Raw genomic sequence first — 54,098 nt, 5'->3', positions numbered from 1 at the left:
TGCGGGAATAGCTCAGTTGGTAGAGCACGACCTTGCCAAGGTCGGGGTCGCGAGTTCGAGTCTCGTTTCCCGCTCCAAAATTTGAAAGTACTTGTTAAGTACAGACCACCAATCGCAGGATTTCGAATTGCGACATGGCGGCAACTGAATGAGTCCTCAGGAGCTTACTGAAGTAAGTGACTCAGGCGAGTGAAGGCAGCCGACGCAGTAGCGGTTCGAAAAACGAAGATTATGCGGGAATAGCTCAGTTGGTAGAGCACGACCTTGCCAAGGTCGGGGTCGCGAGTTCGAGTCTCGTTTCCCGCTCCAATTCTTATCTACAGTAAAACTATCCACAACGAATATCGCGTTGGGGCACGTTTTGTTCCGCTTTCGTCAGATCCTTGTAAACAGACTTATCCACAGAGCGGCCCATTACTCCTGGAATGCAAAAAATTATACCTGACGCGTAGAATTTCTATAATTTACTGAAAAATATAGAAAAAATAAGATTTCAAAACGTTGGCATTATTGACTGTTCCTTTTTTCCCTCTTGAATCGCAATGTGTTTTTATTTTTATACACAGCCTGTGAATAATTCAGGCATCGCGCACCAGCCCTTTTTCAATCACCCTGACCAGACGCTGTTTTTTCGGTAGCTGCACTTCAACGATGCAGGCGTTCCGCTTTTCAATTTGTTGCGCAATCGCCCATTCGATATGCTCATCAAGAAGTGGATGCTCACCCTTGCGACTTTCCAGCGCCGTAATGATGGCATTACTCCACGGCGCATTCCCCAGCGCGACGGCAACATTGCGCAGCCAGCGTAAATGACCAATGCGCCGAATCGCAGAACCTTCAGTGACTTTCAGAAACTGCGCTTCGCTCCAGCTAAACAACTCAAGCAAATCTGGGTTATGCAGCGCCTTGCGTGGGCTAAAATCTGCTTCGTCGGTCAACTGAGAGTAACGGTTCCACGGACAGATAAGCTGGCAGTCATCGCAGCCGTAAATACGGTTGCCTATCAGGGGGCGAAATGCTTCCGGAATAGCGCCTTCCAGCTCAATGGTGAGATAAGAAATACAGCGCCGCGCGTCCACCGTATACGGTTCGACAATCGCCCCTGTCGGGCAAATGGTCATACAGGCGACGCATTTGCCGCAACCTTCCTCGACCGGCTGGTCGACCGGCAGCGGTAAATCAATCAGCAATTCCCCCAGGAAAAAGAATGAGCCGGCCTCCCGATTAAGGATAAGTGAGTGCTTACCCGTCCAGCCAAGTCCGGCTTTTTCCGCTAATGGGCGTTCAAGAATAGGCGCAGAGTCGACAAACGGTCTAAAATTCAGCGAACCGCAGTACTGCTGGATCTGCTCGCCCAGTTTTTTAAGGCGGCTGCGTAATAGCTTGTGATAATCACGCCCCAGCGCATATCGGCTAACGTAGCCCAGCGTGGGATTCTTCAACGTACTGGCAAACGCGGCGTTGGCGGGCAGATAGTTCATGCGCACGCTGATGACACGTAGCGTACCGGGTAAGAGTTCATGAGGCCGGGCGCGCATCATACCGTGGCGCGCCATCCATGCCATCTCGCCGTGGTATTGTTTGTCCAGCCACGCCTGCAGCGCAGGTTCGGATGCGCGCAGATCGGTATCAGTAATACCGACCTGCTGAAAGCCCAGCTCCAGCCCCCACTGCTTAATATTTTGCGCTAACTGATTGAGATCGAGGGGCTTTGACATGATGGACCATAACATGAAGAAAAACCCTGTAAGTATACCACACTCCATTTGGCCCGCCGATGACATCAAACGGCTGGAACGCGATGCGGCGGATGCCTTCGGACTTACACTCTATGAATTGATGCTGCGCGCTGGCGACGCGGCATTTCGGGTAGCCCGTAACAGCTACCCTAACGCCCGACACTGGCTGGTGTTGTGTGGTCATGGCAACAACGGCGGCGATGGTTACGTCGTGGCGCGACTAGCGCAAGCGGCGGGCATTAGCGTAACGTTGCTGGCGCAGGAAAGCGATAAACCGTTGCCTGAAGAAGCGGCGCAGGCGCGCGATGCCTGGCTGAATGCTGGCGGCATTATCCATGCTGCCGATATTATCTGGCCGGAAGCGACGGATCTGATTATCGACGCGCTGCTTGGCACCGGTATAGCCCAGGCGCCGCGCGACCCGGTAGCCGGTCTGATTGAACAGGCGAACGCCCATCCTGCGCCGGTTGTCGCCGTTGATATCCCGTCAGGCCTGCTGGCGCAAACGGGCGCCACGCCTGGCGCGGTGGTAAGCGCCGCGCATACGGTCACGTTTATCGCCCTGAAACCAGGCCTGCTGACCGGCAAAGCGCGTGACGTTATCGGCATATTGCATTATGACGCGTTGGGACTGGAAGGCTGGCTGGCGAGCCAGGCGCCGCCGCTCCGGCGTTTTGACGCGACGCAGTTGGGGCAATGGCTAACGCCGCGTCGACCGACCTCGCATAAGGGCGATCATGGTCGTCTGGCGATTATCGGCGGCGACCAGGGAACTGCGGGCGCGATTCGGATGGCTGGCGAGGCGGCGCTGCGTACGGGGGCTGGGTTGGTCAGAGTACTGACCCGCGGTGAAAACATCGCGCCGTTGCTGACGGCCCGCCCGGAACTGATGGTACATGAACTCACGCCTCAGTCGCTGGAAGAGAACCTGACCTGGGCTGACGTTGTAGTGATCGGCCCGGGGCTTGGGCAGCAGGAATGGGGCAAAAAAGCCTTACAGAAAGTAGAAAACGTCCGTAAACCTATGCTGTGGGATGCGGATGCGTTGAACCTACTGGCAATCAATCCTGATAAACGTCACAATCGCGTGATTACGCCGCATCCGGGAGAGGCGGCCCGCCTGTTAGGATGTTCTGTGGCAGAAATTGAAAGTGATCGCTTACTTTCAGCGCAGCGTCTGGTAAAACGGTACGGAGGCGTGGTCGTGTTAAAAGGCGCAGGAACGATTATCGCCGCTGAACACCACCCTCTGGCTATCATTGACGCTGGTAATGCGGGGATGGCGAGCGGCGGGATGGGCGATGTCCTGTCCGGCATCATCGGCGCATTGCTCGGACAGAAGTTTACCCCGTATGATGCGGCATGTGTGGGATGTGTGGCTCACGGCGCGGCGGCGGACTTACTGGCAGCGCGTTATGGCGCTCGCGGCATGTTGGCGACCGATCTTTTTACTACGCTGCGGCGTATTGTTAACCCTGATGTGATTGACGTAAACCATGATGAATCGAGTAATTCCGCTACCTGACGAACAGGCGACGCTAGAGCTGGGTCAACGGGTAGCCAACGCCTGCGATGGCGCGACCGTTATTTATCTGTATGGCGATTTAGGTGCCGGTAAAACGACGTTTAGCCGGGGATTTTTACAGGCGTTAGGCCATAACGGTAATGTAAAAAGCCCCACCTATACGCTGGTAGAGCCTTATGCGCTTGATAACATGATGGTATATCACTTCGACTTGTACCGTCTTGCGGACCCGGAGGAGCTGGAGTTTATGGGCATTCGCGATTATTTCGCCAACGACGCCATTTGTCTGGTGGAGTGGCCGCAACAAGGTAAAGGCGTTCTCCCCGACCCGGACGTCGAAATCCATATTGATTACCAGGCGCAGGGGCGTGAGGCTCGCGTAAGCGCGGTATCCTCATCGGGTCATTCGTTACTGGCGCGTTTAGCCGATTAGCTATATAAGGTGGCGGGATGATTTATCGCATCAAAAATGCCGTAATAGCAGCCTTAATCCTGCTGTGCGCGCAGGCGGGCGCCGCCAGTCTCTCTGATATTCAGGTGTCCAACGGCGAGCAGCAGGCGCGCATTACGCTGAGTTTTATCGGCGAGCCGGAATATGCTTACTCACAGGACGGTAAACGTACCGTGGCGCTGGATATCAGGCAGACCGGCGTGATTCAGGGGCTGCCGCTTCAGTTTAGCGGTAACAATCTGGTAAAAACGATCCGTGCCGGAACGCCGAAAGATGCGCAATCTTTACGGTTGCTTGTCGATCTGACGGAAAATGGTAAAACCGAGGCGGTGAAGCGGCAAAACGGCGGCAACTATACGGTCATTTTCACCATTAATGCCGATGTTCCGCCGCCACCACCACCGCCTGTCGTCGCGAAACGGGTTGAAAGCGCGCCCCGTCCGACGGAGCCGGCCCGTAATCCGTTTAAATCTTCTGATGATCGCCTGACCGGCGTAACCAGCAGCAATACCGTTACGCGGCCTGCGGCGCGCGCGTCGGCAGGCGCTGGCGATAAAGTGGTGATTGCTATTGATGCCGGACATGGAGGCCAGGACCCCGGCGCAATAGGCCCGGGCGGTACGCGCGAGAAAAATGTCACCATCGCCATCGCGCGTAAGTTACGCACATTGCTGAATAACGATCCGATGTTTAAAGGCGTGCTGACGCGTGACGGCGACTATTTTATTTCGGTGATGGGGCGGTCTGACGTGGCGCGTAAGCAAAACGCCAACTTCCTTGTCTCTATTCATGCGGATGCCGCGCCAAATCGCGACGCCACCGGCGCCTCCGTCTGGGTATTGTCCAATCGTCGCGCGAACAGCGAAATGGCAAACTGGCTTGAGCAGCATGAGAAGCAATCCGAACTGTTAGGCGGCGCTGGCGATGTGCTGGCGAACAGTCAGTCAGACCCTTACCTGAGCCAGGCGGTACTGGATTTGCAATTCGGTCATTCGCAGCGGGTAGGGTATGATGTGGCGACGAACGTACTAAGCCAACTCGACGGCGTGGGGTCGCTGCATAAACGTCGCCCGGAACACGCGAGCCTGGGCGTGTTGCGTTCGCCGGATATCCCGTCCATTTTGGTGGAGACGGGCTTTATCAGTAATCACGGCGAAGAGCGATTGTTGGCGAGCGACCGCTATCAGCAGCAGATTGCTGACGCTATATATCGGGGGTTGCGTAAGTACTTTGCAGCGCATCCGATTCAGTCTGCGCCGCAGGGCGGCCCAGGCCAGACGGCCAGTACCAACCAGCCTGGCGCCATAACCGCCGCGAATTAAGGAGATTTCATGCCGATTCAGGTTCTGCCGCCGCAGCTTGCGAACCAAATCGCCGCTGGCGAAGTGGTGGAACGCCCTGCGTCGGTTGTTAAAGAGCTGGTAGAGAATAGTCTGGATGCAGGCGCCACCCGCGTTGATATCGACATCGAGCGTGGCGGCGCGAAGCTTATTCGTATTCGCGACAATGGCTGCGGCATTAAAAAAGAGGAACTGGCGCTGGCGCTGGCCCGTCATGCCACCAGTAAGATCGCCTCGCTTGACGATCTGGAAGCGATTATCAGTCTGGGATTTCGCGGCGAAGCGCTGGCGAGTATCAGTTCGGTCTCGCGTTTGACGCTAACGTCGCGTACGGCGGAGCAGGCGGAAGCCTGGCAGGCGTATGCGGAAGGGCGTGACATGGACGTGACGGTAAAACCCGCCGCGCACCCGGTCGGCACCACCCTGGAAGTTCTGGATCTCTTTTATAATACGCCCGCCCGGCGCAAATTCATGCGTACTGAAAAAACGGAATTTAATCACATCGATGAAATCATCCGTCGTATTGCATTGGCCCGCTTTGACGTCACGCTTAACCTGTCGCACAACGGCAAATTGGTACGGCAGTATCGCGCTGTCGCAAAGGACGGGCAAAAAGAGCGTCGGTTAGGCGCCATCTGCGGGACGCCGTTTCTCGAACAGGCACTGGCGATCGAGTGGCAGCATGGCGATCTGACCCTGCGCGGCTGGGTCGCCGATCCGAATCACACCACCACGGCGTTAACGGAGATCCAGTACTGTTATGTGAATGGCCGCATGATGCGCGACCGCTTGATCAACCATGCCATTCGCCAGGCCTGTGAAGATAAACTGGGCGCGGACCAACAGCCTGCGTTTGTGTTGTATCTGGAGATTGACCCGCATCAGGTGGATGTCAATGTTCATCCCGCCAAGCACGAAGTGCGTTTTCATCAATCCCGGCTGGTGCACGACTTCATCTATCAAGGGGTGCTGAGCGTTCTGCAACAGCAGACGGAAACGACGCTGCCGCTGGAGGAGATTGCGCCAGCGCCGCGGCATGTCCCGGAAAACCGTATCGCCGCCGGGCGCAACCATTTTGCTGTACCCGCCGAGCCAACTGCGGCGCGCGAGCCCGCGATACCGCGTTATTCCGGCGGCGCATCGGGCGGTAACGGCGGGCGTCAGACCGCTGGTGGTTGGCCGCACGCGCAGCCAGGTTATCAGAAGCAGCAGGGCGAGGTTTATCGCGCGCTTTTACAGACGCCGGCGACGAGCCCCGCGCCGGAGCCGGTTGCGCCTGCGCTTGATGGACATAGCCAGAGTTTCGGTCGCGTACTGACAATAGTCGGCGGTGACTGCGCGTTGCTGGAACACGCGGGGACTATCCAGCTCTTGTCGCTGCCGGTTGCGGAGCGTTGGCTGCGTCAGGCGCAGCTTACACCGGGTCAAAGTCCGGTTTGCGCGCAGCCGTTGCTGATTCCGCTGCGTTTAAAAGTGAGCGCCGATGAAAAAGCCGCGCTGCAACAAGCCCAATCTTTGTTGGGAGAATTGGGTATTGAATTTCAGTCAGATGCGCAGCATGTGACCATTCGGGCGGTGCCTTTACCCTTACGACAACAAAATTTACAAATCTTGATTCCTGAACTGATAGGCTACCTGGCGCAACAGACCACATTTGCAACGGTCAATATTGCACAATGGATAGCGCGTAATGTGCAGAGCGAACATCCGCAGTGGTCGATGGCGCAGGCCATATCGCTGCTGGCGGATGTTGAGCGGCTATGTCCGCAGCTGGTAAAAGCGCCGCCGGGTGGCCTGTTACAACCTGTTGATTTACATTCGGCGATGAACGCCCTGAAGCATGAATGATGTAAGCAAGGCGAGCCTGCCTAAGGCGATATTTTTGATGGGGCCGACGGCCTCCGGCAAAACGGCGCTGGCGATAGAACTGCGTAAAGTTTTGCCAGTAGAGTTGATAAGCGTTGATTCCGCCCTCATTTATCGGGGAATGGATATTGGCACGGCTAAGCCGAATGCCGATGAGCTGAAAGCGGCGCCGCATCGACTGCTGGATATACGCGACCCGTCGCAGGCGTATTCGGCGGCGGATTTTCGCCGCGACGCGTTAGCGCAAATGTCGGAGATCACCGCTGCGGGGCGTATCCCGCTGTTAGTGGGCGGCACCATGCTGTATTTTAAGGCATTGCTGGAAGGGTTATCGCCGCTGCCTTCAGCAGATCCGGAAGTCAGATCCCGGATAGAGCAGCAAGCAGCGGAGCTTGGATGGGAGGCGTTGCATCAGCAACTTCAGGAGATAGATCCGGTTGCCGCCGCGCGAATTCATCCAAATGATCCGCAAAGACTTTCCCGGGCACTGGAAGTTTTTTTCATTTCGGGTAAAACTTTAACGGAGCTAACGCAAACGTCAGGAGACGCGCTACCGTACCAGGTGCATCAGTTCGCTATCGCCCCGGCGAGCCGTGAACTGCTCCATCAGCGCATTGAACTGCGTTTTCATCAGATGTTGGCTTCAGGTTTTGAAGCAGAAGTCCGGGCGCTTTTTGCCCGAGGAGATTTGCATACGGACTTGCCTTCCATCCGTTGTGTGGGATACCGCCAGATGTGGTCATACATTGAGGGCGAAATCTCATATGATGAAATGGTTTATAGAGGTGTTTGCGCCACGAGACAGTTGGCGAAGCGCCAGATGACCTGGTTGCGCGGTTGGGAAGGGGTGCGCTGGCTTGACAGTGAGAATCCCGATCGGACGCGAAAAGAAGTATTACAGGTTGTTGGTGCTATCGCAGACTGAATGTGTACAATTGAGACGTATCGTGCGCAATTTTTCAGAATCGAAAGGTTCAAAGTACAAATAAGCATATAAGGAAAAGAGAATGGCTAAGGGGCAATCTTTACAAGATCCGTTCCTGAACGCATTGCGTCGGGAACGTGTTCCAGTTTCTATTTATTTGGTGAATGGTATTAAGCTGCAAGGTCAAATCGAGTCCTTTGATCAGTTCGTGATCCTGTTGAAGAACACGGTCAGCCAGATGGTTTATAAGCACGCGATTTCTACTGTTGTCCCGTCTCGCCCGGTTTCCCATCACAGCAACAATGCCGGTGGCGGCGCCAGCAATAACTACCATCACGGTAGCAACGCGCAGGGTTCTACTGCGCAACAGGACAGCGAAGAGACTGAATAAGTTTACGCGCTGTTTATCCATGTCGGGGGCGTCGGATAATCGCCCCCGCTGGTTATTAAGAGGGTTTACGCTTGTTTGACCGTTATGATGCCGGTGAGCAGGCGGTACTGGTACACATCTATTTTTCGCAAGACAAAGATATGGAAGACCTCCAGGAGTTTGAATCTCTGGTCTCTTCCGCCGGTGTCGAAGCAATGCAGGTGATTACCGGTAGCCGTAAAGCACCGCACCCGAAGTACTTTGTAGGTGAAGGTAAGGCAGTTGAAATTGCGGAAGCCGTGAAAGCGACTGGCGCAGCGGTCGTATTGTTTGATCATGCATTGAGTCCAGCCCAGGAGCGAAACCTGGAGCGTTTGTGCGAGTGCCGGGTTATCGATCGCACCGGTCTTATCTTAGATATTTTTGCCCAACGTGCGCGTACCCATGAAGGTAAGTTGCAGGTTGAGCTGGCGCAGCTACGCCATCTGGCTACGCGTCTGGTGCGTGGCTGGACCCACCTTGAACGTCAGAAAGGCGGGATTGGTTTGCGCGGTCCGGGTGAAACCCAGCTCGAAACCGACCGTCGTTTACTGCGTAATCGCATTGTGCAGATTCAGTCGCGCCTGGAGAAAGTTGAGAAGCAACGTGAGCAGGGGCGGCAGTCGCGCATCAAGGCCGACGTTCCGACGGTATCGCTGGTGGGCTATACCAACGCCGGAAAATCCACCCTTTTTAATCAGATCACTGAAGCGCGGGTCTATGCGGCAGATCAGCTATTTGCGACGCTGGACCCCACGTTACGTCGTATTGATGTCGCGGATGTCGGTGAAACCGTTCTGGCGGATACGGTAGGCTTTATCCGCCATTTACCGCACGATCTGGTGGCTGCCTTTAAAGCTACCCTGCAGGAGACGCGTCAGGCGACGCTGCTGCTGCATGTGGTCGATGCGGCGGATGTTCGTGTGCAGGAAAACATCGAGGCGGTAAACACCGTTCTTGAAGAGATTGACGCTCACGAAATACCCACCTTAATGGTGATGAACAAAATCGATATGCTGGACGACTTTGAACCGCGTATCGACAGAGATGAAGAGAATAAACCCATCCGCGTTTGGCTTTCAGCGCAAAGCGGCGTGGGAATACGACAGCTTTTTCAGGCTTTGACGGAGCGTCTTTCCGGCGAGGTGGCGCAGCATACGCTGCGTTTGCCGCCGCAGGAAGGGCGTCTGAGAAGCCGGTTTTATCAGCTTCAGGCAATAGAAAAAGAGTGGATGGAGGAAGACGGTAGCGTCAGTCTGCAGGTACGAATGCCGATTGTCGACTGGCGTCGCCTCTGTAAACAAGAACCGGCGTTGATCGAATACGTGATCTAGACGCGAAGTCATTCAGGTCGTATTGAAGCGGTAGCTGAGAGAATTTCAGGAGCTCACAACGAAGTGACCTGGGGTAAAAAAGCCGCCACTCAAGGCGTAGCCTGAAAGATGATGTCTGTAACGGCGGTTCGTCTGAAGCATGGAGTAATTTCGCCTTATCCTCTGAGGTCGAAAGACAACGGGGATCACCGCATAACAAATATGGAGCACAAAAATGGCGTGGAATCAGCCCGGTAATAACGGACAGGACCGCGACCCGTGGGGAAGCAGCAAACCTGGCAGCAACTCTGGGGGAAATGGAAACAAAGGTGGCCGCGATCAGGGACCTCCCGATCTGGATGATATCTTCCGTAAGCTGAGTAAAAAACTCGGTGGTTTTGGGGGCGGTAAAGGCACCGGTTCCGGCGGCGGTAGCTCATCGCAAGGCCCGCGTCCGCAACTGGGAGGCCGTATTGTCGCCATCGCCGCGGCGGCAGTCGTCATTATCTGGGCGGCCAGCGGTTTTTATACCATTAAAGAAGCCGAGCGCGGCGTTGTGACGCGTTTTGGTAAATTCAGCCATCTGGTAGAGCCAGGTCTGAACTGGAAGCCGACATTTATTGACGACGTCACGCCGGTGAACGTCGAAGCGGTGCGCGAACTGGCGGCGTCAGGCGTGATGCTGACGTCTGATGAAAACGTCGTGCGCGTTGAAATGAACGTGCAATACCGCGTCACCGATCCGCAGAAATATCTGTTTAGCGTGACCAGCCCGGACGATAGCCTGCGTCAGGCCACCGACAGCGCGCTGCGTGGCGTCATTGGTAAATACACGATGGATCGCATCCTGACCGAAGGTCGTACCGTTATTCGTAGCGATACCCAACGCGAGCTGGAAGAGACTATCAAACCGTACAACATGGGGATTACCCTGCTGGACGTGAACTTCCAGGCTGCGCGCCCGCCGGAAGAGGTGAAAGCCGCCTTTGACGACGCGATTGCCGCACGTGAAAACGAGCAGCAGTACATTCGTGAAGCGGAAGCGTATACCAACGAAGTTCAGCCGCGCGCCAACGGTCAGGCACAGCGTATTCTGGAAGAGGCACGCGCCTATAAAACCCAGACTATCCTGGAAGCGCAGGGTGAAGTCGCCCGGTTTGCGAAGATTTTGCCGGAATATAAAGCCGCGCCGCAGATTACGCGCGAGCGTCTGTATATTGAAACGATGGAAAAAGTGCTGAGCCATACCCGTAAAGTACTGGTTAACGACAAGAGCGGTAATTTAATGGTGCTGCCGTTAGATCAGATGCTGAAAGGCGGGAATGCGCCGGCGGCAAAGAGCGACAATAGCGCCAGCAACCTGCTGCGCCTGCCGCCGTCCACAAAGTCTAACGCCAGCGGAGCAAGCAACACGTCGTCCTCAAATCAGGGCGATATTATGGACCAACGCCGCGCGAATGCGCAGCGTAACGACTACCAGCGTCAGGGGGAATAACGATGCGTAAGTCAGTTATTGCGATTATCATCATCGTGCTGGTAGTGCTCTACATGTCCGTCTTTGTGGTCAAAGAGGGCGAGCGCGGCATTACGCTGCGTTTTGGTAAAGTTCTGCGTGACGATGAGAACAAACCGCTGGTTTACGCGCCGGGTCTGCACTTTAAGATCCCGTTTATTGAATCAGTGAAAATGCTTGATGCGCGTATCCAGACGATGGATAACCAGGCCGATCGCTTTGTGACTAAAGAGAAGAAAGACCTGATTGTCGACTCCTACATCAAATGGCGTATCAGCGACTTTAGCCGTTACTATCTGGCGACCGGCGGCGGCGATATTTCGCAAGCCGAAGTGCTGTTAAAACGTAAATTCTCGGACCGTTTGCGTTCTGAGATTGGTCGCCTGGACGTAAAAGACATCGTGACCGATTCTCGTGGTCGTCTGACTCTGGAAGTGCGCGACGCGCTGAACTCCGGTTCAGCCGGTACCGATGATGAAGTGGCGACCCCGGCGGCGGATGACGCGATTGCCGAAGCGGCGGAACGCGTCACGGCGGAAACCAAAGGTAAAGTACCGGTCATCAACCCGAACAGTATGGCGGCGTTGGGTATCGAAGTGGTCGATGTGCGTATTAAGCAGATCAACCTGCCGACCGAGGTTTCTGAGGCGATTTACAACCGTATGCGCGCCGAGCGTGAAGCGGTCGCGCGTCGTCATCGCTCACAAGGTCAGGAAGAAGCGGAAAAACTGCGTGCGGCTGCTGACTATGAGGTGACGAAAACTCTGGCGGAAGCCGAGCGTCAGGGGCGTATCATGCGTGGTGAAGGTGATGCTGAAGCCGCGAAGCTGTTTGCCGACGCGTTCAGTCAGGACCCTGATTTCTACGCGTTCATTCGTAGTCTGCGCGCTTACGAGAAGAGCTTCGAAGGTAATCAGGACGTGATGGTACTGAGCCCGGACAGCGATTTCTTCCGCTACATGAAGACACCGAGTTCGACGACACGCTAAAATAGCGTCAGCGGTTTTAGACCAGCAAAACCACCGCATCCAAAGGATGCCGGTGGTTTTCTTTTATAAGGGTGATAAATGAATTCAACAATCTGGTTGGCGCTTGCTCTGGTATTAGTCCTCGAAGGGCTGGGACCGATGCTGTATCCCGGCGCATGGAAAAAAATGGTTTCTGCACTGGCGCAACTGCCGGAAAATGTTTTACGACGTTTTGGCGGCGGACTTGTGGTCGCGGGAGTTGTGGTCTACTACATGTTGAGGAAAACGATTGGCTGAGCAAAAAGTGGTCGGATTTGCCGCAGATTGAGTGCAAAAAGTGCTGTATATCTGAAAAAGCGATGGTAGAATCCATTTTTAAGCAAACGGTGATTTTGAAAAATGGGTAACAACGTCGTCGTACTGGGCACCCAATGGGGTGACGAAGGTAAAGGAAAGATCGTCGATCTTCTGACTGAACGGGCTAAATATGTTGTACGCTACCAGGGCGGTCACAACGCAGGCCATACTCTCGTAATCAACGGTGAAAAAACCGTTCTCCATCTTATTCCATCAGGTATTCTTCGCGAGAATGTAACCAGCATCATCGGTAACGGTGTTGTGCTGTCTCCGAGCGCGCTGATGAAAGAGATGAAAGAACTGGAAGACCGTGGCATCCCCGTTCGTGAGCGTCTGCTGCTGTCTGAAGCCTGTCCGCTGATCCTTGATTATCACGTTGCGCTGGATAACGCGCGTGAGAAAGCGCGTGGCGCGAAAGCGATCGGCACCACCGGTCGTGGAATCGGGCCTGCTTATGAAGATAAAGTGGCACGTCGCGGTCTGCGTGTTGGTGACCTTTTCGACAAAGAAACCTTCGCTGAAAAACTGAAAGAAGTGATGGAATATCACAACTTCCAGTTGGTTAACTACTACAAAGCTGAAGCGGTTGATTACCAGAAAGTTCTGGATGATACGATGGCTGTTGCCGACATCCTGACTTCTATGGTTGTTGACGTTTCGGACCTGCTCGACCAGGCGCGTCAGCGTGGCGATTTCGTCATGTTTGAAGGTGCGCAGGGTACCCTGCTGGATATCGACCACGGTACTTATCCGTATGTAACTTCTTCTAACACCACTGCAGGTGGCGTGGCGACCGGTTCCGGCCTGGGCCCGCGTTATGTTGATTACGTTCTGGGTATCCTCAAAGCTTACTCCACTCGTGTAGGTGCAGGTCCGTTCCCGACTGAGCTGTTTGATGAAACCGGCGAGTTCCTCTGCAAGCAGGGTAACGAATACGGCGCCACTACCGGTCGTCGTCGTCGTACCGGCTGGCTGGACACCGTTGCCGTTCGTCGTGCGGTACAGCTGAACTCCCTGTCTGGCTTCTGCCTGACCAAACTGGATGTGCTGGATGGCCTGAAAGAGGTGAAACTCTGCGTGGCTTACCGTATGCCGGATGGTCGCGAAGTGACTACCACTCCGCTGGCAGCTGACGACTGGAAAGGTGTAGAGCCGATTTACGAAACCATGCCGGGCTGGTCTGAATCCACCTTCGGTGTGAAAGATCGTAGCGGTCTGCCGCAGGCGGCGCTGAACTACATCAAACGTATCGAAGAACTGACCGGCGTGCCGATTGATATTATTTCTACCGGCCCCGATCGTACTGAGACGATGATTCTGCGCGACCCGTTCGACGCGTAATTGATGGATGATGCCCGGTAACGCTACGCTTACCGGGTCTATGATGAGTACGCATTTGTTGGCCGGATAAGATGCTTTGCATCATCCTTCGGCTCAAATGCGTCATTGTTCCCCGCTTTTTTCCTTCCTGAACCGAAATAAATTAGCAGCCTGACAGGTGGCTGGTTTATCATCAATACAGATAAGTTATATCCCGTTTTCCCTTTTCCTGAGGTTGATGTGCAGTTAACGAGTTTCACCGATTACGGCTTACGTGCGCTAATCTATATGGCGTCGTTACCAGATGGACGAATGACCAGTATTTCTGAGGTGACAGAAGTCTACGGCGTGTCCCGTAATCATATGGTCAAAATTATCAATCAGCTTAGCCGTGCGGGCTTTGTCACTGCCGTTCGGGGAAAAAATGGCGGTATCCGCCTGGGTAAACCGGCTAATACTATTTGTATTGGCGATGTGGTGCGTGAGTTGGAACCCTTATCACTGGTCAACTGTAGCAGCGAATTTTGCCACATCACCCCTGCCTGTCGTCTGAAACAGGCGCTTTCTAAGGCCGTGCAAAGTTTTCTCAAGGAGCTGGATAACTACACGCTTGCCGATTTGGTTGAAGAGAATCAACCGCTTTATAAATTATTACTGGTGGAGTGAAGTAAACTTCATTAGAGATGACAATGGAGGAACCTCAATGTCACAAGATCCTTTCCAGGAACGCGAAGCAGAAAAATACGCGAACCCTATCCCGAGCCGGGAATTTATCCTCGAACATTTAACGAAACGTGAAAAACCGGCCAGTCGCGAAGAACTGGCCGTAGAACTGAATATTGAAGGCGAAGAGCAGCTTGAAGCCTTGCGTCGCCGCCTGCGCGCGATGGAGCGCGACGGACAACTGGTCTTTACCCGCCGCCAGTGCTATGCGCTGCCGGAACGCCTCGACCTGCTGAAAGGCACCGTGATCGGTCATCGTGACGGTTACGGTTTCTTACGTGTCGAAGGCCGCAAAGACGATCTGTACCTTTCCAGCGAGCAGATGAAAACCTGTATTCATGGCGATCAGGTGCTGGCGCAGCCGCTGGGCGCCGATCGCAAAGGTCGCCGCGAAGCGCGTATCGTCCGTGTACTGGTACCGAAAACCAGTCATATAGTCGGGCGTTATTTCACCGATGCGGGCGTCGGCTTTGTCGTGCCGGACGACAGCCGCCTAAGCTTCGACATTCTTATCCCGCCAGAAGACGTCATGGGCGCGCGGATGGGGTTCGTGGTCGTGGTTGAACTGACCCAACGTCCAACTCGCCGTACTAAAGCGGTAGGGAAAATCGTCGAAGTGCTGGGCGACAATATGGGCACCGGTATGGCGGTTGATATGGCGCTGCGTACCCATGAAATACCTTACATCTGGCCGCAGGCGGTAGAGCAGCAGGTCGCCGGGCTGAAAGAAGAGGTGCCGGAAGAGGCGAAAGTCGGTCGTATCGATCTGCGCGATTTGCCGCTGGTCACGATTGATGGCGAAGATGCCCGTGACTTTGACGACGCGGTTTACTGTGAGAAAAAACGCGGCGGCGGCTGGCGTTTGTGGGTCGCTATTGCTGACGTGAGCTATTATGTACGGCCGCCAACGCCGCTGGATCGCGAGGCGCGCAATCGCGGCACGTCGGTTTACTTCCCGTCACAGGTTGTCCCAATGTTGCCGGAGGTGCTCTCCAACGGCCTGTGTTCGCTAAACCCGCAGGTTGACAGGCTGTGTATGGTCTGTGAAATGACCATCTCGGCGAAAGGTCGGCTGACCGGCTACAAATTCTATGAAGCGGTGATGAGCTCCCATGCGCGTCTGACCTATACCAAAGTCTGGCATATGCTGCAGGGCGATCAGGATCTGCGTGAACAATATGCGCCGCTGGTGAAGCATATTGAAGAGCTGCACAACCTTTACAAAGTGCTGGATAAAGCGCGTGAAGAGCGCGGGGGGATCTCGTTTGAGAGCGAAGAGGCGAAGTTTATCTTTAACGCCGATCGTCGCATTGAGCGTATCGAACAGACCCAGCGTAATGACGCGCATAAGCTTATCGAAGAGTGCATGATCATGGCGAATATCTCGGCGGCGCGCTTTGTCGAAAAAGCTAAAGAGCCGGCGCTGTTCCGTATTCATGATAAGCCCACCACCGAAGCGATCACCTCATTCCGCTCCGTACTGGCGGAGCTGGGGTTGGAGCTGCCGGGCGGAAATAAACCGGAACCGCGCGATTATGCCGAACTGCTTGAATCGATTGCCGACCGGCCGGACGCCGAAATGCTGCAAACTATGCTGCTGCGTTCAATGAAGCAGGCGATTTACGATCCGGAAAACCGCGGGCACTTTGGCCTGGCGTTGCAGTCTTATGCACACTTTACCTCGCCGATTCGCCGCTATCCGGATCTTTCTTTGCACCGCGCCATTAAGTACCTGCTGGCGAAAGAGCAAGGGAATAAGGGCAACACCACAGAAACGGGCGGTTATCACTACTCGATGGAAGAGATGTTGCAGCTCGGCCAGCACTGTTCGATGGCGGAACGCCGCGCTGATGAAGCGACGCGTGATGTCTCCGACTGGCTGAAATGTGACTTTATGCTGGATCAGGTAGGCAACGTCTTTAAGGGCGTGATTGCCAGCGTCACTGGTTTCGGCTTCTTTGTCCGTCTTGATGAACTGTTTATCGATGGGCTGGTACACGTTTCCTCACTGGATAACGATTACTATCGCTTCGATCAGGTAGGGCAACGTCTGATTGGCGAGTCCGGCGGGCAGACATATCGCCTGGGCGACCGGGTCGAGGTACGCGTCGAAGCGGTAAATATGGACGAACGGAAAATTGACTTTAGCCTGATCTCCAGCGAGCGCGCACCGCGTAACGTCGGCAAAACGGCGCGTGAAAAAGCGAAAAAAGGTGAAAGTAAAAACGCCGGTAAACGTCGTCAGGTAGGTAAAAAAGTTAACTTCGAGCCTGATAGCGCCTTCCGCGGCGAGAAAAAAGCGAAGCCGAAAGCAGCGAAAAAAGACGCGAGAAAAGCAAAAAAGCCATCGGCTAAAACGCAGAAAATAGCCGCAGCGACCAAAGCGAAGCGTGCGGCGAAGAAAAAAGCGGCAGAGTGAGCAATACCCTCTTCAAACAGAAGAGAGTGAATTATCTGTAGGCCGGGCAAGCGTAGCGCCCCCGGCAAAACGTAAACAATGAGTACATTAATGAGCGAAATGATTTACGGCATCCACGCAGTGCAGGCCCTGCTGGAGCGCGCCCCTGAACGTTTTCAGGAAGTCTTTATTTTAAAAGGCCGTGAAGATAAACGTCTGTTGCCGCTGATTCACGCCCTTGAGTCCCAGGGCGTGGTTATCCAGCTGGCAAACCGCCAATATCTCGACGAGAAAAGCGACGGTGCCGTGCATCAGGGCATTATCGCTCGTGTGAAACCAGGCCGGCAGTATCAGGAAAACGATCTGCCGGATCTGATCGCATTACACGATCGCCCTTTTTTGTTGATCCTCGATGGCGTCACCGATCCGCATAATCTTGGCGCCTGTCTGCGCAGCGCCGATGCCGCAGGCGTACATGCGGTAATCGTGCCGAAAGACCGCTCCGCGCAACTTAACGCGACGGCGAAGAAAGTCGCCTGCGGCGCAGCGGAAAGCGTGCCGTTGATCCGCGTCACCAACCTGGCGCGCACGATGCGCATGTTGCAGGAAGAGAATATCTGGATTGTCGGGACGGCGGGCGAGGCTGACCATACGCTGTATCAGAGCAAAATGCTTGGCCGCATGGCGCTGGTCATGGGCGCAGAAGGTGAAGGTATGCGTCGTCTGACCCGTGAGCACTGCGATGAGCTGATCAGCATTCCTATGGCCGGTAGCGTGTCGTCGCTGAATGTCTCTGTTGCGACCGGGGTTTGTCTGTTTGAAGCCGTTCGCCAGCGCACCTGACGCTAATAGTATTTTTTAAGAAAATAACCATCCATAATCGGATGGTTTTTTTTTATCTTTGGCTGGTAATATAAAAAGCAAAACCTACCCTGTAATTTCTTTTATTTATAAAAATGAGATAGAGATAAAAATATGGCATGGACTCCACGGACGCTGGCGGATGCATTAAACAACATCGCCGAATTATATATTGATATAGAAAATAATGAATCTTCATTAATAATAAAAATGAATGATTATGGTGATTTACCACTGACGGTTTTATTTACCTCGCAACAAATAGTTATCGAGACTTATATATGTCCGGTAAATACGATTAAAGATACCGCGGAATTTAATCTTTTCTTACTGAGAAATCAGAAGGTTTTACCGCTGTCTTCGGTCGGTATTACCCAGGTAAAACAGGAGGAATATTATGTCGCTTTTGGCGCGTTGTCGTTAAATTCGTCGCTTGCCGACGTGACGCTGGAAATCACCACGCTTGTAGAAAATGCGTTGGATATCGCTGAAATAACACAAGTCTATTCACAGGAATAATACAGGCGGCTTACATGGGAATTTTAAAAAGTTTGTTCACGTTAGGTAAATCATTCGTTGCTCAGGCAGAAGAAGCCATTGATGAAGCACAGGGTGTACGTATGCTGGAGCAGCATATTCGCGACGCAAAAGCCGAGCTGGATAAAGCGGGTAAATCCAGAGTGGATTTATTGGCGCGAGTGAAGCTAAGTCATGACAAGCTGAATGATTTACGTGAGCGTAAAGCCAGCCTTGAAACGCGGGCGTTGGCGGCAATGAGTAAGAATGTCGACGCCGCTTTACTCAACGAAGTGGCGGAAGAGATAGCCCGTCTGGAAAATGCCATTCTTGCCGAAGAACAGGTGCTGACTAATCTGGAAGCCTCTCGCGATGCGGTGGAAAAGGCAGTAACGGCGACAGGCCAGCGGATTGCGCAGTTTGAGCAGCAACTTGAAGTGGTTAAGGCGACAGAAGCCATGCAGCGCGCGCAGCAGGCGGTGACGACCTCGACCGTCGGAGCCGCGTCGAATGTGTCTACGGCGGCGGAGTCGCTTAAACGTTTACAAACGCGGCAGGCTGAGCGCCAGGCCCGGCTGGATGCCGCCGCGCAGCTGGAAAAAGTCGCCGATGGACGCGACCTGGACGAAAAACTGGCGCAGGCCGGTATTGGCGCAACCAACAAAAGCTGCGCCCAGGATGTGCTGGCGCGCTTGCAGCGTCAACAAGGCGAGTAATGCTCTTTACGTGGGTGGTCAAAACCTGCCAGCGGCATTTTTCCAGACTGACCTGGCTTGTTTATCGGGCAGTATCTGCTTTGTTATCGGTAGCGCGAAAGCGCGCTACCGTGCTGAGCTTCGTCGCTTTCATACGAGACGGCACATGAATGCGCGATCTCAAATGGCATTATGCTCAACGACAATCGCATTCTGGCTGAAGAGGTCGCATGGCAAGAGATAGAGGTTCCCCTATGATGCAATTTTTTCAGCGTTTGCTCGGTAAAACAAGCGCGCCAGCGCCGATTCGCGGACCATTAGGATTACATCTTAACGCCGGTTTCACGCTGGATACGCTGGCATTCCGGCTACTGGAGTCGTCGTTGCTGGTGGAGCTACCGGGTGAAAAATACACTGTCGCGGCAGCGAGTCGCATAGATTTAGGCGGCGGTAGTCAGATTTTTCGCTACTACACCTCTGGCGATGAGTTTCTACAAATTAACACCACTGGCGGCACGGATGTTGACGACATTGATGACATCAAACTTTTTGTATATGAGGAAAGTTTCGGTATTAACGAGGAACGTCACTGGCGTTCAGCCATTGCGCCAGCGGCAATAGGGCCGATGACGCTCAACTGGCAAGAACGGCGCTGGCAGCGCTTTTTTAACCATGAAGAGCCGGGCAATATTGAACCTGTCTATATGCTGGAAAAGGTTGAAAATCAGCAGCCAGAGAAATGGGACGTTCACAATTTTACGATGGGCTTCCAGCGCCAGGTGACGGACGACGCCTGGGAGTATCTTTTATTGAACGGGGAAGAATCATTTAACGAGCGCGGTGAGCCTGAATGGGTGTTTTCACGCGCCCTCGGCGTGGATATCCCGCTCACTTCACTGACGGTTATTGGTTAAGCACATACAGGGAAATTATGCATATACTGGACGCATTACTGGCTTTCTGCGCCTATTTTTTTATTGGCGCGGCAATGGTCATTGCATTTCTTTTTATTTACTCAAAGATAACGCCGCATAATGAATGGCAGTTGATAAAAAATAACAATACTGCGGCATCGCTGGCCTTTAGCGGTACGTTGCTGGGCTATGTCATCCCCTTATCCAGCGCGGCGATAAACTCGGTCAGCATCCCGGACTATTTTGCCTGGGGCGGCATTGCGCTGGTGATTCAACTGCTGATTTATGGCTGCGTAAGGTTATACATGCCTACGCTGAGCGAAAAAATTATTCATCACAACGTGGCGGCGGGGCTATTTATGGGAACCGCAGCGCTGGCTGGCGGTATTTTTAACGCTGCCTGTATGACATGGTAACGGAAGATCATGGCAAAAAAACGAAAATCCAGAAGAACATCCGGCGTAGGCCATTCGGCAATAAGACGGATAGCCGAACCGGTTAATCCCTTTGAGCGGCAACGAAATCGCTACACGCCAAAATGCCTGACGCTGGCGATTATGGGCGGAGCGGCCTTTTTTCTCCTGAAAGGGTGCGGTGATGGCGGCAATACTGACAACGACGGCGATGGGACGTTTTACGCCACGGTGAACGACTGTATCGACGATGGCAATAGCGCCAGCGTTTGCGCTGACGGCTGGAATAACGCGAAAACAGAATTTTACGCGAATGTGCCTAAGCAATTGACGCAGGAGAGCTGTCAGTCGCAGTTTGGCGCTTGCTACTTTGATAGCATCGATCGGAGTTGGGTTCCGGTATTAAGCGGCTTTTTGCTCAGCCGCGCGATTCGCCAGAACCGTGACGAACAATACATCTATAGCAGCGGCGGTTCATCCTACGCCTCCCGTCCCGTTTGGCGCACTACGTCCGGCGACTATGCGTGGCGCAGCGGCACAGGGAAAAGCGATACCGCGACCAGCCCTGGTTATACGACACGGAAAGCGTCCACCGTCTCCCGCGGCGGCTATGGCCGTTCTTCCAGCGCCCGCGGGCACTGGGGAGGCTAACCATGCTACGACACAACGTACCGGTACGCCGGGATCTGGATAAGATCGCCTGCGATCACGGTTTTGACTTTCATGTTATCGATAACGAAATTTACTGGGATGAAAGCCGGGCCTACCGTTTTACATTACGGCAAATTGAAGAACAGATCGAAAAACCGACCGCAGAGCTTCATCAAATGTGTCTGGAGGTTGTCGAGCGGGCCGTCCGGGATGAGCAGATCATGCAGCAGTTGGCGATCCCGCCATTGTACTGGGATGTCATCGCCGAAAGTTGGCGCAGCCGCGATCCTTCGCTTTACGGGCGGATGGATTTCGTCTGGTGCGGCAAAGATCCGGTTAAATTGCTGGAATACAACGCGGATACGCCGACGTCGCTCTATGAGTCCTCCTACTTTCAATGGCTATGGCTGGAGGATGCCCGTCGTAGTGGCGCCATCCCGCGTGATGCCGATCAATACAACGCGATACAGGAGCGGCTGATCGCCCGCTTCAGCGAGCTGTACAGTCGGGAACCGCTCTACTTTTGCTGTTGTGAAGATACCGACGAAGATCGCACGACGGTGCTGTACCTTCAGGATTGCGCGCAGCAGGCGGGCCAGGAAACGCGATTTATCTATATTGAAGAACTGGGGCTTGGCGTAGGCGGCGTGCTGACCGATCTGGACGATAACGTGATTCGCCGCGCCTTTAAGCTCTACCCGCTGGAATGGATGATGCGCGACGACAACGGCCCGCTGTTGCGAAAACGGCGTGAGCAATGGATTGAGCCATTGTGGAAAAGTATTCTGAGTAACAAAGGGCTGTTGCCGTTATTGTGGCGCTTTTTCCCTGGCCATCCGAATCTTCTGCCGGCCTGGTTTGAGGGAGAAAAGTCGCTCGCAGCGCCAGGTGAAAGCAGCGTACGGAAGCCGATTTATTCACGTGAAGGCGGCAACGTCACGATTTTTGACGAGCGGCAAAATGTTATCGATCATGCCGACGGCGACTACGCTGACGAGCCGATGATTTACCAGGCGTTTCAGCCTTTGCCGCGCTTTGGCGATAGCTATACGCTGATTGGCAGTTGGATCATTGACGATGAAGCCTCCGGAATGGGGATTCGCGAGGACAATACGCTAATTACCAAAGATACTTCCCGTTTCGTCCCACATTATATTGCCGGTTAATCATACTTTTGTGATCTTGCTCCGGCGTCAATGGCGCGGTCATGACCATACTTGACTTCAGCGCCATTGAAGGAGGGAGACACCATGTCCTGGCAAACACATACCGTCTTTAATCAACCAGCTCCGCTCAATAACAGTAACTTATTCCTGTCTGATGGCGCGCTGTGTGAAGCGGTTTCCCGGGAAGGAGCGGGATGGGATAGCGATCTTCTCGCCAGCATTGGCCAACAACTGGGAACGGCGGAATCACTGGAACTGGGGCGTCTGGCGAACGCGTATCCTCCTGAGTTGCTGCGTTACGATCCCCAGGGACAGCGTCTGGATGACGTTCGCTTTCATCCCGCCTGGTACTTGTTGATGCAGGGGCTTTGCGCTAATCGGGTACATAACCTGGCCTGGGAGGACGAGGCAAGGGCGGGAAGTTTTGTCGCCCGGGCGGCGCGTTTTGTATTACATGCTCAGGTAGAAGCGGGGACACTCTGTCCTGTCACGATGACCTTTGCCGCGACGCCGTTGCTATTGCAGATGCTTCCCGCCACTTTCCATGACTGGCTGGCGCCGCTGCGCAGCGATCGTTACGATTCGCATTTGCTGCCGGGCGGGCAAAAACGGGGACTGCTTATCGGCATGGGAATGACGGAAAAGCAGGGCGGATCTGACGTACTCAGTAATACGACCCACGCGGAGCGGCTGGCGGATGATTCATATCGGCTGGTGGGACATAAATGGTTTTTCTCTGTGCCGCAAAGTGATGCGCACCTCGTGCTGGCGCAGGCAAAAGGAGGACTATCCTGTTTCTTTGTGCCGCGTTTCCTGCCAGACGGGCAACGGAACTCTGTTCGTCTTGAGCGCCTGAAAGATAAACTCGGTAATCGATCTAATGCCAGCGCCGAGGTCGAGTTTCAGGATACCGTCGGCTGGCGGCTGGGAGAAGAGGGCGAAGGGATTCGGCATATCTTAAAGATGGGCGGTATGACGCGTCTTGACTGCGCGCTCGGGAGTCATGGCTTAATGCGGCGTGCGTTTTCAGTCGCAATTTACCATGCTCATCAGCGTCAGGCTTTTGGTAAGCCGCTGATCGAACAACCGTTGATGCGACAAACCTTAAGTCGTATGGCGCTATGCCTGGAGGGGCAGACGGCGCTTTTGTTTCGGCTGGCGCGCGCCTGGGAGCAACGTCGCGAGGCGAAAGAGGCATTGTGGGCGCGATTATTCACGCCAGCGGCGAAATTCGCCATCTGTAAGCAGGGAATCCCTTTTGTGGCTGAGGCGATGGAGGTTCTCGGCGGGATGGGGTATTGCGAAGAGAGCGAACTCCCGCGCCTGTACCGTGAAATGCCGGTGAACAGTATCTGGGAAGGTTCCGGCAATATCATGTGTCTGGATGTACTGCGGGTGCTGATAAAACAACACGGCGTCTATGACGTATTGAGTGAAGCTTTTGCGGAAGTCAAAGGTCAGGATCGCCATTACGACCGCGCGGTACGTCAGCTACAGCAACGTTTACGCAAACCGGACGAAGCAATGGGCAGAGAGATTACGCAGCAGCTTTTCCTGCTGGGATGCGGAGCGGAAATGCTGCGTCATGCCTCGCCGCCGCTGGCGCAAGCGTGGTGTCAGATGATGCTGGATACACGCGGCGAAATGCCGCTGCCTGCCCAGGTGCAAAATGATTTACTGCTAAGGGCGACCGGGGGGCTGCGGTAACGTTTGGCCTGTAGTACATGCCATTCGGCGCGAGCCTCGCGGCATCAGGCATAGAGTATCGCCTGTACGCGCCAGTTATCCGACTGTTGTTCTTCATACATTTGAATAATTCTGTACCAGGACGCACCCTGTTCATCGGCTTTCAGGGCGATAATCCGCTCTACATCCTGTGGGTTTCCTGCAACATTACTGACCGAGATCAGGCCGATTTCATTCAGACCCGTTACACAGTCAGCACTGGCGAATTCGGCAGACTGTGCCGCCGTACTCACCAGTCCGGCAGAAAGCAACAGTGAGGATAAGGCAAGTTCTTGTTTCATCGTCAGCTCCTTATTACATACCCCGCATTTAACAGGACGCTCCATCACGGTAAACCTGTTTGTTTATTGTGCACAGGTAAACGCATAGGGGCGCAAAGCAATGTAAAACTGACTAAAAATCAATCTACTGTTATTGACGATACAAAATGGCTTGTGAATACCACTGGCCGGTTACAACCGTTTCATCAACCATTAAGATAACGTAATAATCGGCTTTCGCAGCGGCGGCTTTCGCTCTGATTTCATCTATTGCATCATCCGGGGAACCCCGAACCAGCGCGCTTACGGTCCCCATCCGCTGTAGTCCTTGCGTTTGATCGCGACGGATTTCCTGCGGGTGATCGGCGACAGGCGGTGCAGGTTGCGGCGTACCCTGCAGCACGCTACACGCGCTTAATAACAGTGCTGCTATCAATGAAGCAAACCGACGCATAACTCTATCTCGTTTCCTGATAATCATAGTGTAATGCCTTATTGATTTCCCTTTAGGGGGAATGTTCCCGAAGTGTTACCTGTCACGCGATTTTCGAATGAAAACGTTGTGAAAGCGTAACCCAGTTCTCAAACATTATGAATTATTGCGCTATCCATAAACTTGCGTTAAGTATTTCTCCGTGGCATACCGGATAAAAAGGAGAGAATAATGATAGCGATTGAAACACGACAATTAGCCGGAGGTGCCGTACTACATGCCTTCCCGGAAGGGAAACGCGCCGTGCCGCTTCCCTGTGTGGTGTTCTATCATGGCTTCACCTCCTCCAGCCTGGTTTATAGTTATTTTGCCGTTGCCCTGGCACAGGCAGGATTCCGGGTAGTCATGCCGGATGCGCCGGAGCATGGCGCTCGCTTCGGCGGCGACTCACAGGGACGGATATATCGATTCTGGCAGATTCTGCACCAAAACATGCAGGAATTTACGACGTTACGTGCGGCGATTCAGGCGGAAAACTGGCTACTTGACGGGCGGTTGGCGGTGGGCGGCGCATCCATGGGCGGTATGACGGCGCTGGGTATTATGACGCGTCACCGTGAGGTAAAATGCGGGGCCAGTTTAATGGGGTCGGGCTATTTTACCGGGCTCGCCCGGACGCTTTTCCCGCCGTTATCCCCGCAGAACCCGGCACAGCAGGAGGAATTCGACAATATCATCGCGCCGCTACGTGAATGGGAAGTCACACACCAGTTAGAGCGACTGGCCGACAGGCCGCTTCTGTTGTGGCATGGTCAGGAGGATGACGTGGTGCCTGCTATCGAAACCTTTCGGCTCCAGCAGGCACTCGCCGGGGCGAAGCTGGATAAGCATGTGACCTGTTTATGGGCCGCAGGCGTGCGGCATCGCATTACGCCAGAAGCGTTGTCGGCGACGGTAGCGTTTTTCCGACAGCATCTTTAAACGCGGAGTATGCTTACACCCTGGGCTTCAAGCTGTTGCAAAACCTGCGGATTGGCATTTTTGCCGGTAATCAGCATAGCGATCTGATCGGCGCGGCTGAACAGCATTCCCGCGCGCTCGCCAATTTTACTGCTATCGACCAGCGCGACCAGTTTCCCGACGACGCTGAGCATTTTTTGTTCCGCCATGGCGGTTAGCATATCGGTCTTGTACAGGCCATCCGCGGTTAAGCCCTTTCCGCTGGTAAACATCCAGTGGCCCGCATAGAGACTGTTTTCACTTCCCTGCGGGCTCAGGGTAATCGACTGGCTTTTGTTGTACTGACCCCCCATGATAATCACGCTTTCATGCTCTTGATCGATCAGATAATTCGCCAGCGGCAGATAGTTGGTAATGATCTGTACCGGCTTCCCGCACATTTCGCGCCCCAGCAGGAAAGCGGTGGAGCCGCAGTTAATCACTACGCTTTCACCCGGGTTTACCAGCTGCGACGCCGCTTTCGCGATGCGTACTTTTTCATCGTGGTTTTGCGCCTGGTGCAGATTCATCGGCGTCCAGCGGGGCCGCTGTTGGGTAATGGCCTCTGCGCCGTTGCGCACTTTTTTAAGTTTCCCGCTTTCGTCGAGCTTGTTGATGTCGCGGCGCGCTGTCGCCGGGGAGATCCCCAGACGCTCAATCACGTTTTCGACGGTAACAAAGCCCAACTGTGCCAGCATATCCAGCAGTATTTGATGTCTTTGTGCTTCAGTCATGAGCTATTCCGATACAAATTGATTTGAAAAGATGATATTTGAAATAGCCTGGAAATACTAAAGTAAATGGAAAAAATGCCGGGTAATCCCGGCATGATATCGACTCACAGGAAGGATTTGAACGGTAGATCGGGTTCAATGGTAAAGCAATCGTCAAACCCACGCGGATAGTGGTATTCGAAATTGTCTTTATCCAGCGGCCAGGTAAACTTGCCGCCAACCTGCCAGATAAACGGTTTAAAACCATACTTCAGGCGATCTTTCTTCATTTCCCATAGCACGCGGATCTCCTGCGGATCGGCCTGGAAGTTCGACCAGATATCGTGATGGAACGGGATCACCACTTTGGTATTCAGCGATTCCGCCATGCGTAAAATATCCGCGCTGGTCATTTTGTCCGTAATACCGCGCGGGTTTTCGCCATAAGAACCAAGCGCGACATCAATTTGATGTTCGTTGCCGTGTTTCGCGTAATAGTTGGAATAGTGAGAATCGCCGCTGTGATAGAGATTGCCGCCCGGCGTTTTAAACAGATAGTTAACCGCGCGTACATCCATGCCGTCCGGCAGTACGCCAGCGGCTTTCTGATCGGCGGGCAGGGTGATTAATGCGGTGCGGTCAAAGGCATCAAGCGCATGAATTTCAATATCTTTCACTTTCACGACATCGCCCGGTTTTACCACGATGCAGCGTTCTTTCGGCACGCCCCAGCCAACCCATAAATCCACGCAGGTCTGCGGGCCGATAAACGGAACATCATCGGCGCAATTCTGCATTACGGCAGCCGCGACATTGACGTCAATGTGATCGTTATGGTCGTGGGTCGCCAGTACGGCGTCAATCTGACGGATAGCGAAAGGATCGAGAACAAACGGCGTGGTGCGCAGGTTAGGCTGTAATTTTTTGACGCCAGCCATACGCTGCATCTGATGGCCGGTTTTCATCAACGGATTACCGTGGCTCTGTTTACCGGTACCGCACCAGAAATCGACGCATACGTTAGTGCCGCCTTCAGATTTTAGCCAGATACCGGTACAGCCCAGCCACCACATGGCGAACGTACCCGGCGCGACCTGCTCTTGTTCAATCTCTTCGTTCAGCCAGCTTCCCCACTCCGGAAACGTGCTCAGAATCCATGATTCACGCGTGATGCTTTGTACTTTACTCATCGCATTTACCTTCATGTTTGTTCAAAATGGTTCAAAACGTGATTTGTTTTGATTAATCCTGACACTATTTTCTCAAGAAGGCAATGGGCTATTTTTTGACTTTTTGGCAGGGGATAACGCAGTCAGGAGAAAATTTAATCTTGCCTGGCGTCATGGGGATGTGGTCATCTTTATGATTTTACTTATTTAATGAAAAAATGAGTTACCTATAAGTAAACCATGTATTAAGTGCGCTAATTATTTGCGCGCTACGTCACATTTAATCAAATTCAATCTTGTTGTGATTACTTTTGAAAATTACAGTGAAGGGACATTATCCTGAGCGCCTGTGACTCAGCAAACTCGTCTACCGGAGATCGTTATGGAGATCCTCTACAACATCTTTACCATTTTCTTTAATCAGGTAATGACCAATGCCCCGCTATTACTGGGTATTGTGACCTGCCTGGGCTATATCCTGCTGCGCAAAAGCGTCAGCGTGATCATCAAAGGGACGATCAAAACCATCATTGGCTTCATGCTGCTACAGGCCGGGTCCGGCATTCTGACCAGCACCTTTAAACCGGTGGTGGCGAAAATGTCTGAGGTCTACGGCATCAACGGCGCGATTTCCGATACCTATGCTTCGATGATGGCAACGATCGAACGGATGGGTGATGCGTATAGTTGGGTAGGCTACGCGGTGTTGCTCGCGCTGGCGCTGAATATTTGTTACGTCTTGTTGCGACGCATTACCGGTATTCGCACCATCATGTTGACCGGACACATCATGTTCCAGCAGGCGGGGCTGATTGCGGTCTCTTTCTATATCTTCGGCTATTCCATGTGGACCACCATTATCTGCACGGCGATACTGGTTTCCCTGTACTGGGGTATTACCTCCAACATGATGTACAAGCCGACTCAGGAAGTGACGGACGGCTGCGGTTTCTCTATTGGCCACCAGCAGCAATTTGCTTCCTGGATTGCCTATAAAGTCGCGCCGTTCCTGGGCAAAAAAGAGGAAAGTGTTGAAGATCTCAAACTGCCGGGCTGGCTGAACATTTTCCACGACAACATCGTCTCCACGGCGATTGTAATGACCATTTTCTTTGGTGCCATTCTGCTCTCCTTCGGTATCGATACCGTACAGGCGATGGCGGGTAAAACCCACTGGACAATCTATATCCTGCAAACCGGTTTCTCCTTTGCGGTGGCGATCTTCATCATCACCCAGGGCGTGCGTATGTTTGTGGCAGAACTCTCTGAGGCCTTTAACGGTATCTCCCAGCGTCTGATTCCGGGCGCAGTACTGGCGATTGACTGTGCGGCTATTTATAGCTTCGCGCCGAACGCGGTGGTCTGGGGCTTTATGTGGGGCACCATCGGCCAGTTGATTGCGGTTGGCATCCTGGTTGCCTGCGGCTCCTCGATCCTGATTATTCCTGGCTTTATCCCGATGTTCTTCTCTAACGCCACTATCGGCGTGTTCGCTAACCACTTCGGCGGCTGGCGTGCGGCGCTGAAGATTTGTCTGGTGATGGGCATGATCGAAATCTTTGGTTGCGTCTGGGCGGTGAAACTCACGGGGATGAGCGCCTGGATGGGTATGGCGGACTGGTCGATTCTGGCACCGCCGATGATGCAGGGCATCTTCTCCCTCGGCATCGCTTTTATGGCCGTCATCATTGTCATCGCACTGGTTTATATGATCTTCGCAGGACGCGCGCTGCGTGCTGAAGAGGATGCAGAAAAACAACTGGCAGAAGTTTCTGCTCAATAAGGAGTTTGGATTATGACCGTACGTATTCTGGCTGTATGTGGCAACGGGCAGGGCAGTTCCATGATCATGAAAATGAAAGTGGATCAGTTTTTAACCCAATCCAATATCGACCACACGGTAAACAGCTGCGCGGTAGGGGAATACAAAAGTGAGCTGAACGGCGCGGACATCATCATCGCTTCCACACACATTGCAGGCGAAATCAGCGTGACCGGCAACAAATATGTGGTTGGCGTGCGCAACATGCTGTCGCCTGCGGATTTTGGCCCGAAACTGCTGGAAGTGATCAAAGAACATTTCCCGCAAGACGTGAAGTAAGGATGCAACATGAAATTACGTGATTCACTGGCGGAGAATAATTCTATCCGCCTGCAGGCTGAAGCGAATACCTGGCAGGAAGCCGTCAAGATCGGCGTCGATTTACTGGTGGCTGCCGATGTGGTAGAGCCGCGCTATTACCAGGCCATTCTCGATGGCGTTGAGCAGTTTGGCCCCTATTTTGTGATTGCCCCAGGCCTGGCGATGCCGCATGGTCGCCCGGAAGAAGGGGTCAAGAAAACCGGTTTTTCTCTGGTGACCCTGAAAAAGCCGCTGGAGTTTAATCACGAAGATAACGACCCGGTCGATATTCTGATCACCATGGCGGCAGTAGACGCCAATACCCATCAGGAAGTGGGCATCATGCAGATCGTCAACCTGTTTGAAGATGAAGCCAATTTTGACCGTTTACGCGCCTGCCGCACCGAGCAGGAAGTCCTGGATTTAATTGACCGCACCAGTGCGGCGTCTTAAGAAGGAATTGAAAATGTCATTACCAATGTTGCAGGTCGCGCTGGACAACCAGACTATGGATAGCGCCTATGAAACCACCCGCCTGATTGCCGAAGAGGTGGATATTATTGAAGTGGGCACCATTCTGTGCGTGGGCGAAGGCGTGCGTGCCGTTCGCGACCTGAAAGCACTCTATCCGCACAAAATCGTGCTGGCGGACGCCAAAATTGCCGATGCCGGTAAAATCCTCTCCCGTATGTGTTTCGAAGCCAACGCGGACTGGGTGACCGTGATTTGCTGTGCGGATATCAACACTGCGAAAGGTGCGCTGGATGTGGCAAAAGAGTTCAACGGCGATGTGCAGATCGAGCTGACCGGTTACTGGACCTGGGAACAGGCGCAGCAGTGGCGTGATGCGGGCATTCAGCAAGTGGTTTATCACCGCAGCCGTGACGCGCAGGCCGCAGGCGTGGCGTGGGGTGAAGCGGATATTACCGCGATCAAACGGCTCTCCGATATGGGCTTTAAAGTGACTGTGACCGGCGGGCTGGCGCTGGAAGACCTGCCGCTGTTCAAAGGCATTCCGATCCATGTCTTTATCGCGGGGCGCAGCATTCGCGATGCCGAATCGCCGGTAGAAGCCGCACGGCAGTTCAAACGCTCCATTGCCCAACTGTGGGGCTAAGGAGCGGCTATGCTGTCGAAACAAATTCCGCTCGGCATCTATGAAAAAGCGCTCCCTGCCGGGGAGTGCTGGCTGGAGCGCCTGCGGCTGGCGAAAACGCTGGGTTTTGACTTCGTTGAAATGTCGGTGGACGAGACCGACGCCCGACTGGCGCGGCTCGACTGGAGTCGCGAGCAGCGCCTGGCGCTGGTGAGCGCGGTTGCTGAAACCGGCGTGCGCGTGCCGTCCATGTGTCTGAGCGCGCATCGTCGTTTTCCACTCGGTAGCGAAGATGACGCGGTACGGGCGCAGGGGCTGGAGATTATGCGTAAAGCGATTCAGTTTGCGCAGGACGTCGGGATTCGCGTCATTCAACTGGCGGGGTACGATGTTTACTATCAGCAGGCCAACGACGAAACGCGTTGCCGCTTTCGCGATGGGTTAAAAGAGAGCGTTGATATGGCCAGCCGCGCCCAGGTGACGCTGGCGATGGAAATCATGGACTACCCATTGATGAATTCCATCAGTAAAGCGCTGGGCTATGCTCACTACCTCAATAACCCGTGGTTCCAGCTCTATCCGGATATCGGCAATCTGTCTGCCTGGGATAACGACGTACAGATGGAGCTACAGGCGGGAATCGGGCATATCGTCGCGGTACACGTCAAAGATACTAAACCCGGCGTGTTCAAAAATGTGCCGTTTGGCGAAGGCGTTGTCGATTTCGAACGCTGCTTCGAAACGCTCAAACAGAGTGGCTATTGCGGGCCCTATCTGATTGAGATGTGGAGTGAAACAGCAGAGAACCCGGCGGCAGAGGTAGCGAAAGCGCGTGACTGGGTGAAAGCGCGCATGGCCAGCGCCGGTCTGGTGGAGGCAGCCTAATGCAAAATCTTAAGCAGCAGGTATTTGACGCTAACATGGATTTGCCCCGTTATGGACTGGTGACGTTTACCTGGGGCAATGTCAGCGCTATCGATCGCGAACGCGGGCTGGTGGTGATTAAGCCAAGCGGTGTCGCCTATGAAACCATGAAAGCGAGCGACATGGTTGTCGTGGATCTTGACGGTAACGTAGTGGAAGGGCAGTACCGTCCATCATCCGATACCGCCACTCATCTGGCGCTGTATCGTCGTTATCCATCTCTTGGTGGCATTGTGCATACCCACTCCACCCACGCCACGGCATGGGCGCAGGCGGGGATGGCTATTCCAGCGCTCGGTACCACGCACGCGGACTATTTCTTTGGCGATATTCCCTGTACCAGGGCGTTAAGCGAAGAAGAAGTGCAGGGCGAGTACGAGCTGAACACCGGTAAAGTGATCATCGAAACGCTGGGCGAGGTGGAACCGCTGCATACGCCAGGCATTGTCGTGTATCAACACGGGCCGTTCGCCTGGGGGAAAGATGCGCACGATGCGGTACATAACGCGGTCGTCATGGAGGAAGTGGCGCGAATGGCGTGGATTGCGCGCGGCATTAACCCGGCGCTGAATCCCATCGACGGTTATCTGATGAACAAGCACTTCATGCGTAAGCATGGTCCAAACGCCTATTACGGGCAAAAGTAAAACACGCGCTGCGGAAATTTCCTTCTTCGGGAGATAACTGGTCTAATTCCGCAGCCGTTTTTCAAAAAAAGCCCCCTGAGAAGGGGGCAAAGCAAACTTTGGCAATGTTTCGTTGGTTATACCTGGTGCTAGCGATAAATATCTGCGCTGGCGTGCATGTTGCCGTTACTTCCCGGTTCCCGCATCAGAATCACGTGGTAGTACGTTGCGCCCTGCGCATCTGTCTCTTCATTTAATGCCTGACGTGCTTCACTCTCAGTGGCGAAGTTATGATTGATATAAATCACGCCTAAGCTTTGCACATCATCCATATTTCTGGCCTGGTGATTATTTAACTCGACGGCTGCCGTTGCCGTTATGCCAGGCAAAAGCGCAGCCAGAAATAACATTATCCGGGCTCGCATAGAGTACCTCCTCAGCAGCGCGGTCTGGTTGGCGATATCCCCCTTTAGTGAATCGCTTCTGGTTTAATTTTAACCATAACCCGCCGCAGAGATGGCGACCTTTTCTGATGCTGTTGTTCAAAAAATTATCGCATTGTCGCTTTTTACCTGATTAACAACCCATTGATGTATGCCGCCATGTTTAAGAAATCCTGTGTGGCAAAAAAGTGCGCTGACCACAGTGTCAATTTCTCTGCCGCAACAGGCCGTTTATAGTGGCATGCGATATGAAGTTAATATCTCAGCAGCAAAATGTGACGGGACAGGCGTTACGTTCGGCACGATAAATAATTGTACAATCACCTTGAGTTTGCCCGCAGGCGCCAGTACTATAACGCGTCATTTTTCAGCCGACCTTTAACACGTTCCTTGCCTCCATGGGCCGCGGCTGACCCAGACAGGAGGCTGAATAATCCGTAAGGAGCAATTCGATGCGTCATTACGAAATCGTTTTTATGGTCCATCCTGACCAGAGCGAACAGGTTCCGGGCATGATCGAGCGTTACTCTGCTGCCATCACTGGCGCAGAAGGCAAGATCCACCGTCTGGAAGACTGGGGCCGCCGTCAGCTGGCTTACCCGATCAACAAACTGCACAAAGCGCACTACGTTCTGATGAACGTTGAAGCGCCGCAGGAAGTGATCGATGAGCTGGAAACTACCTTCCGCTTCAACGATGCCGTTATCCGCAGCATGGTTATGCGTACTAAGCACGCTGTTACCGAAGCTTCTCCGATGGTTAAAGCGAAAGACGAGCGCCGTGAGCGTCGCGATGATTTCGCTAACGAAACCGCAGATGATGCTGAAGCTGGGGATTCTGAAGAGTAATTTCTGATGACCAACCGTCTGGCGTTGTCCGGCACCGTGTGCAGGGCCCCCCTTCGAAAGGTCAGTCCATCAGGAATTCCGCATTGCCAGTTCGTGCTTGAGCATCGTTCTGTGCAAGAGGAAGCCGGCTTTCACCGGCAGGCGTGGTGCCAAATGCCCGTTATTGTTAGCGGACACGAAAACCAGGCCATTACTCACAGTATAACGGTCGGCAGCCGCATAACCGTTCAGGGGTTTATTTCTTGCCACAAGGCAAAGAACGGTCTGAGCAAAATGGTTCTGCATGCCGAGCAGATTGAATTGATAGATTCTGGAGACTAGCCATATGGCACGTTATTTCCGTCGTCGCAAGTTCTGCCGTTTCACCGCGGAAGGCGTTCAAGAGATCGACTATAAAGATATCGCTACGCTGAAAAACTACATCACCGAAAGCGGTAAGATTGTCCCAAGCCGTATCACCGGTACCCGTGCAAAATACCAGCGTCAGCTGGCTCGCGCTATCAAACGCGCTCGCTACCTGTCTCTGCTGCCGTACACTGATCGCCATCAGTAATCGGTCACGGTCCATTAATACGACTTTGAGAGGATAAGGTAATGCAAGTTATTCTGCTTGATAAAGTAGCAAACCTGGGTAGCCTGGGTGATCAGGTTAACGTTAAAGCGGGCTATGCTCGTAACTTCCTGGTACCACAGGGTAAAGCTGTTCCGGCTACCAAGAAAAACGTTGAATACTTCGAAGCACGTCGCGCTGAACTGGAAGCTAAACTGGCTGACGTTCTGGCTGCTGCAAATGCACGCGCAGAGAAAATCAACGCCCTGGAAACCGTTACTATCGCGTCTAAAGCAGGCGACGAAGGTAAACTGTTCGGTTCCATCGGTACTCGCGACATCGCTGACGCTGTGACTGCAGCTGGCGTTGACGTGGCTAAGAGCGAAGTTCGTCTGCCGAACGGCGTTCTGCGTACCACTGGCGAACACGAAGTGAACTTCCAGGTTCACAGCGAAGTATTCGCGAAAGTTATCATCAACGTGGTTGCTGAGTAATCAGTCATTCTCGTTTTTGCTAGCAACGAAACGTCGGCCCAGCGCCGGCGTTTTGCTTTTTTAACTCCATTTCTTTTCGACTGGCTATCTTCCCCTCTTTTCGCGATAATCAAAAATAAAACATTATTTTAATTTCTTGGTGAAAGAATGGATACCCAACGCCAGGCCTCCCCGTTTGCCCGCAAAAACGTCGTTTATGTGAGTGCCGCATTTTGTTGCCTGCTATGGGGCAGCGCTTATTCTTTCTGCGGCCACGTTGTATGGCAAACGTCTCTCGCAGACGGTCGATCCGATGGTCATGACTGGCTATCAATTGGGGATTGGCGGTCTGGTACTGGTCATTGGCGGCTACGTTTTTGGCGGTACGCTGACGATACATGGCTTCTCGTCGGTGGCGATTTTAGTCTACCTGACGCTGCTCTCGTCGGTCGCTTTTGCGCTATGGAGCATTTTACTCAAATATAATCGCGTGGGGATGATTGCGCCGTTTAACTTTCTGATCCCGGTTTTCGGCGCGGCTCTTTCGGCTATTTTTCTCGGCGAGAATATTCTGGAGTGGAAATATGCGCTGGCGCTGGTGTGTTCGGGGATCTGGTGGGTAAATCAGGTGAAGCGGTAATGCTTCACCTGAACGAATAGGGTATAGGCGGGATAAGGCGCAGCCGGCGTTACTGTGCGCGAATAAAACTGCCGTCAGGCTGACGCGTAAACAGCACCTGTTGACCGTTATCGCCATCTATCGTTAAACCTGTCACCACCCCGCTGTCATTCTGGCGAATTTTAATCATTTGACCATTTTTGAGATTACTCAGCGGATTGCCAGCGCCTTCTACCTGCGCCATTGCATAAACGTCTGTCGGGGGCAGTCCGTGGTCACGGAACAGTTGCGCCAGAGTTTTACCAGGCTCTACCCGGTACGAGCGCCACTGTTGACCGATGCCGCTATCCTGCTGGAAAGGCTGCGTTTGCGGTTGGCTTTGTTCTTCCGGCTGGCCTTCCTGGATAGGTTCCGGCGCAACGGGCGCCACCTGATCCGGATCGTTTTGCGGCGCGACCAGCTGCGCCTGAAGCTGGGCCTCCGTCGGCGGCTGTGATTGCGATTGCAGATCCAATTGCGCTTCCCGCGTGACGACAGGCGAGTCGCTGGTCTCGCTGGCGGGCAGCAGGAAACCGATCACCAGCACGATAGCGGCAATGATAATGCCACGACGATGCATAGGCGGCAGCGGTTCCATGATGCGAAAATTATCCGGCGCGTGCCAGATTTTCGCCAGGGTTGGTTTTAATTCAAAGCGCCCGGGCATGGTTTACCTCCTGCTCCGCATCTCGTTCCTTAATCATAGAGTATAGATGGCTAACGCTATGATACTGGTAGTGCTATCCGCTTTCGTGACATCAATACGGATAATCTATTGTTTCTTTTTCCCTGCGATTTGTCATCCTCCCTGAGACAAAGTTTTACCAGAAGAAGCGTGGCTGTTATGCTGCCCGCTACTTTTTTGATATCCGATGAAGGAAAAATAATGGCCATCCCGACTTTTGACACTATTGAAGCGCAAGCGAGCTACGGCATTGGTTTGCAGGTAGGGCAGCAGCTCAGCGAATCCGGTCTTGAAGGCCTGTTGCCTGAAGCGCTGGTTGCAGGCATTGCTGATGCGCTGGAAGGTAAACACCCGGCGGTTCCTGTTGATGTGGTGCATCGTGCGCTGCGTGAAATTCATGAGCGTGCGGACGCGGTGCGTCGTGAGCGTTTCAAAGCGATGGCGGCCGAAGGCGTGAAATACCTGGAAGAAAACCGCGAAAAAGACGGTGTGAACAGTACTGAATCTGGTTTACAGTTCCGCGTTCTGACGCAGGGCGAAGGCGCGATTCCGGCGCGTACCGACCGCGTACGCGTGCATTACACCGGTAAGCTTATTGATGGCACCGTATTTGACAGCTCCGTCGCGCGCGGCGAACCGGCTGAATTCCCGGTAAATGGCGTGATCGCCGGCTGGATTGAAGCGCTGACTCTGATGCCGGTAGGTTCCAAATGGGAACTGACTATCCCACAGGAGCTGGCCTATGGCGAGCGTGGGGCCGGGGCATCTATTCCGCCATTCAGCACCCTGGTGTTTGAGGTGGAACTGCTGGAAATTCTGTAAGCGCTCCGGGTTTGCCGGATGACGGCGTAAACGCCTTATCCGGCAACCCTGACTTCAGCAGATGCCAATATTTTATTTTGCAAATGGCGTCGTTACGTGTATTTTTGTGAGCTAATTCGCATTATCAAAGTGATATAACACTCATTTTAAACATAAAATTAACATTGTATTTGAATCTTAGTATTCATCCCGCCGATTCTTACCTAATATCGATGAGTCCTGATAACAGGATCGTCGTATCATAGACCAAAGGCCGTAGAGCCCTGCACAACACAGACAGGTACAGGAAGAAAAACATGGTAGATCAGGTAAAAGTCGCAGCCGACGAACAGGCTCCGGCTGAACAGTCGCTACGGCGCAATCTTACAAACCGTCATATACAGCTTATCGCTATTGGCGGCGCTATTGGTACCGGTCTGTTTATGGGATCGGGTAAAACGATCAGTCTCGCCGGACCGTCGATCATTTTTGTGTATATGATCATCGGTTTTATGCTTTTTTTCGTGATGCGCGCCATGGGGGAATTGCTGCTCTCGAATCTGGAATATAAATCGTTTAGCGATTTTGCTTCCGACCTGCTTGGCCCCTGGGCGGGATATTTCACCGGCTGGACGTACTGGTTTTGCTGGGTAGTGACCGGTATGGCTGACGTGGTGGCGATTACCGCCTACGCGCAGTTCTGGTTTCCCGGCCTTTCCGATTGGGTCGCCTCGCTGGCGGTAGTGATCCTGCTGCTAAGCCTCAACCTCGCCACCGTTAAAATGTTTGGTGAAATGGAATTTTGGTTTGCGATGGTCAAAATCGTCGCCATTGTGGCGTTGATTGTGGTCGGGCTGGTGATGATTGCGATGCACTTTAAATCGCCGACCGGCGTTGAAGCGTCTTTCGCGCATCTGTGGAATGACGGCGGCTGGTTCCCGAAAGGGATTAGCGGGTTCTTTGCCGGTTTCCAGATTGCGGTGTTCGCCTTCGTGGGGATTGAGCTGGTCGGTACTACCGCCGCAGAAACTAAAGATCCGGAAAAATCGCTGCCGCGCGCGATTAACTCAATACCGATCCGTATCATCATGTTCTACGTCTTTGCGCTGATTGTCATTATGTCGGTGACGCCGTGGAGTTCCGTGGTGCCAGATAAGAGCCCGTTCGTTGAGCTGTTTGTACTGGTGGGTCTGCCTGCCGCCGCGAGTGTGATCAACTTTGTTGTGCTGACCTCGGCGGCGTCTTCCGCCAACAGCGGCGTCTTCTCGACCAGCCGTATGCTGTTTGGCCTGGCGCAAGAAGGCGTGGCGCCAAAAGCGTTCGCTAAGCTATCGAAACGCGCGGTACCGGCGAAAGGCCTGACCTTCTCCTGTATCTGCCTGCTGGGCGGCGTGGTTATGCTGATGGTCAACCCGAGCGTGATTGGCGCATTCACCATGATCACTACGGTTTCGGCCATCCTGTTTATGTTTGTCTGGACCATCATTCTGTGTTCATACCTGGTGTACCGCAAAAAGCGTCCCCACTTGCATGAAAAATCCATCTATAAGATGCCGCTCGGTAAGCTGATGTGCTGGGTCTGTATGGCGTTCTTTGCGTTCGTGCTGGTATTACTGACGCTGGAAGACGATACGCGCCAGGCGCTGATCGTGACGCCGCTGTGGTTTATCGCGTTGGGTCTGGGCTGGCTGTTGATAGGTAAGAAACGGATGGCGGGAATGCGTTAATTGTTTTGCCCGGTGGCGCTGGCGCTTACCGGGCTTACAGCGTAGCGTTGATTTATAGGCCGGATAAGGCGCAGTTTACAGCCGCCATCCGGCAAAATGCCCGGCTGGTGATTATTCCCCGGCCAGCGCGCGTGGGAACAGCACGTTATTCTCCAGGCTGATGTGCTCCATCAGATCATCAATCATCTCATTAATGCCGTTATACATCGCTTTCCAGGTGGTGCAGGCTTCTGGCGGCGGCGTTACATTTTGGGTGACGTGTTTGATGACGTCTACCAGCTCTCCCGCCTCGTCATGCTCGCTTTCCATTACGCTTATCGGGCCCGTTGCCTGGCGACCCATACCCTGTTTGATCATGGGGAACAGGATCTGTTCTTCTTTCATCATATGGCTGGAAAGCTCTTCATGCAGCGCGGTGAGATATTTTGTCAGGCCGCGTGGGACGTTTGGCTTATCCGCGTGAACGCGTTCCACTTTGGTTGCCTGCAGGATAAGCTCCGGCAGTTGTTCGCGGTGTCGGTCATGATAGCGCACCACGATATGGTCAATAATGTCCGCCAGCGGAACGGCGCGCCAGTCTTTTTCGATGGGCTGTTCAGCCAATTGCGCCAGTTGCGCTTCAATGATGTCAATATCGACGTCGTGACGCGCGGCGGCGCGCGCCAGCGTCTGTTTTCCGCCGCAGCAGTAATCCATATCGTACTGGCGAAACAGCGCCGATGCGCGGGGAATAGAGAGCGCCAGTTCGCCTAAAGGTTGATCGCGATAAGCCATAGCCGTTACCTCATTTGCAATAATATAAGATGTATTTTAAATGCATCTTTAAGGCGGGGCTATAACTCTTTCGGGGTGCGTATAATTTAAGCGAGTATGAAATTAGCGTTCCGTGACCGGAACGACGGTCGCTTTTTCCGGTTTCGCTCTCACGGCAATGACCACGCCCGCCACCAGGAGCGCAATGCCGCTTAACGTCAGGAATGGCGGGATTTCCTGGCGCAGAATGAAGGTATAGAGCAGTCCCGCCAACGTCTCAAAAACAATCAGCGGCCCTAAAATAACGGTTGGCAATTTTTGGCTGGCGATATTCCAGCACAGCGCGCCCACCCAGGAACACAGCACCGCGATAGCGATCATCAGACCGATAAACAGCGCGGGATGCGGGCCAAAGGGCAGGGTAAACAGCGGTTTCTGGATACTCAGCCACAGACAGACCGCCGCATAGCCGATTAACGAGACTGGCAGCGTAACCAGCGCCTGCGCCGTTGCCCACATCATGGGATGTTTGTCGGGATTTTCCCGCAGCCAGCGGGCGTTGCGCAGCGCATACCATGCCCAGCACGCTACGGAAATCAGCGCCAGCACAATGCCTGAACCATAGCGCCAGCCGCTAACATCGGATAATCCCTGACTAAGTTCAGCAATATTGACGCACAGCAGGCCAAAACCGATAAGCGCCAGCGCGGGCGCTAAACGCCGCCAGGATAATCTGCCGTCTCGTTGGCTATAGAGAACGTTAGCGAAAAGCGGAATGACGACCGGCAATGTCCCGATGATCATCGTCGAAACCGGCGCGCCGGTTCGCTGAATGGCGCTGGCGAGGCAGGCGTAATAGATTACATTGCCCATCAGAGTCAGCGACAGGGCGGTGGACCAGTCTTTGCGCGTCAACTGGCGTAACCGTGTACGGCCTAACCAGGCAATTGGCAGGGCAATCAGCCCCAGCGCCAGATAGCGTCCCATTGACTGTAAGAGGGCCGGGTAATCCGGTACGATTAACGGGCCAACGAAAATCAATCCCCACATTAGCCCTGCCAGCAGGGCGTATAGCACGCCGCTAATCATCAGATTCTCCTCATAAACCGTTCCGTCATTATCAGAGAAGGTCTATGAGGATGCCACATAAATTAACTAAATTTTAACACTTACAGTACGGAGCGAAGGCTTTCTGTGAGCGTCGTCGTCGGGCGACCGATGAGTTTACGCAGCGTATGGCTGTCATCAAACAGGCCGCCTTTCGCCGCGCCAGCGTCAGAATTGGCCAACATATCCGCCAGTCCGTCAGGCAGGCCTGCGCCTTTCAGCGCGGCGGCAAAATCGACTTCGCTCAGGTTCTGGTAGACGATTTTTTTTCCGCTCTGATGAGTAAGTTCATCCGCCAACTGGCTTAATGTCCAGGCGTCATCACCCGCCAGTTCGTAGACATTCCCGGCGTGACCCTCTTCACGGATGACGCGCGCGGCGGCGGCGGCATAGTCAGCGCGCATTGCGGAGGCGATTTTCCCTTCTCCCGCTGCGCCAATAAAGACGCCATGCTTCAGCGCGGCAGGGACGCTCGCCAGGTAGTTTTCCGTATACCAGCCGTTACGTAATAGCGTGTGAGGAATACCTGACTCAGCCAGCATTTTTTCCGTTTCAATATGTTCATCGGCGAGCGCCAGCGGCGATTTATCTGCATGTAGCAGGCTGGTATAGGCGATGAATTTCACCTTCGCGGCAATGGCGGCCTGAATGACGTTGCGGTGCTGCGCGGTGCGTTGTCCCACTTCGCTGGATGAAATGAGCAGCAGTTTATCAACGCCCTGTAAGGCGGTGGTCAGCGCGGCTTCGTTAGCGTAATCCGCCTGGCGAACGGCAATCCCGCGCTGACTGAGCGGGGCGGCTTTTTTCGGGTTACGGACGATCGCGACGAGGTGGCTGGCGGGCGTCGTTTTTAGCAGGTTTTCAATAACGTGTTGGCCCAGTTGGCCTGTTGCGCCAGTGATAGCAATCATGGTGAACTCCTCAGTGTTGGTCTTGTGTTTTATTACGCTACCACCTAAACTTACTTTTAGTAAGTACGTACAAAAAGGTAAGTATCAATGCGCGCTCATACTCTTTCCCGGCAGTTGCGTGAAGGCAATCTCTTTGCTGAACAGTGCCCGTCCCGTGAGGTGTTAAAACATGTCACCAGTCGCTGGGGCGTACTGATTCTGGTCGCGTTACGCGACGGTACACACCGTTTTAGCGACCTGCGTCGCAAGATGGGAGGCGTGAGTGAAAAGATGCTGGCGCAGTCGCTACAGGCGCTTGAACAGGACGGATTTCTCAACCGGGTGTCATATCCAGTTGTTCCGCCGCATGTGGAGTACAGCCTGACGCCGCTTGGCGAGCAGGTGAGCGATAAAGTCGCCGCGCTGGCGGACTGGATAGAACTGAATTTGCCGCAGGTATTGGCGCAGCGGGACCGTTTATCAGATGGCGGCTAGCGCTTTATTCGGCCTGCCAGTCAGGCCGAATAAACGCAGCGCCATACGGGACTCACGTTACTTGCTCAAATCCACCTGATAAATGGCAAAACCAATATCATCGACGGCAACCTTCTTCATCGGATACTGTCCTTTCGCTTTAATGAAGGCAGCGGCTTTATCGCCTGGCGATGTTTCAAAGCGGATATCCAGCGCCGTATTGCTGTGGATTGGCGCCAGACGCCAGTTATTATCCGCCGCCGGATGGATTTCGCCCGCGCGTTTTGACTCTGCGCCAATCCATGCCGCCAGCACGGCGCGATTTTCATCCGGAGACGCAAAGGCGATATGGCTGTCGCCCGTGCCGGCAAACTTGCCGCCGTAAGCGCGATAGTTATTCGTGGCGACCAGGAACGTAGCGTTCGGGTCGACAGGCTTACCGTTAAAGGTCAGGTTTTTAATACGTTCCGCCTGCGGATTCACCATCTGACATTCGCCATCATAGCGGGCGGGCTGTGACACATCGATTTGATAATTCACGCCGTCAATGACATCGAAATTATAGGTGCGAAAGCCATCCCAATTGATCAACGATTGCGGTTTGTTGCTGTGAATATCAATCTGATTAAATTGTCCGGCAGAACATTCCAGCCACTCTTTTACCTCCTTGCCGCTGGCTTTCACCACCACCAGCGTATTCGGATAGAGATAAAGATCGGCGGCGTTACGGAAGGTCAACTGGCCTTTTTCCACTTCGACAAAACTGGCAGGATCGTTCTTACGCCCGCCAACTTTAAACGGCGCGGCGGCGGACAGCACCGGCAGTTTCGCCAGATCCGGATCGCCCTGAATAAAGTGTTCCACATACGCTTTTTGCGCGTTATTCACCACCTGTACGGTAGGATCGTCCTGCACCAGAGCAAGATAACTGTACATGTTATCGGCAGACTTGCCGATGGGCTTGCTGACAAACTCGCGGGTGGCATCGTGATCGGCTTTCAGAATATCGACCAGCTTACGGTCTTCCGCTGCCAGCGACTTTTTAGCGGCGGCGTCGTAAATAGGCCGCGCTTGTGCTTTCGCCTGCGTAACCTGCCATTTGCCGCTGTCGTTATTGAGCACCAGATCGACCACTCCCAGATGGTCGCCCCACATGCCAGGCATTACCGCAGGAATGCCGTTAAGCGTACCTTTGGCGATATCCGCGCCTTTGATGTCGGCAAAATCTTTACCGGGGAAGACGGCGTGGGCGTGGCCAAACATAATCGCGTCGACGCCAGGAACTTCGCTGAGGTAATAAACCGAGTTTTCCGCCATGCTGTGGTACGGATCGGCAGAAAGGCCTGAGTGAGCAATGACTACCACGATATCAGCGCCTTTCTCGCGCATTTCGGGCACATATTTCCGGGCGGTTTCCGTAATGTCATTGACGGTAACTTTGCCGCTCAGGTTCGCTTTATCCCAAATCATGATTTGCGGCGGAACAAAGCCGATATAGCCGATTTTCAGAGTTTGCGGGTTGCCGTCTTTATCAATAACGCTCGTCTCTTTAATCAGATAAGGCGTAAAGCGCGGCTTTTGGGTTTTAACGTCGATAATATTGGCGTTAACATAAGGGAATTTCGCGCCAGCCAGCGCGTTATGCAGATAGTCCAGACCATAATTAAACTCATGGTTGCCGAGGTTTCCAACCGCGTAATCCAGAGTGTTGAGCGCTTTATAGACCGGGTGAACATCACCGTCTTTGAGCCCTTTTGCCGCCATATAATCGCCCAGAGGGCTCCCCTGAATCAGGTCGCCGTTATCCACCAGCACGCTGTTTTTGACTTCATTTCGGGCGGCATGAATCAAACTTGCGGTACGTACCAATCCGAATTTTTCGGTTGCGGTATCCTTGTAATAATCGAAATCCATCATGTTGCTATGTAAATCAGTAGTTTCCATGATACGGAGATCGACGGTGGCCGCATTCACGCTGGCGGCGATCAGCGTAGCCAGAAGCGTTGCACTAAACTTAATCATCAGAGGCACCTTTTAAGAACGCAATAGAAAAGCCGGATAGTGAAAAATAGCGATGATAAACAGTGAAACCCGATATCGTTCCAACCGTCGCCAGAAGACGGCGAAACCGCCCCATCCGGCCGATTTTTTGCGAGTGTTCACAGAAGGGTGAATCATGCCATGAAAGGTATTATCAAAACCGCAGACGGTATCACAGTTGGCGGAACCCTTAACGATCGGGTATAAGTAAAACAACGAGTTAACGCCCCTGTCATAAAGAGGTGGAGAATGTTAGAACAAGTATGCCAGCTTGCACGGAACGCGGGCGATGCCATTATGCAGGTTTATGATGGAGCCAAACCGATGGAGTACGCCCGCAAGCAGGACGATTCTCCAGTCACTGCGGCGGATATCGCCGCACATACCGTGATTCTCGAAGGGTTACGCACGCTCACGCCGGATATTCCGGTGCTTTCAGAAGAAGATCCGCCCGCCTGGGAAGTGCGCCAGCACTGGCAGCGTTACTGGCTGGTCGATCCGCTCGACGGTACCAAAGAGTTCATCAAGCGCAATGGCGAATTCACGGTCAATATCGCGCTGATTGAGCAGGGCAAGCCGGTGTTGGGCGTTGTCTATGCGCCGGTGCTGAAAGTGATGTACTACGCGGCGGAAGGTAAGGCCTGGAAAGAGGAGTGCGGGGTGCGTAAGCAGATTCAGGTCCGGGATGCCCGCCCGCCGCTGGTGGTGATTAGCCGTTCGCATACGGATGATGAACTCACCGAATATCTCCAACAGCTTGGCGAACATCAGACCACCTCTATTGGTTCCTCGCTGAAATTCTGCCTTGTGGCGGAAGGCCAGGCGCAGCTTTACCCCAGATTTGGACCGACCAGCGTCTGGGACACTGCCGCAGGTCATGCCATTGCCGTTGCAGCCGGGGCGCACGTTCACGACTGGCAGGGAAAAACGCTGGACTATACCCCTCGTGAATCGTTCCTTAACCCCGGCTTCCGGGTGACTATTTACTGAGGAGCTTATGCAGCAGGTCGACCACCTGCTGTACCTCTTGCTGGGTTAACGCGCCATCTTTCACCCATTGAACCCGACCGTCTTTGTCAAGCACGATGACGGCGGACCCCTCTTCTTTTAATTGCCAGGCGTTACGCGCCACGCCATTGCTGTCGACAATAAATTGCGACCACGGGTAGAGCTTTTTATTACTTTCTATACTGCTACGCACGAACATACCGGAGCCTGGGATCGCATCATCGGTGTTCACAATTGTGGTCGTCTGGTATCTGTCATGCGGGAGCCCGGCGGATTTAATCGCTTCAATCAGCGTGGCGTTTTTTTCCTTCGCTGACGTTCGACCCGCAATGTGCAGCAGGACGCGCACTTTTCCCGCCAGCAGCGCGCTATTCCAGTTTTTATAACTAAACTCATCTTTATTCAACGTCAGTTCGCCACGATCGGCAATGCCTACCGGCGGCACCCGTTGGTTATCTTCAAGGTTATGCGCACAAGCCATTATGGGGAGTAGCAGACACGACATCGCCAGAATTTTACGTAGGGTCATGGTCATTCCTTCTTTATTTTTTTGCAGGTGATCCGACCACTTTGGGCCGATAGTTAATCATATGTGCGATTGATGCTTTTTCCCGCAAAGGGGATGCCAGTTTGCGGGCGGGCGCACACTTCCTGTGAAAAATGAAGGCATATACTGAGAAAAATGAGCTGATGTTTAGATAATTCTGAATAACTGTAATCAAAAGGTAAATATACTTATGCACACTGGAAACGACGTAGATATGGTCTATAGTCATATGGCATTAAAATTTGCGCCTTAAAACTGTTGGGCCGATTGTGGCACCGCAAGGGCGTAATACTCTGCAGGAGACAACAATGAAAATTTTCCAACGCTACAACCCGCTACAGGTGGCGAAGTACGTGAAGATCCTGTTCCGTGGACGGTTATATATCAAGGATGTTGGCGCTTTTGAGTTCGATAAGGGTAAGATTCTTATCCCAAAAGTGAGAGACAAGCAGCACTTGTCTGTGATGTCTGAAGTTAACCGTCAGGTTATGCGTCTGCAAACTGAGATGGCGTAACCAAAAGTGCTATGCAGTAGGTTAAAAAAGTAAAAAAAAACGGCTCCTGAATCAGGAGCCGTTGATGTTTCTGGCAAACGAATTTCAGGCCGCGCTGTCTTCTTTACCTTGCGCATCGGGCAGTTTCGGCGCCGGTACGTTGCTTTTATTGTCGAGACGCGTCACCAGCAACTGATCGATACGGTAGTTGTCGATATCCACCACTTCAAATTTGTAGCCGGAAAACTTCACCGAATCAGTACGTTTTGGGATCTTGCGCAGCATAAACATCATAAAGCCGCCAATGGTTTCATAGTTGCCGGATTGCGGAAACTCATCGATATCCAGCACGCGCATGACGTCGTCAATCGGCGTGCCGCCGTCAACCAGCCAGGAATTTTCATCGCGTGCCACAATTTGCTCTTCCAGTCCCTGGCCGACCAGGTCACCCATTAGCGTGGTCATCACATCGTTCAGCGTAATGATACCGACGACCAGCGCGTATTCATTCATAATGACCGCGAAATCTTCGCCCGCCGTTTTGAAACTTTCCAGCGCCTCAGAAAGGGTCAGCGTATCCGGTACAATCAAGGTATTGCGAATTTGCACGCCGCTATTCAGCGCCATACTTTGGTTCGCCAGCACGCGATTCAGCAGATCTTTGGAGTCTACATAGCCGATGATGTGGTCGATATCTTCATTACACACCAAAAATTTTGAGTGCGGATGTTCGGCGACCTTTTTCTTCAGGCTTTGTTCGTCTTCGTGCAGATCAAACCAGATGATACTTTCGCGCGACGTCATAGAAGACGGTACGGTGCGGGATTCAAGTTCAAACACATTTTCAATCAGTTCGTGCTCTTGCTTGCGCAAGACGCCCGCCAGCGCGCCGGCTTCCACCACTGCGTAAATATCATCAGAAGTAATGTCGTCTTTCCGCACCATTGGAATTTTGAACAGGCGGAAGATGTTGTTTGCCATGCCGTTAAACAGCCACACCAGCGGGCGAAAAACGAACAGGCAGAAGCGCATCGGGTTGATGATACGCAAAGCCACAGCTTCTGGCGCAATCATACCGATGCGTTTCGGGGTTAAATCCGCGAACAGGATAAACAGCCCCGTCACCAGCGAGAAAGAGAGAATAAAGCTCAGCTGCTCGGAGAGTTCTGGCGACATATAGTGCGAGAAAAGGGCGGAAAAGGCGGGCGAAAATGCCGCATCGCCGACGATACCGCCAAGAATAGCGACGGCGTTCAGGCCAATTTGCACAACGGTGAAAAACATGCCGGGATTTTCCTGCATTTTCAATACGCGTTGTGCGTTGATACTGCCTTCATCAGCTAATAACTTAAGTTTAATCTTACGTGATGCGGCAAGCGAGATCTCGGAGATGGAGAAGAACGCACTTACAGCGATCAGGCAGAATATAATGAATATACTGTTTAACATATCTTATCCGGCGAAACGCCAGATCCTCGGAAGGGAAGTTTATAAATCCGTGTGGTAACGTTTAATGAAAACCGGCTCGTAGCAGTGAGCCGATAAGTTCAGGGCTAGTATAGCGTAAGCTACTGTAAAGTCGCCAGAGGGTTCATTTTCAACTCCGACAAGTTCCCCTTACGCCAGCGCCGTCACGCGTCAGGCGGCAGGCAAACGCCGATCCCGCCAATCCCACAGTAACCGTATGTATTTTTGTGCAGATATTGTTGGTGTTCATCTTCGGCGTAGTAAAACGGCGTCGCATGGGCGATTTCCGTGGTAATGGGGCGATGGTCTCCGGCGGCGGCCATTGCCGACTGAAAGCGCTCGCGACTGGCGTGAGCGGCGGCACTCTGTTCCGGCGTTAAGGGATAAATCGCCGAACGGTATTGCGTACCGTGATCGTTACCCTGTTGCATCCCCTGCGCCGGATCGTGATTTTCCCAGAAGATCTGTAAAAGCTGCTCATAACGGATAACGGCAGGATCGTACACTATCCGTACTGCTTCGGCATGACCGGTCTGCCCGGAGCAGACTTCCCGGTAGGTTGGATTAGGCGTGTAACCGCCCGCATACCCTGCTGCGGTGCTATATACGCCGGGCAATTGCCAGAATAAACGTTCTACTCCCCAGAAACAGCCCATAGCGAAGTAGGCGATCTCCATCCCGGCAGGGACATTGGTCATAGAGTGTTCATTTACCGCATGCAGAGTGGCGATCGGCATCGGGGTGTTGCGTCCTGGTAACGCATCTGCTTGAGTAACCAGATGTTTTTTATCAAATAAACTCATGAGCTATTCTCCCGAAAGCGTTAATTGGCGTTAAGGTTGTAACGAGACGCATCTTTGCACACAATAACAACATTAATGTATCTGGATTTAACCATAAGAAATATTTGGGCAGTCGTCTGCTTTTCAATCGAAATTGTTGATTTTATGTTAATCCGCGGAGCGGTAGTGTGATTTTTTCCAGGGGTGGGAATAGGGGATATTCAGGAGAAAATGTGCCACATATCCGTCAGTTATGTTGGGTTAGTTTACTGTGCCTGAGCAGTTCTGCGGTAGCCGCAAATGTTCGTCTGAAAGTCGAAGGGCTATCCGGAGAGCTGGAAAAAAACGTTCGCGCACAGCTCTCTACGATTCAGAGCGATGAGGTGACGCCGGATCGGCGCTTTCGCGCCCGAGTTGATGATGCGATTCGCGAAGGGCTTAAAGCGTTAGGCTATTACGAACCCACTATCAATTTCGACTTGCTTCCACCGCCTGCGAAAGGACGGCAGGTATTAATCGCCAGGGTTACGCCCGGCCAGCCGGTGTTGATTGGCGGTACAGAAGTTATTTTACGCGGCGGCGCGCGTACGGACAAAGATTATCTGGCCTTACTGAAAACGCGTCCGGCAATCGGCACGGTGCTGAACCAGGGAGACTATGACAATTTTAAGAAATCGTTAACCAGCGTGTCGCTACGTAAAGGCTATTTCGACAGCGAATTCGTTAAAAGTCAGTTGGGAATTGCTCTGGGCCGTCATCAGGCGTTTTGGGATATTGATTATGATAGCGGTGAGCGCTATCGCTTCGGACCTGTCATCTTCGAAGGTTCGCAGATTCGTGATGAATATTTACAAAATCTGTTGCCGTTTAAAGAGGGCGATGAGTACGAATCGAAAGATTTGGCGGAACTAAACCGCCGACTTTCCGCTACCGGATGGTTTAATTCTGTCGTGGTGGCGCCGGAATTTGAGAAATCGCGTAAAACAAAAATTCTGCCGTTAAAAGGCGTGGTATCGCCGCGAACCGAAAACACGATTGAAACCGGGGTGGGGTACTCCACCGACGTCGGGCCGCGCGTGAAAGCGTCGTGGAAAAAACCGTGGATGAACTCCTACGGTCATAGCCTGACCACCAGCACCAGTATTTCTGCGCCGGAACAGGTGCTGGATTTTAGTTATAAAATGCCGCTGCTGAAAAACCCGCTGGAGCAATACTATCTGGTACAAGGCGGTTTTAAACGTACCGATTTGAATGATACGGAGCAGGACTCGACCACGCTTGCCGTGTCGCGTTACTGGGACCTTTCCAGCGGTTGGCAGCGGGCAATTAACCTGCGCTGGAGTTTCGACCACTTTACCCAGGGGAACGTCACCAATACCACCATGCTGTTCTACCCGGGCGTGATGATCAGCCGAACCCGCTCGCGAGGGGGGCTGATGCCAACCTGGGGCGATTCGCAGCGCTACTCGGTAGACTATTCGAATACGGCCTGGGGCTCCGACGTGGATTTCTCCGTGCTGCAGGCGCAAAACGTCTGGATTCGGACTTTGTACGATCGCCACCGTTTTGTGATGCGCGCCAATTTGGGCTGGATAGAAACCGGTGATTTCGACAAAGTTCCGCCGGATTTACGTTTCTTCGCCGGGGGCGACCGCAGTATTCGCGGCTATAAATACAAATCTATTTCGCCTAAAGATAGCGACGGCAATCTTAAAGGTGCCTCAAAACTGGCAACCGGATCGCTGGAGTACCAGTATAACGTCACCGGCAAATGGTGGGGGGCGGTGTTTGTCGATAGCGGCGAGGCGGTGAGTGATATTCGCCGTAGCGATTTCAAAACCGGGACCGGGGTCGGCGTGCGCTGGGCGTCGCCGGTTGGGCCTGTCAAACTCGATTTTGCCGTACCGGTCGGCGACAAAGACGAACACGGTTTACAGTTTTATATCGGTCTGGGGCCTGAATTATGAGTTTATGGAAGAAAATAAGCCTCGGCGTGTTGATTTTCATTATGGTGTTACTGGCGAGCGTTGCGTTTCTGGTCGGGACGACGACGGGGCTGCATCTGGTATTCAGTGCGGCGAACCGCTGGGTGCCGGGGCTGGAGATTGGGCAGGTCACCGGCGGCTGGCGTGACTTATCGTTAAAAAATATCCGCTATGAGCAGCCGGGCGTTGCGGTGAATGCGGGCGAAATTCATCTGGCCGTCGGGCTTGATTGCCTGTGGCGCAGTAGCCTGTGCGTCAATGATCTGGCGCTAAAAGACATTAATGTCGCTATCGACAGCAAAAAAATGCCGCCTTCCGAACCGGCGCAAGAAGAGGAAGAAAGCGGACCGCTGAACCTCTCCACGCCCTGGCCCATCACGCTGTCGCGCGTGGCGCTGAATAACATCAATATCAAGATTGATGACACTACCGTTTCGGTGTTGGATTTTACCTCCGGACTGGCATGGCAGGAGAAAAACCTGACCCTGAAACCGACGCGGCTTCAGGGACTGCTGATTGCGCTGCCGAAGGTCGCTGAGGTGGCGCAGGAAGAGGTGGTTGAACCCAAAATCGAGAAACCTCAACCGGATGAAAAGCCGCTTGGCGAAACGCTAAAAGATCTGTTTGCAAAACCAGTAATGCCGGAGATGACCGATGTTCACCTGCCGCTCAATCTGAATATCGAGTCGTTTCGCGGCGAGCAGCTACGCATCACCGGCGATACCGATCTGACGGTGCGCACGATGCTGCTTAAAGTCAGCAGTATCGACGGTAATATGAAGCTGGATACTCTGGATATCGACGCCAACCAGGGCACGGTGAAGGCCTCCGGTACGGCGCAGCTCGCCAATAACTGGCCGGTTGATATTACGCTCAACAGTACGCTGAATATCGATCCGCTAAAGGGTGAAAAGATAAAACTCAAGGTCGGCGGCGCGTTACGCGAACAACTGGAGGTCGGGGTGAACCTTTCCGGGCCGATGGATGTCGCGCTTCGCGCCCAGACGCGGCTGGCGGAGGCCGGTTTACCGCTCAATCTTGAGGTCGTCAGCCAACGCATTGCCTGGCCATTGACGGGTGATACCCAGTTTCAGGCTGACGATCTGAAGCTCAAACTGAGCGGTAAGATGACCGACTATACGTTGTCGATGCGAACCGCCGTGAAAGGACAAGATATTCCGCCGGCGACCATCACGCTGGATGCCAAAGGGAATGAGCGGCAGATTAATCTCGATAAACTCACCGTCGCCGCTCTGGAGGGAAAAACCGAACTGAAAGCGCTGGTGGACTGGCAGCAGGCGATTAGCTGGCGTGGCGAACTGACGCTGAATGGCATCAATACCGCTAAAGAGATCCCGGACTGGCCCGCGAAGCTTAACGGCGTCATGAAAACCAAAGGCAGCCTCTACGGCGGCACCTGGCAGATGGATGTTCCGGAGCTCAAGCTGACCGGTAATGTGAAGCAGAATAGCGTTAACGTCAACGGGACGCTAAAGGGCAACAGCTACATGCAGTGGACGATCCCGGGGCTGCACCTTGTGCTGGGCCCAAACAGCGCCGATATAAAAGGCGAGCTTGGCGTTAAGGCGCTGAATCTTGACGCCGCCATCGATGCGCCAGGGCTGGATAATGCGCTGCCAGGGCTGGGCGGCATGGCAAAAGGAATCGTTAAAGTCCGTGGTACGGTAGAAGCGCCGCAGTTGTTGGCGGATATCACCGCCCGCGGTCTGCGCTGGCAGGAGCTGTCTGTCGCCCAGGCTCGCATTGAGGGCGATATTAAATCCACCGATCAGATAGCGGGCCATCTCAACGTTCGCGTAGAGCGGATTTCGCAACCCGACGTTAACATCAATCTGGTGACGCTTGACGCCAAAGGCAGCGAGAAGCAGCATCAGCTACAGCTCCGTGTGCAGGGAGAACCGGTATCCGGTCAACTCTCCCTGACAGGCAGTTTTGATCGCGAGGCGGCGCGCTGGAAAGGGACGTTAAGCGACACCCGTTTCCAGACGCCAGTGGGGCCATGGTCGTTGACCCGCGCGATTGCGCTGGACTACCGTAATAAAGAACAGAAAATCAGTATCGGGCCGCATTGTTGGCTGAACCCGAACGCCGAGCTGTGCATCCCGCAAACCATTGATGCGGGCGCCGCAGGACGGGCGGTGGTCAATCTCAACCGCTTTGATCTGGCGATGCTGAAGCCATTTATGCCTGATACCACTCAGGCCAGCGGGATCTTTAGCGGGAAAGCGGACGTGTCGTGGGACACCACCCAGGAGGGATTGCCGCAGGGGAAGGTCACGCTTTCCGGTCGTAATGTGAAGGTCACGCAGACCGTCAATGACGCGCCGTTACCGGTCGCGTTTGAGACGCTGAACCTCAGCGCCGATCTGCACAATAATCGCGCCGAGCTGGGATGGCTGATTCGCCTGACGAACAATGGTCAATTCGATGGCCAGGTGCAGGTAACCGATCCTCAGGGGCGGCGCAATCTCGGCGGTAACGTCAACATGCGCAATGTCAATCTGGCGATGGTCAACCCTGTCTTTTCGCGCGGCGAAAAAGCGGCGGGAATGTTAAACGCCAGGCTACGTCTGGGCGGCGATGTGCAAAGCCCGCAGTTATTTGGTCAGTTGCAGCTTAGCGCGCTGGATATTGACGGTAATTTTATGCCGTTTGAGATGCAGCCGAGCCAGCTCACCATGAACTTTAGCGGTACGCGTTCGACGCTCGCCGGTATCGTGCGAACACAACAAGGGCAAATTAACCTGAACGGCAACGCCGACTGGAGTCAGATTGACAACTGGCGCGCGCGGGTGACGGCGAAAGGCAGCCGGGTGCGGATTACCGTTCCGCCGATGGTGCGCCTGGATGTCTCGCCGGATGTGGTCTTTGACGCGACGCCTTCGCTGTTCACGTTGGATGGGCGTGTGGACGTTCCGTGGGCGCGAATTGTGGTGCACGACCTGCCGGAGAGCGCGGTCGGCGTCTCCAGTGATGTGGTTATGCTCAATAATGACCTGCAACCAGAAACGCCGCAGACAGCGTCTATTCCCATCAACAGTAATCTGACGGTCCACGTCGGCAACAACGTGCGCATCGACGCCTTCGGGCTTAAAGCGCGTTTGACCGGCGATTTGAAAGTCGCGCAGGATAAGCAGGGACTGGGGCTGAATGGTCAAATCAATATTCCTGACGGCCGATTCCACGCCTACGGCCAGGACCTGCTTGTCCGTAAAGGCGAGCTGCTGTTCTCCGGCCCGCCGGATCAGCCGCTGCTCAATATCGAAGCGATCCGTAACCCTGACGCCACCGAAGACGATGTCATTGCGGGCGTGCGTGTCACAGGCACTGCTGATGAACCCAAAGCGGAAATCTTCTCCGATCCGGCGATGCCGCAGGCTGAAGCGCTTTCTTATCTGCTGCGTGGGCAGGGGTTGGACAGCAATCAGAGTGATAGCGCAGCAATGACCTCCATGCTTATTGGCCTGGGGGTTGCGCAAAGTGGTCAGGTTGTGGGTAAAATCGGAGAGACATTCGGCGTAAGTAATCTGGCGCTGGACACGCAAGGGGTGGGCGATTCGTCCCAGGTTGTGGTCAGCGGCTATGTACTGCCGGGTCTACAGGTGAAGTATGGTGTAGGGATATTTGACTCTCTGGCGACGCTCACGTTACGTTATCGCCTGATGCCTAAGCTATATCTGGAAGCAGTGTCTGGCGTAGATCAGGCACTTGATTTGCTCTATCAGTTTGAGTTTTAGCAATGCGAATATTTGTCTATGGCAGTTTACGACAGAAACAAGGCAACAGTCACTGGATGACCAATGCCCAATTGCTTGGCGATTACCGTATCGATAACTACCAGTTGTATAGTCTGGGCCACTATCCAGGCGCAGTTCCGGGAAACGGAGCGGTATACGGTGAAGTTTATCGAATTGATAACGCCACGCTGGCCGAACTTGATGCTTTGCGCACCAGGGGCGGTGAATACGCACGCCAGTTAATCCAGACGCCTTACGGCAGCGCATGGATGTATGTATATCAACGTCCTGTTGATGGGTTAACTCTGATTGAAAGCGGTGACTGGTTAGACAGAAACCAGCCCTGAACTGAACACGCCACCCTCGGGTGGCGTTGTTTTTTTACATTCTGGCTGATGGCGCTAGCGCCGGGCATGGTGAGCTCTTATTCTGCCGTAGATCAATAATGACGCGCCGC

The 54,098-nt window shown here is 53.5% G+C and carries 56 protein-coding genes, 2 tRNA genes and 2 pseudogenes (1 of these 60 cut by a window edge); 45 read left to right on the top strand and 15 right to left on the bottom strand.

Annotated elements, in window-relative coordinates; translation table 11 throughout:
• Position 1 precedes the first annotated feature (1 nt).
• A tRNA-Gly gene (locus ACLD11_RS13385) sits at positions 2 to 77 on the top strand.
• A 156-nt stretch (positions 78 to 233) separates the two neighbouring features.
• Positions 234 to 309: transfer RNA gene (locus tag ACLD11_RS13380), tRNA-Gly, on the top strand.
• Positions 310 to 578: 269 nt separating this feature from the next.
• On the opposite strand, the gene queG is transcribed toward ACLD11_RS13380, so the two are convergent.
• Positions 579 to 1,718: a tRNA epoxyqueuosine(34) reductase QueG gene (gene queG / locus ACLD11_RS13375; protein ID WP_411011521.1), complete on the bottom strand. Its 1,140-nt coding sequence runs from the start codon at positions 1,716 to 1,718 to the stop codon at positions 579 to 581.
• Between queG and nnr the strand changes: the two genes are divergently transcribed.
• The 22 genes and pseudogenes from nnr (at position 1,717) to ACLD11_RS13265 (ending at position 23,770) form a co-directional block, all read left to right on the top strand.
• A complete protein-coding gene (gene nnr, locus ACLD11_RS13370; protein WP_411014992.1) occupies positions 1,717 to 3,264 on the top strand; it encodes a bifunctional ADP-dependent NAD(P)H-hydrate dehydratase/NAD(P)H-hydrate epimerase in 1,548 nt (515 codons plus the stop codon). The two genes, queG and nnr, sit on opposite strands and share 2 nt — an antisense overlap.
• A complete protein-coding gene (gene tsaE, locus ACLD11_RS13365; RefSeq protein WP_023231648.1) occupies positions 3,236 to 3,697 on the top strand; it encodes a tRNA (adenosine(37)-N6)-threonylcarbamoyltransferase complex ATPase subunit type 1 TsaE in 462 nt (153 codons plus the stop codon). The genes nnr and tsaE overlap by 29 nt, the downstream gene beginning before the upstream one ends.
• 17 nt (positions 3,698 to 3,714) lie before the next feature.
• A complete protein-coding gene (amiB, locus tag ACLD11_RS13360; protein ID WP_000640354.1) occupies positions 3,715 to 5,037 on the top strand; it encodes an N-acetylmuramoyl-L-alanine amidase AmiB in 1,323 nt (440 codons plus the stop codon).
• Between the two features lie 9 nt (positions 5,038 to 5,046).
• Entirely contained in the window at positions 5,047 to 6,903 is a 1,857-nt protein-coding gene (gene mutL / locus ACLD11_RS13355) for a DNA mismatch repair endonuclease MutL (protein WP_411014991.1), read from the top strand.
• The gene (miaA, locus tag ACLD11_RS13350; protein ID WP_411011524.1) at positions 6,896 to 7,846 is read left to right on the top strand and encodes a tRNA (adenosine(37)-N6)-dimethylallyltransferase MiaA; all 951 of its coding nucleotides are present in this window, start codon (positions 6,896 to 6,898) and stop codon (positions 7,844 to 7,846) included. The genes mutL and miaA overlap by 8 nt, the downstream gene beginning before the upstream one ends.
• 82 nt (positions 7,847 to 7,928) lie before the next feature.
• Entirely contained in the window at positions 7,929 to 8,237 is a 309-nt protein-coding gene (gene hfq / locus ACLD11_RS13345; protein ID WP_001051875.1) for an RNA chaperone Hfq, read from the top strand.
• A gap of 71 nt (positions 8,238 to 8,308) precedes the next feature.
• A complete protein-coding gene (hflX, locus tag ACLD11_RS13340) occupies positions 8,309 to 9,589 on the top strand; it encodes a ribosome rescue GTPase HflX (protein WP_411011525.1) in 1,281 nt (426 codons plus the stop codon).
• 214 nt (positions 9,590 to 9,803) lie between these two features.
• Positions 9,804 to 11,063, top strand: a complete 1,260-nt coding sequence (gene hflK, locus ACLD11_RS13335; protein ID WP_000312505.1) for an FtsH protease activity modulator HflK — start codon at positions 9,804 to 9,806, stop codon at positions 11,061 to 11,063.
• 2 nt (positions 11,064 to 11,065) lie between these two features.
• Positions 11,066 to 12,070 carry a protease modulator HflC gene (gene hflC / locus ACLD11_RS13330; RefSeq protein ID WP_001232417.1) on the top strand — a complete coding sequence of 335 codons (1,005 nt, stop codon included), beginning with the start codon at positions 11,066 to 11,068 and terminating at the stop codon, positions 12,068 to 12,070.
• Positions 12,071 to 12,148: 78 nt separating this feature from the next.
• A complete protein-coding gene (locus tag ACLD11_RS13325) occupies positions 12,149 to 12,346 on the top strand; it encodes a DUF2065 domain-containing protein (RefSeq protein ID WP_001089290.1) in 198 nt (65 codons plus the stop codon).
• 102 nt (positions 12,347 to 12,448) lie between these two features.
• Positions 12,449 to 13,747: an adenylosuccinate synthase gene (gene purA / locus ACLD11_RS13320; protein ID WP_000527972.1), complete on the top strand. Its 1,299-nt coding sequence runs from the start codon at positions 12,449 to 12,451 to the stop codon at positions 13,745 to 13,747.
• A gap of 219 nt (positions 13,748 to 13,966) precedes the next feature.
• Positions 13,967 to 14,392 carry a nitric oxide-sensing transcriptional repressor NsrR gene (nsrR, locus tag ACLD11_RS13315; RefSeq protein WP_001177632.1) on the top strand — a complete coding sequence of 142 codons (426 nt, stop codon included), beginning with the start codon at positions 13,967 to 13,969 and terminating at the stop codon, positions 14,390 to 14,392.
• 37 nt (positions 14,393 to 14,429) lie between these two features.
• The gene (rnr, locus tag ACLD11_RS13310) at positions 14,430 to 16,868 is read left to right on the top strand and encodes a ribonuclease R (protein ID WP_411014990.1); all 2,439 of its coding nucleotides are present in this window, start codon (positions 14,430 to 14,432) and stop codon (positions 16,866 to 16,868) included.
• 90 nt (positions 16,869 to 16,958) lie between these two features.
• On the top strand, positions 16,959 to 17,690 hold the full coding sequence (gene rlmB, locus ACLD11_RS13305; RefSeq protein ID WP_411011527.1) for a 23S rRNA (guanosine(2251)-2'-O)-methyltransferase RlmB: 732 nt from the start codon (positions 16,959 to 16,961) through the stop codon (positions 17,688 to 17,690).
• Positions 17,691 to 17,822: 132 nt separating this feature from the next.
• Positions 17,823 to 18,227: a YjfI family protein gene (locus tag ACLD11_RS13300; protein ID WP_411011528.1), complete on the top strand. Its 405-nt coding sequence runs from the start codon at positions 17,823 to 17,825 to the stop codon at positions 18,225 to 18,227.
• Positions 18,228 to 18,241: 14 nt separating this feature from the next.
• Positions 18,242 to 18,940 carry a PspA/IM30 family protein gene (locus tag ACLD11_RS13295; RefSeq protein WP_023195857.1) on the top strand — a complete coding sequence of 233 codons (699 nt, stop codon included), beginning with the start codon at positions 18,242 to 18,244 and terminating at the stop codon, positions 18,938 to 18,940.
• Positions 18,940 to 19,027 (top strand): annotated as a pseudogene (locus ACLD11_RS13290) (hypothetical protein); the annotation flags it as partial. The gene ACLD11_RS13295 and the pseudogene ACLD11_RS13290, both read left to right, overlap by 1 nt.
• Positions 19,028 to 19,149: 122 nt before the next feature.
• Positions 19,150 to 19,833: a YjfK family protein gene (locus ACLD11_RS13285; RefSeq protein ID WP_411014989.1), complete on the top strand. Its 684-nt coding sequence runs from the start codon at positions 19,150 to 19,152 to the stop codon at positions 19,831 to 19,833.
• Between the two features lie 17 nt (positions 19,834 to 19,850).
• On the top strand, positions 19,851 to 20,249 hold the full coding sequence (locus tag ACLD11_RS13280) for a DUF350 domain-containing protein (protein ID WP_000547736.1): 399 nt from the start codon (positions 19,851 to 19,853) through the stop codon (positions 20,247 to 20,249).
• 9 nt (positions 20,250 to 20,258) lie between these two features.
• Positions 20,259 to 20,897, top strand: a complete 639-nt coding sequence (locus tag ACLD11_RS13275; protein ID WP_411011529.1) for a DUF1190 domain-containing protein — start codon at positions 20,259 to 20,261, stop codon at positions 20,895 to 20,897.
• A 2-nt stretch (positions 20,898 to 20,899) separates the two neighbouring features.
• Entirely contained in the window at positions 20,900 to 22,063 is a 1,164-nt protein-coding gene (locus ACLD11_RS13270) for a glutathionylspermidine synthase family protein (protein WP_000943948.1), read from the top strand.
• Between the two features lie 84 nt (positions 22,064 to 22,147).
• On the top strand, positions 22,148 to 23,770 hold the full coding sequence (locus ACLD11_RS13265; protein ID WP_411014988.1) for an isovaleryl-CoA dehydrogenase: 1,623 nt from the start codon (positions 22,148 to 22,150) through the stop codon (positions 23,768 to 23,770).
• Between the two features lie 44 nt (positions 23,771 to 23,814).
• Here ACLD11_RS13265 and yjfN read toward each other — a convergent pair whose 3' ends face one another.
• Together yjfN and bsmA are read right to left on the bottom strand one after the other, a co-directional pair.
• A complete protein-coding gene (gene yjfN / locus ACLD11_RS13260) occupies positions 23,815 to 24,090 on the bottom strand; it encodes a DUF1471 family protease activator YjfN (RefSeq protein WP_411011531.1) in 276 nt (91 codons plus the stop codon).
• Positions 24,091 to 24,220: 130 nt separating this feature from the next.
• The gene (bsmA, locus tag ACLD11_RS13255; RefSeq protein ID WP_000586835.1) at positions 24,221 to 24,550 is read right to left on the bottom strand and encodes a biofilm peroxide resistance protein BsmA; all 330 of its coding nucleotides are present in this window, start codon (positions 24,548 to 24,550) and stop codon (positions 24,221 to 24,223) included.
• Between the two features lie 183 nt (positions 24,551 to 24,733).
• On the opposite strand from bsmA, the gene yjfP reads away from it, so the two are divergent.
• Positions 24,734 to 25,483, top strand: coding sequence for an esterase (gene yjfP / locus ACLD11_RS13250; protein WP_411011532.1), 750 nt, complete (start codon positions 24,734 to 24,736; stop codon positions 25,481 to 25,483).
• Here the strand turns inward: yjfP and ulaR are convergent.
• Both ulaR and ulaG read right to left on the bottom strand, forming a co-directional pair.
• Positions 25,480 to 26,235, bottom strand: a complete 756-nt coding sequence (ulaR, locus tag ACLD11_RS13245) for an HTH-type transcriptional regulator UlaR (protein ID WP_000133620.1) — start codon at positions 26,233 to 26,235, stop codon at positions 25,480 to 25,482. The two genes, yjfP and ulaR, sit on opposite strands and share 4 nt — an antisense overlap.
• A 104-nt stretch (positions 26,236 to 26,339) precedes the next feature.
• The gene (gene ulaG / locus ACLD11_RS13240; protein WP_000049161.1) at positions 26,340 to 27,404 is read right to left on the bottom strand and encodes an L-ascorbate 6-phosphate lactonase; all 1,065 of its coding nucleotides are present in this window, start codon (positions 27,402 to 27,404) and stop codon (positions 26,340 to 26,342) included.
• Between the two features lie 361 nt (positions 27,405 to 27,765).
• Between ulaG and ulaA the strand changes: the two genes are divergently transcribed.
• Genes ulaA through ACLD11_RS13210 form a run of 6 tightly spaced genes read left to right on the top strand, consistent with a single transcriptional unit; the run spans position 27,766 to position 32,172 of the window.
• A complete protein-coding gene (gene ulaA / locus ACLD11_RS13235) occupies positions 27,766 to 29,166 on the top strand; it encodes a PTS ascorbate transporter subunit IIC (protein ID WP_183059473.1) in 1,401 nt (466 codons plus the stop codon).
• A gap of 12 nt (positions 29,167 to 29,178) precedes the next feature.
• Positions 29,179 to 29,484, top strand: a complete 306-nt coding sequence (gene ulaB / locus ACLD11_RS13230) for a PTS ascorbate transporter subunit IIB (protein WP_108476136.1) — start codon at positions 29,179 to 29,181, stop codon at positions 29,482 to 29,484.
• Between the two features lie 9 nt (positions 29,485 to 29,493).
• On the top strand, positions 29,494 to 29,958 hold the full coding sequence (gene ulaC / locus ACLD11_RS13225) for a PTS ascorbate transporter subunit IIA (RefSeq protein ID WP_183059432.1): 465 nt from the start codon (positions 29,494 to 29,496) through the stop codon (positions 29,956 to 29,958).
• 13 nt (positions 29,959 to 29,971) lie between these two features.
• The gene (gene ulaD / locus ACLD11_RS13220) at positions 29,972 to 30,622 is read left to right on the top strand and encodes a 3-keto-L-gulonate-6-phosphate decarboxylase UlaD (protein ID WP_000056761.1); all 651 of its coding nucleotides are present in this window, start codon (positions 29,972 to 29,974) and stop codon (positions 30,620 to 30,622) included.
• 9 nt (positions 30,623 to 30,631) lie between these two features.
• Complete coding sequence (gene ulaE / locus ACLD11_RS13215) at positions 30,632 to 31,486, top strand: L-ribulose-5-phosphate 3-epimerase UlaE (protein WP_000949530.1); 855 nt, start codon at positions 30,632 to 30,634, stop codon at positions 31,484 to 31,486.
• Positions 31,486 to 32,172, top strand: coding sequence for an L-ribulose-5-phosphate 4-epimerase (locus ACLD11_RS13210; RefSeq protein ID WP_183059435.1), 687 nt, complete (start codon positions 31,486 to 31,488; stop codon positions 32,170 to 32,172). Before ulaE ends, ACLD11_RS13210 begins: the two co-directional genes overlap by 1 nt.
• Positions 32,173 to 32,300: 128 nt before the next feature.
• On the opposite strand, the gene yjfY is transcribed toward ACLD11_RS13210, so the two are convergent.
• Complete coding sequence (gene yjfY / locus ACLD11_RS13205; RefSeq protein WP_411014987.1) at positions 32,301 to 32,576, bottom strand: DUF1471 family protein YjfY; 276 nt, start codon at positions 32,574 to 32,576, stop codon at positions 32,301 to 32,303.
• A gap of 193 nt (positions 32,577 to 32,769) precedes the next feature.
• On the opposite strand from yjfY, the gene ACLD11_RS13200 reads away from it, so the two are divergent.
• From ACLD11_RS13200 to ACLD11_RS13175, 6 genes and pseudogenes are all read left to right on the top strand, one after another.
• Positions 32,770 to 32,976 carry a hypothetical protein gene (locus ACLD11_RS13200; RefSeq protein WP_411014986.1) on the top strand — a complete coding sequence of 69 codons (207 nt, stop codon included), beginning with the start codon at positions 32,770 to 32,772 and terminating at the stop codon, positions 32,974 to 32,976.
• Between the two features lie 70 nt (positions 32,977 to 33,046).
• On the top strand, positions 33,047 to 33,442 hold the full coding sequence (rpsF, locus tag ACLD11_RS13195; RefSeq protein WP_001216673.1) for a 30S ribosomal protein S6: 396 nt from the start codon (positions 33,047 to 33,049) through the stop codon (positions 33,440 to 33,442).
• 6 nt (positions 33,443 to 33,448) lie between these two features.
• On the top strand, positions 33,449 to 33,763 hold the full coding sequence (gene priB / locus ACLD11_RS13190; RefSeq protein ID WP_001519453.1) for a primosomal replication protein N: 315 nt from the start codon (positions 33,449 to 33,451) through the stop codon (positions 33,761 to 33,763).
• A gap of 4 nt (positions 33,764 to 33,767) precedes the next feature.
• The gene (gene rpsR / locus ACLD11_RS13185; protein ID WP_000135199.1) at positions 33,768 to 33,995 is read left to right on the top strand and encodes a 30S ribosomal protein S18; all 228 of its coding nucleotides are present in this window, start codon (positions 33,768 to 33,770) and stop codon (positions 33,993 to 33,995) included.
• A 41-nt stretch (positions 33,996 to 34,036) separates the two neighbouring features.
• The gene (gene rplI / locus ACLD11_RS13180; protein WP_001196065.1) at positions 34,037 to 34,486 is read left to right on the top strand and encodes a 50S ribosomal protein L9; all 450 of its coding nucleotides are present in this window, start codon (positions 34,037 to 34,039) and stop codon (positions 34,484 to 34,486) included.
• Positions 34,487 to 34,715: 229 nt separating this feature from the next.
• Positions 34,716 to 35,105: pseudogene (locus ACLD11_RS13175) on the top strand (EamA family transporter); the annotation flags it as partial.
• A 49-nt stretch (positions 35,106 to 35,154) separates the two neighbouring features.
• On the opposite strand, the gene ACLD11_RS13170 reads toward ACLD11_RS13175, so the two are convergent.
• Positions 35,155 to 35,790 carry an OapA family protein gene (locus ACLD11_RS13170; protein WP_183059436.1) on the bottom strand — a complete coding sequence of 212 codons (636 nt, stop codon included), beginning with the start codon at positions 35,788 to 35,790 and terminating at the stop codon, positions 35,155 to 35,157.
• Between the two features lie 219 nt (positions 35,791 to 36,009).
• Between ACLD11_RS13170 and fklB the strand changes: the two genes are divergently transcribed.
• Positions 36,010 to 36,630: an FKBP-type peptidyl-prolyl cis-trans isomerase gene (fklB, locus tag ACLD11_RS13165; protein ID WP_179124619.1), complete on the top strand. Its 621-nt coding sequence runs from the start codon at positions 36,010 to 36,012 to the stop codon at positions 36,628 to 36,630.
• Between the two features lie 296 nt (positions 36,631 to 36,926).
• On the top strand, positions 36,927 to 38,336 hold the full coding sequence (cycA, locus tag ACLD11_RS13160; RefSeq protein WP_000228322.1) for a D-serine/D-alanine/glycine transporter: 1,410 nt from the start codon (positions 36,927 to 36,929) through the stop codon (positions 38,334 to 38,336).
• A 111-nt stretch (positions 38,337 to 38,447) separates the two neighbouring features.
• Here the strand turns inward: cycA and ytfE are convergent, their stop codons facing one another.
• The 3 genes from ytfE to ACLD11_RS13145 all read right to left on the bottom strand — a co-directional run bounded on the left by ytfE (position 38,448) and on the right by ACLD11_RS13145 (position 41,107).
• A complete protein-coding gene (gene ytfE, locus ACLD11_RS13155) occupies positions 38,448 to 39,110 on the bottom strand; it encodes an iron-sulfur cluster repair protein YtfE (RefSeq protein WP_000331471.1) in 663 nt (220 codons plus the stop codon).
• A gap of 102 nt (positions 39,111 to 39,212) precedes the next feature.
• Positions 39,213 to 40,178 carry a DMT family transporter gene (locus tag ACLD11_RS13150; protein WP_000623290.1) on the bottom strand — a complete coding sequence of 322 codons (966 nt, stop codon included), beginning with the start codon at positions 40,176 to 40,178 and terminating at the stop codon, positions 39,213 to 39,215.
• 80 nt (positions 40,179 to 40,258) lie between these two features.
• Positions 40,259 to 41,107 (bottom strand): SDR family oxidoreductase, encoded by an 849-nt coding sequence (locus ACLD11_RS13145; RefSeq protein ID WP_000560616.1) that lies wholly within the window; start codon positions 41,105 to 41,107, stop codon positions 40,259 to 40,261.
• 87 nt (positions 41,108 to 41,194) lie between these two features.
• On the opposite strand from ACLD11_RS13145, the gene ACLD11_RS13140 reads away from it, so the two are divergent.
• A complete protein-coding gene (locus ACLD11_RS13140; protein ID WP_001201295.1) occupies positions 41,195 to 41,581 on the top strand; it encodes a winged helix-turn-helix transcriptional regulator in 387 nt (128 codons plus the stop codon).
• 57 nt (positions 41,582 to 41,638) lie between these two features.
• Here ACLD11_RS13140 and ACLD11_RS13135 read toward each other — a convergent pair whose 3' ends face one another.
• The gene (locus tag ACLD11_RS13135; RefSeq protein WP_411014985.1) at positions 41,639 to 43,582 is read right to left on the bottom strand and encodes a bifunctional 2',3'-cyclic-nucleotide 2'-phosphodiesterase/3'-nucleotidase; all 1,944 of its coding nucleotides are present in this window, start codon (positions 43,580 to 43,582) and stop codon (positions 41,639 to 41,641) included.
• A 267-nt stretch (positions 43,583 to 43,849) separates the two neighbouring features.
• Between ACLD11_RS13135 and cysQ the strand changes: the two genes are divergently transcribed.
• Complete coding sequence (gene cysQ, locus ACLD11_RS13130; protein WP_000893398.1) at positions 43,850 to 44,590, top strand: 3'(2'),5'-bisphosphate nucleotidase CysQ; 741 nt, start codon at positions 43,850 to 43,852, stop codon at positions 44,588 to 44,590.
• On the opposite strand, the gene ACLD11_RS13125 is transcribed toward cysQ, so the two are convergent.
• Positions 44,580 to 45,137, bottom strand: coding sequence for a YtfJ family protein (locus tag ACLD11_RS13125; protein ID WP_411014984.1), 558 nt, complete (start codon positions 45,135 to 45,137; stop codon positions 44,580 to 44,582). The two genes, cysQ and ACLD11_RS13125, sit on opposite strands and share 11 nt — an antisense overlap.
• Positions 45,138 to 45,463: 326 nt before the next feature.
• Here ACLD11_RS13125 and ACLD11_RS13120 point away from each other — a divergent pair, with 326 nt between their 5' ends.
• Positions 45,464 to 45,670: a DUF1107 domain-containing protein gene (locus ACLD11_RS13120; protein WP_000689229.1), complete on the top strand. Its 207-nt coding sequence runs from the start codon at positions 45,464 to 45,466 to the stop codon at positions 45,668 to 45,670.
• A gap of 84 nt (positions 45,671 to 45,754) precedes the next feature.
• Here the strand turns inward: ACLD11_RS13120 and ACLD11_RS13115 are convergent, their stop codons facing one another.
• Together ACLD11_RS13115 and msrA are read right to left on the bottom strand one after the other, a co-directional pair.
• On the bottom strand, positions 45,755 to 47,098 hold the full coding sequence (locus tag ACLD11_RS13115; protein ID WP_000934974.1) for a hemolysin family protein: 1,344 nt from the start codon (positions 47,096 to 47,098) through the stop codon (positions 45,755 to 45,757).
• Between the two features lie 182 nt (positions 47,099 to 47,280).
• Positions 47,281 to 47,919 (bottom strand): peptide-methionine (S)-S-oxide reductase MsrA, encoded by a 639-nt coding sequence (gene msrA, locus ACLD11_RS13110; protein WP_076727949.1) that lies wholly within the window; start codon positions 47,917 to 47,919, stop codon positions 47,281 to 47,283.
• A gap of 212 nt (positions 47,920 to 48,131) precedes the next feature.
• Between msrA and tamA the strand changes: the two genes are divergently transcribed.
• The 3 genes from tamA to ACLD11_RS13095 are packed head-to-tail and all read left to right on the top strand — an operon-like array spanning position 48,132 to position 53,988.
• Positions 48,132 to 49,865 carry an autotransporter assembly complex protein TamA gene (gene tamA, locus ACLD11_RS13105; RefSeq protein WP_411014983.1) on the top strand — a complete coding sequence of 578 codons (1,734 nt, stop codon included), beginning with the start codon at positions 48,132 to 48,134 and terminating at the stop codon, positions 49,863 to 49,865.
• The gene (gene tamB, locus ACLD11_RS13100) at positions 49,862 to 53,641 is read left to right on the top strand and encodes an autotransporter assembly complex protein TamB (protein WP_411014982.1); all 3,780 of its coding nucleotides are present in this window, start codon (positions 49,862 to 49,864) and stop codon (positions 53,639 to 53,641) included. Before tamA ends, tamB begins: the two co-directional genes overlap by 4 nt.
• 2 nt (positions 53,642 to 53,643) lie before the next feature.
• Positions 53,644 to 53,988: a gamma-glutamylcyclotransferase gene (locus ACLD11_RS13095; protein WP_001219167.1), complete on the top strand. Its 345-nt coding sequence runs from the start codon at positions 53,644 to 53,646 to the stop codon at positions 53,986 to 53,988.
• A 54-nt stretch (positions 53,989 to 54,042) separates the two neighbouring features.
• Here ACLD11_RS13095 and ACLD11_RS13090 read toward each other — a convergent pair whose 3' ends face one another.
• On the bottom strand, positions 54,043 to 54,098 hold the 3' end of the coding sequence (locus ACLD11_RS13090; protein ID WP_000203131.1) for an MFS transporter. The gene runs 1,153 nt beyond the window's last position; 56 of the gene's 1,209 nt are visible here — the last part of the coding sequence; its start codon lies beyond the right edge, outside the window; it ends in the stop codon at positions 54,043 to 54,045.

It is taken from the genome of Salmonella sp. 741265116_PST (assembly GCF_046567715.1).
In the GTDB taxonomy this organism is placed as follows: domain Bacteria; phylum Pseudomonadota; class Gammaproteobacteria; order Enterobacterales; family Enterobacteriaceae; genus Salmonella; species Salmonella enterica.
The sequence above is the reverse complement of the archived record's forward strand: the minus strand, read 5'-3'. Positions and strand labels throughout refer to the sequence as shown.

Coding starts and splice junctions, on each gene's coding strand:
- hfq (WP_001051875.1), top strand. CDS start 7,929: ATGGCTAAGGGGCAATCTTTACAAGATCCGTTCCTGAACGCATTGCGT.
- ACLD11_RS13285 (WP_411014989.1), top strand. CDS start 19,150: ATGGCAAGAGATAGAGGTTCCCCTATGATGCAATTTTTTCAGCGTTTG.
- ulaE (WP_000949530.1), top strand. CDS start 30,632: ATGCTGTCGAAACAAATTCCGCTCGGCATCTATGAAAAAGCGCTCCCT.
- ACLD11_RS13300 (WP_411011528.1), top strand. CDS start 17,823: ATGGCATGGACTCCACGGACGCTGGCGGATGCATTAAACAACATCGCC.
- tsaE (WP_023231648.1), top strand. CDS start 3,236: ATGATGAATCGAGTAATTCCGCTACCTGACGAACAGGCGACGCTAGAG.
- rpsF (WP_001216673.1), top strand. CDS start 33,047: ATGCGTCATTACGAAATCGTTTTTATGGTCCATCCTGACCAGAGCGAA.
- priB (WP_001519453.1), top strand. CDS start 33,449: ATGACCAACCGTCTGGCGTTGTCCGGCACCGTGTGCAGGGCCCCCCTT.
- queG (WP_411011521.1), bottom strand. CDS start 1,718: ATGTCAAAGCCCCTCGATCTCAATCAGTTAGCGCAAAATATTAAGCAG.
- tamB (WP_411014982.1), top strand. CDS start 49,862: ATGAGTTTATGGAAGAAAATAAGCCTCGGCGTGTTGATTTTCATTATG.
- ACLD11_RS13095 (WP_001219167.1), top strand. CDS start 53,644: ATGCGAATATTTGTCTATGGCAGTTTACGACAGAAACAAGGCAACAGT.
- ACLD11_RS13170 (WP_183059436.1), bottom strand. CDS start 35,790: ATGCCCGGGCGCTTTGAATTAAAACCAACCCTGGCGAAAATCTGGCAC.
- ACLD11_RS13135 (WP_411014985.1), bottom strand. CDS start 43,582: ATGATTAAGTTTAGTGCAACGCTTCTGGCTACGCTGATCGCCGCCAGC.
- purA (WP_000527972.1), top strand. CDS start 12,449: ATGGGTAACAACGTCGTCGTACTGGGCACCCAATGGGGTGACGAAGGT.
- ulaA (WP_183059473.1), top strand. CDS start 27,766: ATGGAGATCCTCTACAACATCTTTACCATTTTCTTTAATCAGGTAATG.
- rpsR (WP_000135199.1), top strand. CDS start 33,768: ATGGCACGTTATTTCCGTCGTCGCAAGTTCTGCCGTTTCACCGCGGAA.
- yjfP (WP_411011532.1), top strand. CDS start 24,734: ATGATAGCGATTGAAACACGACAATTAGCCGGAGGTGCCGTACTACAT.
- rnr (WP_411014990.1), top strand. CDS start 14,430: ATGTCACAAGATCCTTTCCAGGAACGCGAAGCAGAAAAATACGCGAAC.
- amiB (WP_000640354.1), top strand. CDS start 3,715: ATGATTTATCGCATCAAAAATGCCGTAATAGCAGCCTTAATCCTGCTG.
- ACLD11_RS13125 (WP_411014984.1), bottom strand. CDS start 45,137: ATGACCCTACGTAAAATTCTGGCGATGTCGTGTCTGCTACTCCCCATA.
- hflK (WP_000312505.1), top strand. CDS start 9,804: ATGGCGTGGAATCAGCCCGGTAATAACGGACAGGACCGCGACCCGTGG.
- rlmB (WP_411011527.1), top strand. CDS start 16,959: ATGAGCGAAATGATTTACGGCATCCACGCAGTGCAGGCCCTGCTGGAG.
- ulaC (WP_183059432.1), top strand. CDS start 29,494: ATGAAATTACGTGATTCACTGGCGGAGAATAATTCTATCCGCCTGCAG.
- ACLD11_RS13115 (WP_000934974.1), bottom strand. CDS start 47,098: ATGTTAAACAGTATATTCATTATATTCTGCCTGATCGCTGTAAGTGCG.
- ACLD11_RS13270 (WP_000943948.1), top strand. CDS start 20,900: ATGCTACGACACAACGTACCGGTACGCCGGGATCTGGATAAGATCGCC.
- ACLD11_RS13295 (WP_023195857.1), top strand. CDS start 18,242: ATGGGAATTTTAAAAAGTTTGTTCACGTTAGGTAAATCATTCGTTGCT.
- ACLD11_RS13210 (WP_183059435.1), top strand. CDS start 31,486: ATGCAAAATCTTAAGCAGCAGGTATTTGACGCTAACATGGATTTGCCC.
- fklB (WP_179124619.1), top strand. CDS start 36,010: ATGGCCATCCCGACTTTTGACACTATTGAAGCGCAAGCGAGCTACGGC.
- yjfN (WP_411011531.1), bottom strand. CDS start 24,090: ATGAAACAAGAACTTGCCTTATCCTCACTGTTGCTTTCTGCCGGACTG.
- rplI (WP_001196065.1), top strand. CDS start 34,037: ATGCAAGTTATTCTGCTTGATAAAGTAGCAAACCTGGGTAGCCTGGGT.
- bsmA (WP_000586835.1), bottom strand. CDS start 24,550: ATGATTATCAGGAAACGAGATAGAGTTATGCGTCGGTTTGCTTCATTG.
- ACLD11_RS13120 (WP_000689229.1), top strand. CDS start 45,464: ATGAAAATTTTCCAACGCTACAACCCGCTACAGGTGGCGAAGTACGTG.
- ytfE (WP_000331471.1), bottom strand. CDS start 39,110: ATGGCTTATCGCGATCAACCTTTAGGCGAACTGGCGCTCTCTATTCCC.
- ulaG (WP_000049161.1), bottom strand. CDS start 27,404: ATGAGTAAAGTACAAAGCATCACGCGTGAATCATGGATTCTGAGCACG.
- ulaD (WP_000056761.1), top strand. CDS start 29,972: ATGTCATTACCAATGTTGCAGGTCGCGCTGGACAACCAGACTATGGAT.
- miaA (WP_411011524.1), top strand. CDS start 6,896: ATGAATGATGTAAGCAAGGCGAGCCTGCCTAAGGCGATATTTTTGATG.
- ulaB (WP_108476136.1), top strand. CDS start 29,179: ATGACCGTACGTATTCTGGCTGTATGTGGCAACGGGCAGGGCAGTTCC.
- ACLD11_RS13145 (WP_000560616.1), bottom strand. CDS start 41,107: ATGATTGCTATCACTGGCGCAACAGGCCAACTGGGCCAACACGTTATT.
- ACLD11_RS13140 (WP_001201295.1), top strand. CDS start 41,195: ATGCGCGCTCATACTCTTTCCCGGCAGTTGCGTGAAGGCAATCTCTTT.
- msrA (WP_076727949.1), bottom strand. CDS start 47,919: ATGAGTTTATTTGATAAAAAACATCTGGTTACTCAAGCAGATGCGTTA.
- cycA (WP_000228322.1), top strand. CDS start 36,927: ATGGTAGATCAGGTAAAAGTCGCAGCCGACGAACAGGCTCCGGCTGAA.
- yjfY (WP_411014987.1), bottom strand. CDS start 32,576: ATGCGAGCCCGGATAATGTTATTTCTGGCTGCGCTTTTGCCTGGCATA.
- mutL (WP_411014991.1), top strand. CDS start 5,047: ATGCCGATTCAGGTTCTGCCGCCGCAGCTTGCGAACCAAATCGCCGCT.
- hflC (WP_001232417.1), top strand. CDS start 11,066: ATGCGTAAGTCAGTTATTGCGATTATCATCATCGTGCTGGTAGTGCTC.
- ACLD11_RS13275 (WP_411011529.1), top strand. CDS start 20,259: ATGGCAAAAAAACGAAAATCCAGAAGAACATCCGGCGTAGGCCATTCG.
- nnr (WP_411014992.1), top strand. CDS start 1,717: ATGATGGACCATAACATGAAGAAAAACCCTGTAAGTATACCACACTCC.
- ACLD11_RS13150 (WP_000623290.1), bottom strand. CDS start 40,178: ATGATTAGCGGCGTGCTATACGCCCTGCTGGCAGGGCTAATGTGGGGA.
- ACLD11_RS13280 (WP_000547736.1), top strand. CDS start 19,851: ATGCATATACTGGACGCATTACTGGCTTTCTGCGCCTATTTTTTTATT.
- ACLD11_RS13265 (WP_411014988.1), top strand. CDS start 22,148: ATGTCCTGGCAAACACATACCGTCTTTAATCAACCAGCTCCGCTCAAT.
- ACLD11_RS13325 (WP_001089290.1), top strand. CDS start 12,149: ATGAATTCAACAATCTGGTTGGCGCTTGCTCTGGTATTAGTCCTCGAA.
- ulaR (WP_000133620.1), bottom strand. CDS start 26,235: ATGACTGAAGCACAAAGACATCAAATACTGCTGGATATGCTGGCACAG.
- cysQ (WP_000893398.1), top strand. CDS start 43,850: ATGTTAGAACAAGTATGCCAGCTTGCACGGAACGCGGGCGATGCCATT.